Source organism: Bacillus sp. AFS040349, from assembly GCF_002577655.1.
Taxonomy (GTDB): Bacteria; Bacillota; Bacilli; order Bacillales; family Bacillaceae; genus Metabacillus.
In genome coordinates, this window is record NZ_NUMC01000001.1 from 1 (window position 1) to 47111 (window position 47111).

Consider the following 47111-nt stretch of genomic DNA (forward strand, 5'->3'; position numbering starts at 1 on the left):
TTAATATTGACAAAAACAATCCCCATTTTGCCATAGCTCGTTCATTAATTCTTCCCGAGAAATAATGTTTCCTTTATTAAGCATTAGTAGGCGGAGTATTCCTAGCTCATTTTTCGTTAGCTCCACTTCCCTGTCACTACAGATAGCTTTGCTCTTTAAAGCATCCAATGTTAAATCTTTGTATGTAAGTAAAACGCTTTGAGAAGATTCATTTGTTCTTTTTAAGACAGACTGAATATGTGCTAAAAGTATTTGCAAATCATAGGGTTTTGCAATAAAGTCATCTGCCCCAATATTTAGGCTTAATAGTTCGTCAACAGGGGTGTTTCTACTTGTCACCATAATGATAGGAATAGATGACGACATGCGGATTTCTCTACAAATTTGAAAACCGTCCTGGTAAGGAAGGTTTAGGTCTAAAAGGACCATATCTGGTGCCGAGTTTAATGTATGTTCTACAATATTTTTGAAATCAACACTGCTATTACACTCATAGCCATACTTTGAAAGAAACTCAGTGAGTTCATTTCGTATGGTAGGATCATCTTCTATAATGAAAATTTTCAAAATCAAACTTCCTCCTAGACCAATCTCGAAACCATTTCATGTACGAGAAAATTTGGGATTCCAATTAAGGAAATATATAGAACATTATAAATGGTATTGGTTAAAAATGTAATCATCTTAATCTTACAAAATGGTAATTTTCAGGTAAGGAAAATCGATAGTTACAACAAAAATTTGATGATAATCTAAGGATAAGTAAGGAGGAAAAAGAAATGAATCCAATATTAAAGGTTGAAAATATTGAAAAAGTATATGGAAATCGAGGTAATGTGACCCATGCCCTGAACGGCATATCTTTTGAGGTGAATAAAGGCGATTTCCTTGGGATCATGGGAGCAAGTGGAAGTGGTAAAAGCACTTTGCTTAATTGTATTTCAACCATCGATACGGTGACAGCAGGTCATGTTTATGTTGATGGTGAAAACATAACCGAATTAAAAGGGAATAAGTTATCCAAGTTTCGAAGAGAAAAGTTAGGATTTATTTTTCAGGATTATAACCTGCTTGACACTTTAACGGCTTATGAAAATATCTCATTGGCTTTATCTATTATAAATTCTCCAGTGAAGAAAATTGAATCTGAGATTGAACGAGTGGCCAATTCTTTAAATATCCAGGAAATACTGTATAAGTATCCTTACCAAATGTCTGGAGGACAGCAGCAAAGAATCGCAGCTGCTAGAGCCATTGTGACAAGACCCTCATTATTATTGGCGGACGAACCAACAGGTGCTCTTGATAGTAAATCAGCAAAAATGTTATTGAAAAGTCTGGAAACCTTGAACATAGAAGAAGAAGCGACCATTTTAATGGTCACTCATGATGCTTACAATGCTAGCTTTTGCAAAAGAATTATCTTCATTAAGGATGGAAAGATTTTCAATGAGTTAGTAAGAGGAAGCGATGATCGTAAAACTTTCTTTAATCGAATCATGGAGGTTGTCACGGTGCTCGGAGGAGATGTAAATGATGAGTTTTAAGCTGATCGTTAAGAATGTAGGAAGAAGTATAAAAGATTATTCTATCTATTTCCTTACACTTGCATTAGGAGTTAGCTTATTTTATGCCTTTAATTCGATCTCTTCTCAACCAGATTTGGATGAATTGAATTATGCGATGGAACTCTTTGAAGATGCCCTGGTCACATATTTAGGAATATTATCGAAATTTATCGCAGTTATTCTCGCCTTTCTCGTTATTTATGCCAATCAATTCATTATGAAGAGGAGAAAAAAAGAGCTCGGCGTCTATATGTCATTAGGAATGAATAAATGGAAAATATCATCCATTTTTGTAGGAGAGACTTTTCTTGTCGGGTTATTTGCTTTGTTTGTTGGACTTGGATTAGGTTTTCTGTTGTCACAGGGAATATCCATGCTTGCATTAAAGTTGTTTGTTGGTAACGCTAGTGGATTTCAACTGATGTTCTCAACTGGGGCAATGAAAGAAACGATCCTAAGTTTTGCGATTATCTTTGTCATCGTTATGCTTTTTAATACTCGCACGATCATGAATATTAAGCTTATTGATCTATTAACCGCCAATCGCAAAAATCAAGAATTAAAAACACATAATAAATGGGTTGCCACTCTTTTATTCCTGTTATCGATCGCTTCTCTTATTATAGGAATTACCTGCCTATTAAAATATGGGTTAAATAAGGATTACTTAGCGTGGATAGTAGGGCTTCTCGCAGTTGGTATCATTCTATTTTATTATTCTGTATCTAGCGTCATGATCGTACTAGCAAACAGAAATAAAAGAATTTACTTGAAGAATTTAAATGTATTTTCATTTCGTCAACTTACAAGTAAAATGCAAACGAATTTTCTCGTAATGGTTGTTCTGTGTGGATTGCTTTTTGCTTCACTTGTTATCTTGGGAACAGGATTTAGCACAACAAGCTCCATGAATAAGCAGGCAACACAGTCTACACCATTTGACTTAACGATTATTGCACCTTTTGAAGGTAACGCGAGTCCTTTAGAAAAAGCAAAGAATGATGGCATACCACTTGAGGAAAATCTTGAAGATTATGCTGAAACTATTTTATACGAAACAGAACTAACCTACGGAGACTTATTTCAAGGACAGAAGCTAGATTTATCTGAAACAGAAAAAGAGATGGTAAAGTCCCATATAACCTTCATTTCTGAAACAGATTACAATAAACAGATGGAACTATCAGGGCAGAAACAAGTTCAATTAGACGATAATGAGTACATGATTAATGCAAATCATGAACGTACGGAAAAGAATATGAAGTATTACTTAGAACATGATGGAAAACTTACGCTTGGAAATAGGGATCTAAATCCATCCCAAAAGGCTGAGTTGAAAAATATCATCCTTTTAACCACATCGACTATGACAAATGATATGGGGACGATTGTTGTTCCAGACGATATCGTCCAAGAACTAACACCAAATAGCTATTTACTTAATGGGAAATTTACATCAAAAGAAGTCGAAGGCATGGTCTATGAAAAGATAAATAATAAATGGATTGAGCAGTCTTTAGACGGTAGTATTTTTTATATTACACATAGTGTCATCCACGACTCATATTTTGGAACATTTGGTGTAATTGCTTTTATCTGTAGTTATCTTGGTATTGTATTGATGATTGTTACCTTATCTGTACTTGCCCTTCAGCAATTAACCGAAACCCAAGATAATAAGGAACGTTATAAAACTCTAGCTAAAATTGGTGCTAATAAAAAAATGATTCATACATCACTTTTCAGACAAATTGGATTTTACTTTCTTGCACCTTTGGTTTTAGCTATTCTGTTATCAATCTTCGCAACTAGGGTTGTGCTAGATAAACTTGAACCATTTTTCGAAATATCCATTAGTCAAAACATGATGATCAGCTTTGGCATTATTCTTCTACTCTACGTGATCTATTTTTTTGCAACCTATCAAAGTGCAAAACAGATTATTGTTGAAGATAAAATTAAATAAATGAGGAGGAACATAACATGAAGGATTTTTTAATGGAACAGGGATTGTCAGAAGGTGTAGTTGAAACAATTAAATGGTGGATACCCTATTTAGGATTTTTTGTAGGGGCTATAGCTGTCGTTATTATTATTAGCTTTATTCGAAAAAAGGCGAAATGAAAAAAAGGGGACAGGTTCCATGTCCCAAGTTCCTTGTTGAACAGATGAATGCTATTTTAGAGGAGGAAAACCACAAGCGGGTGGTTTATAATTACCACTTTTGGTATAGATGTTTTAAGGAGAAGTGTTATTTTGCACTTCTCCTTTTTAATTGTGTTTTAGAAAAACACATTAAAAAATGTATCAACAGCTAAGTTCGCTTATAATAATACTTAAGAAAAGAGAGGGGTCATCATATGGCAACATCAATCATGAACAAAACCAACACTAATGAGTATTCTAATGAACTAGATTCTTATATAAAAATTATATCTATCATCTCCAAAATGCTGCCCAATATTGCAATGGGAATAAGTAATACCGAAGAATGGCTCGCGTATTATCCAAGTCCCAAAATTGATCTAGGAGCGAGGAAAGGAACCAAAATTAATCCTCGTGAACCGCTCGCAGAATGTATTAGAACTAATAAATCTATTAAAGAAGAGGTACCAGCTGAGTTCTTTGGTTTTTCTTTTACAGGACTAGCTCACCCTATTGTTCATCGAGGGAAAGTCATAGGGGCTATTGCCATTCAACTGCAAGAGCATAATGAAAGAGAATTAAGGAAGATTTCGGATCAAATCGTATCATCCGTTGTTTCAACTAACGAGAGAATTGAAACAGTAGAAAAGGGAGCAGAAGGGTTATCAAATATTAGCCATCAACTGTTAAACCAATCTAAACTAGCATCTGAAGAAATGAAAAAAACAGACGATGTCATCACGTTTATTAAGAAAATAGCAGATCAATGTAATCTATTAGGCTTAAACGCCTCAATTGAAGCAGCTCGTGCTGGAGAGATGGGAAAAGGATTTGACGTAGTCGCTAAAGAAATTAGAAAGCTATCAAATGAAACTAGTTCATCTGCTGAGAAGATCCGAGAGACGATAAAAGATATTCAGAAATCTATGCACGATATGGCCTCATCTATAGAAAAGGTAGTAGCGGTCGGGAAAGAACAGGAAATCTCAACAGAAGAAATCTCAAAATATATCGATGATATCGAAAAAATGAGTAAAGAATTAAATATCTATGCCTCGAAACTTTAAAACGGGACAGCGGGTCGGGTTCCTTGTCACAATTAGTGAAGTGGTTATTGGATAACAATTTACTTGATAAATCAACATATATCTATATCATTCATAGATACTTCTGAATACATTACTAAGGAACAACATCTTCAATGTTCATCGTAGTAAGTCTCCTCGGAAAAGAGACTTGTTACAAACTTTTTCCCCTTTAAGGCTATTACCTGATCGCTGGGTAATAGCTTTTTAATGTATCTCTAGATATGCAAAGTAGACAACTATGATAATTCATCTTAGTTTTCACTAAAATTCATTTAAGACTCTTTCTTTTTCTAGCTGGGGAGGGAAAGGGGAGAATATTAGAGTGTGACTCCTCTATTAAAGAGTGTAGGAAGGGAAGAAGGAAGAAAGTAATTTTTTTGTGAATAAAGGAGAATGATAAATAGAAACAATAATGTTGGAAAGAAAGATCAGCAACCCCATTTGGACATTGAAGTTGCTGATCTTTTGCCTATTACCAATGCAAAAAAAAGACAGATAGATAATGTTAACTATTTATTAATTTTCTGTATCGCTTTTCAACACTTAATGGCGATCTATTTAGTTTTGAAGCTATCTCTCTATATTTTAAACCCTGCTGCTTCAAGTCAATAAGGGTTTTTAATTCGTTAAACGTCCAATGTCTATATGTTCTTTGATTTTCCACTATCATCACCTCAATAGTATTCTGAAATGGTAAATTATCATTTTAATAATTTACCTAACCTGTTGACTTGGTCTTATTTGAGGAGTTTAGCCCTGCATTATACCAAAATCACTCTGTAAATCTATATTCTATCAAACTTTCATTAGTAAATAGCCTTTTATTTTTATAACATGGATGAAGAAACAAATGTGATAGTTTACAATTTATTTACTTAATTTTTACAAAGTAAGAGACAGAGGGACAGGTTCCATGTCCCAAGTTCCTTGCTGATTTAAAGTAGCTCATTTGTAGAAAGACAAAGGGACAAGGTGCCTGTCCCTTGGGATTATTATCCACAAGTTGCGTGGATCGTTTGGTGCTATACTTAGCCTATGAATACTTAGGAGGTAGGAATTTGAGGAGATTTTTTGGGGTTTTAGTCTTATTTTTACTTATCCCTTTTATACAAACAAATGAAATAGCAGCGGCGGAAAATGCGCACGGACCTATTTATCTTGGATTTGAACCAGCAGATTCAGTGCTTGACCCCAATAGGCCCATTATTTATTTGATTAGAGAAGGTGGGGAAAAGGTTTATTCTATCAACTACAAAACAGGAGAAATGAAGACGGTCAACTTACCTTACCCAACTACAAAGTTAGAAATCTATCAAAATAAATTAGTATTAATTCAGCATAAAATGAGTCATGATCGGTTTAACTTTGGTTCTTATGTGGGTGCAATTGCAATAGTAGATACAGATACTTTCAAGCTTGATCGTGTATTTGATATTGAAGCAGATCCATTTGATATTGCAGTTGATAAAGATGGATATCTTTACGTTACACAAGGATCTGGGCAATGGGAGACAATTAAAGCATACTCACTTAAAGATGGCCAAGAAGTACCTAATGCTGAAGGGCTTGCTACGATTTATTACCAATCAACCATCTATTATAATGAAATGTATAATAAAATCTATACAATTACAGAGGAAGTAAGTCCTCGAGATACAACGGCACATGAAGTAAATAAAGGTACATTAATCTCTGGATATGACTCATCCTATCATGGTGATTACTTTTTAACAAATCAGTTAAAGATTACTCCAGATGGACTAAGAATGTATAACAATAGCGGAATTGTTTTTTTGTTAGCTTCTCTACGATATGGAGACATGGAATTTCACTATGACTTAGGAAAAAAGTACAATGATTATGCATTTAACATAAAAGATTCTCGTATATATGCTGCAAATGTTGATGGTGGTATTGATGTTTATTCGTATAAAAATCATGATTTTTTATATTCCATCAAATCAAGTGCTATAACAAAAAAGCTACACTATAGAGATGGCCTTATCTCAATCTATTTAGAGAATAATAGATATTACCTTGATTATTCCCCTATTTTTGGAGACCAAAAAGCTTCTATCGTTTTTGAAGGGGATTATTTAAATTCTATTAATCATAAACATCCAATGGCTAGACTCAATATTAAACAAGAAGTTCCACTTTTAAGAAAAGAAGCGAACGGTTCTTATACTGTTTTTAAACAACTGAAAAAGGGAGAAAACTATCGTACATTTGCTGTAGAAGGAAACTACTACCATCTCGGCGGTGGTTATTATGTGAAACATGAAAATAACAAAATGGGTCTAATGATTGGGCGTTTAGTTATACGTAAAGAAACAACCCTCTATTCTCCTAATGGAAAGCCTTATCGTTCAGTAAAAACAAACGAATTAATTCGAGTGTATAGCTATGATAAAAATAAATTTGACGTCGGCGGTGGCTACTATATCAAAAATGACCGCAACGTAGAATTCTATGTAGGTTTCGTAACGATGCTACAAGACACAAAACTATACTCACCATCAGGAGAAATCCATAAAACCCTAAAAAAGGGTGAATCCTTCAGAGTCTACTCCATCGACGAAAATAAATTCAAAGTCGGTGGCGGCTACTACATTACCGACAACAAAAACCAGGTTTCGTATATGAAGAACTAGGGACAGGTTCCCTGTCCAAATAAAACATGATTGTAGAAAGCTCATGTGAGAGAAAATCTTGCATGAGCTTTTTTGTTTTTAAAATGGGACGAGGGACCGGACCCTCAGTCCCGGATGCTTAACGTTTCCTATTTTTATACTTAATTCTGTCAACTAACTCAACGTAAGAATGTAATAAAACCAAAGGCCAAAAAAAGATCGTTAAAATCGCCTTGCATTTAGTAATTCCTCTATATCTATAAAGCGAAAGCACTAATCCAATCATCATATAAACAATGAACTCCATCAACATGATGATACTCCTCCTTTTTAAGCAGTATATTCAATGTATGGTTAGTTTGTTATGAAATAATTTGGGTGAGAAGAGGGGAAGGGTTGTGAGAAAATGTCTTGATGCTGCCATAATCTAGACAAGCTTTAAGGCTGTATCTTTGTTCTGAGGATTCTCAACCAAATAAAACGGGTATAGAAAGAAAAAACAATGTGAGGGAATCCAATGAACAAAAAAAGAAAGATGATCATAATTGGTATGATCGTCATGATCCTAACATCCATCATGATTTATCACAGAATTAAACCCCTTCCACCCGGCATTTCCTATCAAGGTACAATACACACAATTCCCCAACAAGATGTGGAGTTTTTATATGACCTCACCTATCAACAAGAAGGAAAAGAAGTACATGATCACTCCATTTTCAACAGAGTTTTTAAAACAATTGAAGAAGCCGAGCATTTTCTAATACTTGATCTTTTCCTTGTGAATGGCTATACGGACAACAAACGACCATACCCAAAGCTTAGTGAAAAATTAATGGAATCTATCAAAAAACAAAAAGAGAAGCACCCTGACCTAAAAGTCATTTTTATTACCGATGAAATTAATACAACATATGGCTCACATAAAGCGCAGCAAATTGATCCACTAAGGAACAATGGGGTTGAGGTAGTATATACAGACTTAGATCAATTACGTGATCCTAATCTGATTTATTCTAGTATTTGGAGAGCGACACTTAAATGGTTTGGACAAGCTGGATCTGGCTGGCTTCCCAATCCAATGGAAAGCTCCGCACCAAATGTAACTGCTCGTTCTTATTTGAAATTATTGAACGTCAAAGCAAACCATAGGAAAGTGGTCATCTCAGAAGATGCCGGGTTCATTCTATCTGCCAATCCTCATGATGCTAGTGGATTTCATTCCAACATTGCCTTTAAAGTAAAAGGTGAAATCCTGAAGGAAATGGTAAAAGCAGAAAAAGCTATTGCTAAATTTTCGGGCGGTAATTTAAAGGCATTTCCTACAGAGGCAGAATTAGATAAGAATATACAGCCAACAACTTTAGATGAAGAATTAACAGTAAAGGCTCAGATTCTTACAGAAGGCAAGGTCCAGGATCATGTCGTTCAAGCCATTAAAAAGGCAAAAAAAGAAGATGAAATTTGGATCGGCATGTTTTACTTGGCAGATCGAGATATCATCACTAGCATAGAGGAGGCAGCTAGCCGTGGTGTAAAAGTAAACATCGTTCTAGATCCTAACCAAAATGCCTTTGGACAAGAAAAAATTGGATTGCCGAATCTACCTATTGCTGCAGAGTTACAGAATGTTAACTATGAAAATATTAAAGTCCGTTGGTACGCTACGAATAAAGAGCAATACCACACAAAGCTCATCTACATAAAGAGTCAACAAGAATCAATTGTGATAGGAGGCTCGACTAATTATACCTCTCGCAATCTTGATGACTATAACTTAGAAGAAAGTATAAAAATCAAGGCATCAACAAAAAGTGAATTAATAAAGGAAATTGATGATTATTTCAATCGGATTTGGAGCAATGAAGATGGCACTTACACGGTGGAGTATGAAAAATATCAGAACAGTTTATCGGTATTTAAATACATGATGTATATTGTGCAAAAGGTTTTTCAAATGACTACTTATTAGGGGAAGAAAGGTTGGTGGGGTGTACTACATGTCTTTTTTATATGAAAGAACAGGGATCTTCCTAAAGAAAGATCCCTGATTAAAGTATATTTAAGTTATATATGTGATAAGGTACCCATTCCTAGTATTTATAACTCTTAATAAGCCCCTGCAAATCCTCTGCCATAACGGAAAGTGATCGCGCAGAACTTGATATTTCCTCCATTGAAGCAAGTTGTTCCTCTGTTGTTGCTGCAACTTCTTCAGCTGTTGCGGCATTGCTTTTTGCAGAATCAGCAATTATGTTTGTTGATGCCTCAACTTCTTGGAGACTAGCGGACATTTGCTGTGCTGTTGAAGAAATAGATTCTATCTGTGGCGAGATATCTCTCATACTAGATAGAATATCCTTGAATTTTTGAATAGCTTCTTCTGATACAGAAAGTCCTTCTTGTACATCATCAGTAACTTTTACCATAATATTTACCGTGTTATCCGTGTCGTGCTGAATATCATTAATTAGGGTAGTAATTTGCTTTGCAGATTCTTGAGATTGCTCGGCTAGCTTTTTAACTTCTTCAGCAACGACGGCGAAGCCTTTTCCTGCATCTCCAGCTCTTGCTGCTTCTATCGACGCATTTAAAGCTAACAGATTTGTTTGCTCTGAAATCCCTTTTATGACTTCAAGAATCACACCAATTTCTTTTGAACGTTTTGATAGAGAGTGAATCCTTTCGTTTGATTCGTTTACAGATTGTGAAATAGATTTCATCTGACTAACAGTATTTGAAACAGACACTTCACCTTCCTCAGCTTTAGAGGTCGTGGCTTTTGTTAACTCTGTTACTGCAATTGTATTTGATGCAATCAATGAGGAACCCTTTGAAATTTCACTTAACGCCTCAACATTACGATCAATAGTAGTTGTTTGGCTTTCAGCACTGCTTGCTACCTCTATAATGGCAGAAGAAACTTGGTCTACGCCTTGACTAGTTTGCTCAGCACTAGCGGTTAATTGTTCAGAAGAAGAAGCTAACTGAGTAGAATTTTCTCCTAATTTAATTAAAAGATTGCGTAAACTAGTCTGCATATTACTAAAGGAAGCTGCTAATTGACCAATCTCATCTTTTGATGTTATCTCAATTGATTCCGTAAGGTCACCTTCGTCAATTTTCTTGGCCTTTTTCTGTAAATCGTTTAATCTCCTAGTGATAGAGGAAACAATAATAACGACTGCAATTCCACCTAAGATCACGGCAATACCCAAGACAATACTTGTGGTGATCAGAATTGGCTGTGCAGAATCACTGATTTCCTTCGTAAAGAATGTACCTGCTACTTTCCAGCCTGTTAATTTGTTCGTTTCGAAATGTAATTCTTTATCATCACCATTTAATACGTAGCTAAAACTACCTGATTCTTTTTTGTAAAGATTGCTATAATGTTCCTCTTTTGCTGGTTGGCCAGTTTCATTATTAGGATGAACAATGAAATTCTGCTTATCATCTAATAGAACAGCATAACCATTTACACCTATAACTAACTCTTGAACGGTTTCTTCCAGTTTGCTGATACTTAAATCAATTCCGACTACACCTGAACCATCACTAAGAAACTTTGTAATTGTTACAACCATTTCACCAGAGCTTGCATCTTTATAAGGGCTAGTAATCGCAACTTCCTGCTTGTTTTCTACTGCTTCTTGATACCAAGGACGGTCTCGTGGATCATAATCACTTGGTAAGTCTAGTTTAGGAGATGTGATCATTTTTCCATCAACTGTTCCAATATAGACAGCCTGTACCTCAGGATGAAGACCAATATATTGATTAAGCTTTTGAGCAACAACTGAATTTTCACTACCATCTCCATACATCTCTGATTTCAATTGTTCAGAGAAAAAGCTAGCATCGTGAATCTTAGGAGCGATCGTATTATTGATATTAGAATTTAAAAGGATAATATTTTCTTTTGCTGTTGCTAAAAGTTCCTCTCTAATTTCTTTTTTCGCACTGTTGTATGATAACAGACCTACAGTAAGCGAAGGAATAAGAAGAATAAGGGCAAAAGCTATAAGCAATTTGTGTTTGATTTTCATAAGCTGCTCCTTTTGTGTGAATTATATTAGTTTATATATCGGATACAATAAGGATATATAAAGGTGGAAAGTACTTTTTAAATTTAAAAAAGTCGATTATGACATAATATTCTAGTTTTTCTAGTTTTAAAGCGGGGGCCGTGGGTGGGACGAGGGGACAGGCACCACGGCCCACTCACGTTTTTAGATCCTATAATAGGAAGATGAAGAAGGGACATTTAAGAGAAGTCTTGCATGGGCTTTTTTTGCATACTAGAAAACTTGAATGATGTGTGGGGTTTGTCGGAAATTGTCTAATCGAAGATAAAAGCTAAATAACCGAAGATAAATTCTCAGAATCGAAGATAAAAGCTAAATAATCGAAGATAAATGTCTGTTTATCGTTGATAAAATGCCAAAAATCGAAGATAAACCTGTCTGCTTTATGCGGAGAACCCTTTTGATCGTCGTTTTCTTGCTAATTTTGCTGCTTTTTCGTTTTAAGAGTCACAAATTCAGGCTCTTAGTTCTAAATTAGCTTTGCAGCAGGAATAAATTCGGACCATAAGAGACGTGTGACTAGGGTTCCTCGTCCCACTCACATCTTTAGATCTATAAAAATGAAGAAAAAGCTTATATGAGAGAAATCTCGTGTGGGCTTTTTTGTTTTTATAGGTTCTTTAATCACCACCGTTCCGAGATGAGGGACAGAAAACCTGTCCCTCTGTCCCAATTTCAAGGACTGGGACAAGGTACCTGTCCCCTTGACAACGAGTGCACTTGCCGTGTAATCTATTAACAATGCACATATGGTTACCTTTGTGGTGGTAACCTAAAATATTTTAGGAAGCGGATACAATAAATAAACCAAAGAAGGAGGATTTCAATAGAATGAAAACAGCTTATATTAATGCCACATTCTTTTCTTTAGATCATGATAACCAAGTCTATGAAAATGGCATGATGATTACCGAAAATCAGCAAATTACCTATATAGGTAAACAGGAATTAGCTGATGTTGACCAAGTCGTTGACCTAAAAGGAAAATGGGTTCTGCCAGGCCTTGTTAATGCTCATTCACATATTTTAATGACGCTTTTGCGCGGTAGTGGCGATGATATGCTGCTAAAGCCGTGGTTGGAGACGAGAATATGGCCGCTTGAACAGCGGTATACGACTGAGATTGCTTCTGTCAGTGCTCAGCTTGGGATCCTAGAAATGCTAAAATCAGGAACGACAACATTCTCGGATATGTTTAACCCGAATGGAATTGATTCTGATGTGGTAATGGAATCCATAGTGAATACAGGGATTCGAGGAGCTTTTTCTCATACAATCTTTAGCATGGGCACCCACGAAGATCAAAAAAGCAATTTAGTAGAAGCCGAGCGTTTTGCAAAGGCTTATAAAACTGTCGCAGATGGACGGTTTACGACAATGGTTTCACCGCACAGTCCTTATTCGTGTACAACAGATGCTCTATCAGAAAGCCTTAGGATTGCCACAGAAAACGAGTTAATGATCCACATTCATGTATCTGAAACAGACTACGAAATTTTGGATATTGAAAAACGATACGGAGCCCGTCCAGTTGAGCATCTACGTGGATTGGGGATACTTAATCAGCCAACTGTAATGGCACATGGAGTGGTTCTTAATGATGAAGAAAGAGACATTTTAAAGAATTACGATGTAAGAGTTGCCCATAATCCAATAAGTAATTTGAAGCTAGGGTCAGGGGTTGCTGATATTGTTAGTCTTCTAGATAAAGATATCAAAGTGGGGATTGCGACTGATAGTGCGGCTTCCAACAACAACTTAGATATGTTTGAGGAAATGAGAGTTGCTGCTTTGCTGCAAAAAGGAATGTATAAAGACGCAACGAAGCTACCTGCTGAGAAAACATTAGCTTTAGCTACAAGAATCGGAGCAGAAGCGATTGGAATGAAGCATACAGGTTCCTTAGAAGTTGGAAAAAAAGCTGACTTTATCACGATCTATCCTTATGACAAAGCTCATTTACAACCAGTTAGTGAGGCATATTCGCATTTAGTATATGCGGCGAAGGGAAGCGATGTTTGTGATGTTTATATTGATGGCAAACAAGTCGTGAAAGAGGGAAGCTGCTTAACGATTGATGAGGAAAAAATAATAGCAGAAGCAAATCGTTTGAAAAGAGAAATTACTAGCTAACTTGGAGGGAGAAAGCAATGAAAAATAACGAAAGAATTCAAGAAACAAAGAAATATATCGAATCAAAAATTAAGTTTGCCCCAACAGTAGGACTAGTTTTAGGATCAGGACTTGGAGTACTGGCAGAGGAAATTGATAACGCAACTTATCTTAATTATGATGAAATCCCACATTTTCCTGTTTCAACAGTGTCAGGTCATCAAGGTCGTTTAGTTATCGGAGAATTGAAAGGGAAAAAAGTAATCGCCATGCAAGGACGTTTTCATTTTTATGAAGGCCATTCTCTTGATGCTGTTACATATCCAATTAAGATCATGAAAGCACTTGGTGTTACACAGCTTCTTGTGACAAATGCAGCTGGAGGAATTAACCCTAATTTTAAACCTGGTGATTTAATGATTATTAACGATCACATAAATATGACGTCTCAAAATCCGTTAATTGGTCCAAATGAAGATGGCGTAAGATTCCCGGATATGTCTGAGGCCTATTCAAAAGGATTAAGACAATTAGCAAAAGCTGTTGCGGAAAGAACAAATATAAAGCTGGTAGAAGGTGTTTACGCTGGTATGCTTGGACCTAGTTATGAAACACCAGCTGAGATCAAACTTTTAAGTGTTTTAGGTGCAGATGCGGTAGGAATGTCAACTGTTCCAGAGGTAATCGTGGCTAGACACGCGGAGCTAGAGGTACTTGGTATTTCATGTATAAGTAATATGGCTGCTGGAATTTCTGAGGTTTCTTTAACACATGAAGAGGTCATGGAAACGACCGAGAACATTAAAGCTCAATTTTTATTGTTAGTAAAAGAAATTGTCAGCGAGCTGTAGACGGAGGAATGAATGATGCTACAACGATTAAATCAACACTTTCAGCTTGCAGAAAATAAGACCACCTTTAAAACGGAGGTTATGGCAGGTTTTACTTCATTTTTCACATGTGCCTACATCATATTGGCGAATCCTTTAATACTAAAAGATGCCGGAATTCCTTTAGGTGCTTCGGTCATTGCAACGATTGTTGCCTCCGTTATAGGATGTCTACTAATGGCTTTATGGGTGAATGCACCGATTATTATGATTCCTGGTATGGGAGTTAATGCCTTTTTTAGCTATACAATGGTTCAATCTTTAGGGCTTTCCGTTCAACAAGGGATGTTAGTGATTGTCCTGTCAGGATTATTTTTCTTTCTTGTTAGCATGTCTTCGTATGGACATAAAATACTAGAATCGGTTCCGACTTCTTTAAAGCATGGAATTACTGTTGGAATAGGACTATTTCTTACTTTTATAGGATTACAAAAAGGCGGAATCATTCAATCTAGTGAAACAACTATGTTGGCACTTGGGCAGTTGAATAGTCCAGTGACAGTCTCGACAATTGTTGGGATTATCATCACTTTAATTCTATTTGTTCGGAATGTAAAAGGTAGTTTATTAATTGGAATTGTTGTGACGAGTGTGATGACAATTGCTTTTAGTGAAGGACATCACAGCAGTATAGTAGATTTCCAAAATAATAACAATTGGTTTCAATTAGGCGAATTAAATATCTGGCAAATCCCATTATGGATTGCTGTTTTTTCCATGACGATGATTGTTTTATTTGAAAATATAGGGCTGCTTAGCGGAATGCTGCCTGATATGAAAAAATTCCCTCGAGCTTACAAAGCGGTTGCGATTTCAACGATTGCTTCAGGAGTAGTTGGGACAAGTCCAACAATCGCTTCTGCTGAGAGTGCGGCAGGAATTTCGGAAGGTGGAAGAACGGGGATACCTGCTTTTGTGGCGGCAGTTTTATTTGGCTTATCGATCTTTGCTATGCCTTTGATTCAGCTAATTCCTGGAAATGCCGTTGCACCTGTGTTGATTTTAATAGGGGCGCTTATGATGTCATCAGTGAAAGACATTCCGTTTCATGATCTTTCAGAGGGATTTCCTGCGTTTTTAATTATCATTTGTATCCCTATGACATCAAGTATTGCCGATGGATTGGCGTTCGGCTTTATTGTGTATCCGATTGTGAAAATAGCTATTGGTAAATGGAAGCAGGTTTCACCTCTGATTTATGTGATTTCAACTCTGTTTCTGTTGAATGTTGTTGCTTCGGCTTTACTTTTGCATTAGGAATTAGAAAAAACCACTCTATAGTGGTTTTTTCTAATTAATATCTTAATTTCATTAGGGTACTTTTTATATCAGGATCACTCATTAACAAATCATAATGCTTTTCATTAATTTTTGCTAAGGCAAGATCATGGTAGAAGAACTCTGTAAAAATCTTAATAAATGGCTTGGACATTGTTTTTAAGGCTTGCCAGGCATTCTCTTCCATACCAGCAAAAATAACTTCTTTTTCATCTACAATAATTAAGCGAAAATGTTCAAGTGACTGGTGTTCTGATGCTGGAATAAGGGCATGAATATTTGATAGAGGCGTGTCAATGCTGCCGACTACTAATACCTCAACATCCAGTCCTTGTTTTTCCTTTTCAATTAAAAGTGGTAAATACTCTTCAAGATCTTCATTCCAAGTTGAAATTCGAATAGAGTTCTTAGCATCTTGAACAAGTTGTTTACTTTGTGCCCGAATGGAAGTATCAACCTTCAAACTCCAAACATGTTCATCATAATATGACTTTTTTTGAAAATTGATATTTTCTAGTTGTTTTAAATCTTTTTGAAATTCTGTATTTAATTTTTCGATTGCAAGTGATAATGGCAACGCGGTATAATACTTTTTGTTTTCTGAAACAGAATCTAGTATCATTCCTTTTTCAATCATACGTGAGATCACTTCATAGACCTTTGATTTTGGAACACCTGAATATTTGACAATGTTAGTAGCATCCATTGGCTCCTCACTAGATACTAGAACTTCATAAACACTACTTTCATATTGTGAAAAACCAAACTTCTGTAACATAAATCCTCCTATAACTAACCACATTTTCGTACATACTATCTACTAAATATAATAATTTATATGGAGGTATTATGCCACTGGGTATCTGGTAATCGACAAAATTCGACTTCTCCCACCAAAACTAGTTTGACAAACAATACTTTAATAATGTATGCTGTGTATGCGGTTACTAATCTAGTGGTAACTTAACATAATTTATAGAGGTAGGACATCTGACGTATTGTGAAATGAAAGGGATTACAGTTTTATTTAATTTAAAATATGGGGGGATCCATAATGAATTTTCTTTGGGGAATTATGGGCATTGTTTTTATTTTAGGAATAGCATTTTTATTCTCAAACAATAAGAAAGCGATTAATTATCGTACAGTCTTAGGTGGACTTGCCATTCAAATATTATTTGCTTTTATTGTTTTAAAATGGGAGCTTGGACAAAAAGCGCTTAACTGGTTATCTACGAAGATACAAGATATTACGAGCTACACAAATGAAGGTGTAACATTCTTATTTGGTGGTTTAATAGGAAATGAAGGGATCGGATTTATTTTTGCCTTTCAAGTTTTGACAGTTATCATTTTCTTTTCTTCGCTAATTTCAGTTCTTTACTATGTTGGCATTATGCAGTGGGTTGTTAAGATCATTGGTGGTGGACTTTCAAAGCTATTAGGAACTAGTAAATCAGAATCAATGTCAGCGGCAGCGAATATTTTTGTTGGACAAACAGAAGCACCATTAGTTATTCGTCCGTATATTGCAAAAATGACACAATCTGAGCTTTTTGCCGTTATGACAGGTGGTCTTGCATCTGTTGCAGGTTCTGTTTTAATTGGATATTCACTAATGGGTGTACCACTTGAATATCTGTTAGCAGCAAGTTTTATGGCAGCACCTGCAGGCTTAATCATGGCAAAAATCATGATTCCTGAAACAAAAAATGCAGTAGAAGCACAAACTGCGGCAACAGCTGAATCAGCTCTATCTGAAGAAATTGATGATAAAGAGGACGAACCAGCAAATGTTATTGATGCTGCAGCTCGCGGAGCATCTGACGGATTAGGACTAGCTCTAAATGTTGGTGCGATGTTACTTGCATTTATTGCGTTAATTGCATTAGTTAACGGAATGTTAGGTGGAGTAGGTGGCTGGTTCGGATTTGAATCACTTTCTCTAGAAATGATATTAGGCTGGGTTTTTGCTCCAATTGCATTTATGATTGGTGTACCTTGGGCAGAGGCACTTCAAGCTGGTAGCTTTATTGGACAAAAAATTGTCTTAAATGAATTTGTAGCATATGCTGCATTCACACCTGAAATGGCTAATTTATCAGATAAAACAAACATTGTTATTAGCTTTGCTTTATGTGGATTTGCAAACTTCGGATCACTTGCAATTCTTCTAGGTGGCTTAGGTGGTCTTGCCCCAAGCAGACGTCCAGACATTGCTAAACTAGGCGTGCGCTGTGTTATCGCCGGAGCATTGGCATCACTTTTAAGTGCTGCGATCGCTGGGATGTTGTTTTAATTGAATCAAATAAATGAAAAATCCCACAGTACTCAATAGAGATTGTGGGATTTTGTTGTAAACTCTTTAATTTGTAGGAAGAAGTAACTAACCTTGCACAAATATTTATTAGAATATTTCGAATTAACTGTACAGCATGTTCTATAATCTAGTATGATTATCTTATAAAGTATGTATGTAACCTGATTAAAAAGTACCGTCTATTTCTGAGTTTGTCTATTTTTGTAGATTTTAAATGAAAGCGCTTTAAATCTGGTAAAGGGGGAGTAGAAATGAAATTTAAAAACCCGAGAATTAATTCAATCCGCACAAAACTATTACTTTTCAGCTTGCTATTATTAATTATTCCTAGCGCGGTTATTGGGTTCACTAGTTATAACAAAACAGTTGATGAATTAGATGCAGCGGGACAAGCTCAATTAAAAAATAACGTTCAACTGGTCTTGGAAATGATTGACCTATTAAATAGCGAAGTTGAACAGGGAACCATGACTCTTGAAGAAGCACAGGATAAAGTAAAGACTGTTATTCTCGGAGAAAAAGGGGCTGATGGAACTAGACCTATCAATAAGGATATTGATGTGGGTGAACATGGATATGTTTTTGTGATTTCAGATGATGGGTCATTAATTGCTCATCCTAGTAAAGAAGGGGAGAATATCTGGGATTCAGAGGACCCTAATGGAACAAAGGTTGGGAAACTAATCGTAGAACAAGCGTTAACTGGTAATGGTTTTTCAACATACGATTGGGCTTTACCTGATAATCCAGACAAAGTTGAACCGAAAATCACCTATGCAGAGCAAGATCCTCATTGGGGCTGGGTTGTTTCTGCTGGTACGTATACGATGGATTTTAACCAAGGGGCAAACCATGTATTGATGAATTTATTAATTACATTAGGGGCATCAATCATAATAGGAGTTATAGTTGTTTCGGTGTTTTCTGGAGTCATGGCAAGACCCGTTATCGCCATCACAGAAAGGTCGAAAAGTGTGGCAAATGGTGATTTAACAGTAGAGCCACTGCTTTTTAAATCAAATGATGAAATTGGTGAATTAGCAGAGAATTTTAATAGAATGGTTGATAGTTTAAAAGGGTTAATTAAGCAAGTTGGAGATTCTGCGGAAAAGGTAGCAGCATCCTCTGAAGAGCTAACGGCTAGTTCTGAGCTAACACAGAAGGCTACCGAGCAGATTTCAACATCAATTCAAGAAGTTGCAATCGGATCAGAAAAACAGGTTTTGAGTACAAATCATGCTAACCATACAGTCACAGAAATTTCAAAAGGTATGAATCAGGTTGCATGTGCGATACAAGAGGTAGCCAAACTTACTGTACAAACAAATGAATCTGCTAATAATGGAAGCCAAGTTGTGACTCAAACGATTGAGCAAATGACGCTTGTAAAAGATAAGGTAAAAACAACCTCTAATGTTGTGAATAGTCTTGGTGAAAAAACAAAGGAAATTAATGAAATCGTTTATTTCATAACAGAGCTTGCTAGTCAAACAAACCTATTAGCTCTTAACGCAGCAATTGAGGCAGCTAGAGCCGGAGAACAAGGGAAGGGATTTGCCATCGTGGCCGATGAGGTTCGCAAATTGGCTGAACAGTCAGGTCAAGCTGCTGGGAAAATACAAACTTCTATCGGACTTATTCAAAGTGAGGCAACTCAAGCTGTACATTCTATGAATGAAGGAACTGCTGTTGTAGAGGAAGGAATTAAAATGGTCCATCAAACAGGTGAGACCTTCAATGGCATCGCGGAATTAATTGAACAAGTTACCTCTCAAACGCAGGAAGTATCTACGATTGTAGAAGAAGTAAATTCAAGGTCGCAAAATGTGGTAGGAATCGTGGAAGAAGTAGCCCACATATCAGAGCAGTCATCCTCCAATACTCAACAAGTAGCAGCTGCTGCAGAAGAACAAAGTGCTTCAATGGATGAAATTGCTGGGTCAGCAGAATCCTTGAGTAAGATGGCGCAGGAGTTGCAGGGGGTTATTCAGAAGTTTAGGTTATAAGGGAATGAGAGATTAACAACTTTATCTTTATCTCAACAAAATAATGATGATGAAAGCTCGTATGAGAGAAATCTTGTATGGGCTTTTTTGTAGTGTAAAACGAGGTTGACTCATCCAATTGGAATAAGATAACAGTCCCAATGTACCTTTTTTTCTTCAAGTTACGGACAGAAACTATTAAGCTTTCACCGAAGAATTTATTTTACAAATTATCTAGGGGGAGAAACTTACATGGAGTACAAGAAGATTAAGAAGTTTTTAGTTTGCGGCCCGATCGCGTCAGCACTTATTTTTTCATTAATCACACCAGCCGCATTAGCAACTGAAGGTCTGGAAGATCAGCAAGATCCAGCAGTTATAGAAGAAACAATCACAGAAGTTGACGAAACGGCTACTAGTGAAGCTACTACCACAACAGAAGAAAATGAAGAAATAGAAGAAGATACTGCTACTGAACCAACAACAACTGAGGATGAAATAGAAGAAGATACTGCTAGCGAAACCGAAACAACTGAAGAAGTAGTAGAAGAGGATACTGCCAGCGAAACCGTAACAAACGAAGAAGAAATTCAAGAAGAAGAGCCTTCATTAGTTCCGGGAGATTTCTTTTATTTTGTAAAGACAATGATGGAAAAAATAAGACTTGCTATAACATTTGACGACTATGAAGAAGCTCGTCTATTAGCAGATTTTGCAGCAGAACGTATTGCAGAAGCTAATAAATTAATAGCTGAAGGTAAAAGTGAAGAAGCAGAAGAACTACTTAATGCTGCCATTGCTACTCAAGAGGAAGCAGCTAATTACTTAGCTGAATCAGAAGAGGTAGCGGGCGACACTACAGAAACTGAAGAAGCAGCTGTTGATACAACAGAATCTGCAGAGGATATTGTTGAAGCAACAGATTCACAAGAAGTAGTGGCAGAAGATGCCGCTGAAGGTCTAGAAGAAATTGAAGATGAGGTTGAAGTTAAGCTTGCAAATAACATTGACTCATTAGCAAAAGCGCTATCTCAAGTGAAAAATCCTACAGCACAAAAGGCATTAATGAAAAATATCCAAAAATCATTTGCTAAACTAGATAAAAAACTAGCAAAGCTTGAGGAAAAAGCGGCTAAATTTGGTCTTGAAGATAGTGAAAAGAGTGAAGAAGCAGAAGAAGTAGTTGCAGAAGAGCAAACAGAAGAGAACCTTGCGGATGCTGAACAACCAGTAGAAATGAATGAAGAATCGGTACATGAAGAAGAGAATTCAACTGAAGAAGAAACAACTGCCGTACAGCCTGTGAGTACAACCCTAGTTGTTGAAAAGCAACCGAAAGAAGAAAAACCTGCTCAAGCTAAAGAAGTAGTTAACGAGAATAAGCAAGAAACACAAGTGAAAAAAGCAGAAAATCAGCAAAAAGCTAACGAACAAAAGCAAGAAGCTTCCGTGAAAAAAGCAGAAAACCAGCAAAAAGCTAATGAGAAAAAACAAGAAGCTCAACAGAAAGCGAACGAAAATCAGCAAAAAGCTGATAATAAAAATGCAAACGGTGATAAAGGTAAAGATAAAGAAGAATAGGGTATAGTGATGTTCCTAAAGAGAGTTACTGTGTTAACAGTACTCTCTTTTATTTTTAGGGTAAATTCTAGTGCTACTATATTTAAAGAAAATTAAGGGACAATGTACCTGTCCCTCCGTCTTGATCTGCCGATTATAAAAACCGAAGTAAGAAAAAGGCAATGAACTATTGTGAATGGTAATTAATGAGGTTATGATAAGATCAAAAACCCGTCCTTATCATCTGTGACGGTGTCCTTAGATTATAAAAGAAATAACCCGTTTTAAGAGGAGAGGATTCCATTGACGATTTACCAACAAATAATAGAGGTACTTAAAGAAAAGAAAGGCGAAACGTTAACATCAGCAGAGATAAAAGATCTTTTAATAACAAAATTTAATACGAATCCAGGTAGCATTATTCTGTCCGACTATTGCTATAACCGTTATAACAACGGGATAGCTTTTACTAAACATCTATTTATTTATATTAATAGAAGTACATATCGATATGTCGGTGAAAATTATCCTTATACTGGGCTTATTTTTCACAAGGCTAAAGGGGCAGAGTTTGAATCTGTAGTCGGTGAGTGGGATAAAGGGAAGCTTCAGCTCTACAAGGATCAATCTACAATCGGAATCTCACAAATAAAAAAATTATATGAAGAATATTTAGAAATGCTACGATTTGAAATGAATGTTCTTGGATGCAAGGCAACTGAACTAAGACATCTCATCGGTCGTCTAGGTGAATTCTTTTGCGTTCTTTATACAAATGGTGAGCTTGCCAAAGTTACCAACCAGCATGGATTTGATGTGATGAAAGACGGCAGAAGAATAAGCGTGAAAACAACTGCGCAGGATAATAGCTTTATCACAATCAACAAAAATACCTTTGACCAATTTGATGACTTTTTTGTTGTTCAATACAAAGATGATGACTTTAAGGTATTATTCTATGGGCCGAAGGAAGAAATTCCGTCGCCTAGGACATATGGGAACAAGTATGAGGTTACTATTAGTTCTTTGAAAAAATTATCTAATACATTTTAAACAAGATGATTGACTATCCAAAAACGTCTGTGAATGAAGATGGTCTTGCGAAATACAAAAAAAAACCTAAGTAGAAGACTTCTTTTACTTAGGTTTTTCTTATGCACCAATGATTTACAACTTAAATCAACCAATTTTGTCATGAGTTTTGGATCTAATAAATAGTGGAATTCAACAACTCAATAATCTCATCATTCCCAATATCATAAGCATGATCAACAGCGGATATCCCCTCAGAATTAGTAAGAGTAGGATCTGCACCTGCATCTAATAATCTTTTAATAGAAGCAATATCCTCGTTATAAACAGCAGTCATTAATGCTGTCCATCCCCAGCTATCTTGCCAGTTAGGATCTGCTCCATATTCTACGAGTAAGGGAATAAGGTCTCCACGATTATTATCAACAGCAATCATTAGGACACTTTCTTCGTACTCATTTATTTCATTAGGGTCTTCACCACTTACTAAAAGGTCCTCCACTTCTGCTTGATCAGCATCAATTACAGCCTGCATTAAAGGAGTATACTCATAGCTATACCCGTAGTCACTTTCCATGAAAAATTCTTCTAACTTGCTGCCAAATTGTGATAGAACAACTGCTGTTCCTACACCAATACCAATGAAAATTGTAGGAATAACAACAAAGATAACAAACATTAACAGAACAATTCTCTTTGTTCTGCTTTTAAGCTGTACGGAAGGTTCTCCGTATGTGAAACGTTCAATCTCATGAATGCGCTTTGGAATAGGAGGGTGTGTTGATAGTAGCTCAGTTAAAATAGCAAAAATCCCCCGTTTTTCGTTGTATTGCGTTAAATATTCTTGAATATTAACTTTGTTATAAAGCCTTCTACCAGCAGCTAGAACTAAAAGACCGTTTATAGCATTTTCCGGTTTTTCTGTATAATAAGCTGCCATGCGGTCACATGTATATTCTGCCATTCTTGAATAACTTGTGCCTAAGAATGGTACCCACATAGATAATGAGAGTAGGATACTTTTAGCGATATGATTTCTTTTAATGTGAGCTAACTCGTGAGCGATGATGTAATCAATATCGAAGTCCTCTGAATCGTCTGCAATATCAATGAAATCAGAATATAGCACAACCATGTTTTTCCCGAATAATGCTAGAACTTTTGTAGCAAATGCATTTAAAAGTCCACCAGATTCAATTACATACACTTCAGGTACTTTATCTAAATTCATTTTTTGACAAAGAGTAATAACCTTGCTGTGAAGCTCAGGAAACTGATTTTCTCTTAATCTCACCCCGTTTAATTGGATGTGTGCCATAGATAGGGCATGTGAGAATAATGATAATAGCCCAATCGCTAATACGATAAAAACGCCAATGATCGAAAGAAGTAAGTATAATGCCATAAAAACACTGACGATAATACAAATAATAAATAGCGTTTCTTCATGCTTATGGACAAGATTTTTATTATTTTCCAATTTGTTCAACTCCTAACAGTTTCTAACAGACAAATTTTATTATATGATGTTTAAAGGTAAAAATGAATGGAAAAACAACCTTTTCTTTTAAGGGAATGGGTGGGAAATGCTTTTCAGAAGTGTGGTATGATTTAAGTGGTTGGAAAACTGTTTAAAATTGGAAGTATTTTTTATGGAAAATATAAATATGAGGTGAAGATCAAGAATGAAAGCTAGTACAAAAAAGGAAATTCTTTCTTGGGTGAAAACATTAGCGCTTGCGATTATCATTGTTTTTATTTGTCGACAATTTATCTTTACTCCAACGTCTGTATTTGGGGAATCAATGTCTCCTACCTTTCATGATGCGGATCGGGTGATAGTGAGTAAAACATCAAAGATCCAACGCTTTGATGTGGTCGTGTTTGATGCTCCAGACCTTGAAGGTGAACACTATATAAAGAGAGTAATAGGTCTCCCTGGAGATTCTATTAAAATGGAAGATGATGTGCTTTTTATCAATGGTGAAGAATTCCCAGAAGAGTATTTAAAAGAAAATAAAGAAAATAATACATTAGAAGAATTAACCTTTGATTTCACCCTCGAAGAAATCACTGGAAAAACAAAAGTACCAAAAGACATGCTCTTTGTTATGGGAGATAACCGCTTAAACAGCAAAGACAGCAGAATCTTTGGATTCGTTCCCTATGACTCCGTGATTGGAGAAGTAAAGTTTCGGTTTTATCCTGTGAATGCGGTGGGGGTTCCGGAGTAGGTGTCACGCTCGGGATAGGTGCTGGTCCGGAGTTTGTGGTGCCTGTCACTTCCCGAATTTTGTCGATTAGACAACAGCATTTCTACAACATGTGGGTGTGCTTAAAGGAGGATGATAAAGGATGAAGAAGCTGCTGCAAATGTTTTTCTTCACTAGCATTCCTTTTGGAGTCATCATGGGACTTATGTTTCAAGAATTGGAAATAGGAGTTATGGCAGGTCTCTTTTTTGGACTAGGAATGACGATTATAGTAGGGGGCATTAATAAATTTTCAATGAAATCAATTGGAGAATCAGGTACTAGCAGTGTGAAGCAGGAAAAAGAAATGGAATTAACCCTACCATACAACTCTGCCTTCGAGCTATGTAAAAAAGCTGTTCTATCCATCAACGGAACGAAAATCACCTATGAGAATGAACAGGAAGGTATGATCCGTGCAAAAACAGCAGTAAACGCCTTAACCTGGGGAGACAAGATATCCGTTTTTGTAGAGAAGGTGGATGAAGAAAGATCTAAGGTACATATACAAAGTAAGCCTGCCGTTGCCACAACTGTTGTGGATTATGGGAAGAATTTGAAGAATGTGAAAGTGATTGCGAATTATTTGGTGCCTCCCCGAAGTTTGTCAAAAGAGCATGAATGATAAAAAAACGTTTCTACAACATATAATAATTCTGTTTTGAAGTGCTAAATTAGAAATAACCATACTATTTGAACGGTAATTCACACTTGAATTTACAGATAATTGATTAGCAAAAATGCTTGGAACATTGTGTCTCCAAGCATTTTTTTGCACTATATAGTAGTGTTTCCTGAAAAATAAACGGAAAAATTCCGTTTAAATTAGGAAAAACCAACATTTCTCACAAAATAAGAGGATTTTTTCCGCTTATCTGAACCAAAACTTTAGATTTGGTTATATTTAGAGAAGTTAACCGGAATATATCCGCTTATTTCGACTTTTTAAGCACCTACTATATACTTTAACCGGAATTTCTCCGCCTACCAATTCCTATCCATGAATAACATCAGAGAGTCTAATATCTAACTTGAATATCCAAAACCTACCACTTTGATCCCCAAATAAATTAGCAAACAAACTCGCACACTGATTCTAACTTTTGTCATCCTGTTAAAAGGAATGCACATTAGGGTGCTAAAATAACGTTACATTTATGAAAACCTTCGATAAGCAACAAAAAATTTTATGTTTTTGTACTCCAAAACCCAACTACTTATACAACACGTAAAACGCTTTTTTATTTACGTAGTAAACTTTCAGACTAGTTTTCTTAAAAAAGTAAGTACTTATATCTAGGAGCATAGATGCACAACTGTTATTTTTAGATAATTTTTACCATATAATTTCCAAGCGCTTCATTTATAATACATATGTATGTAAAAAATTAACATGAAAGTGAGTGAATGGGTTGAATGAAAAAATGGAGTTAAAAACACTCGCTATGGAAAAAGTGGCTCAAGTCATTGACTCTTTATCAAATGAAGCAAAAATTAGATATCGTGTGGCAATCAATGAGTTTGCAGATTTGTATCTTGATGATGAACTTGTCTTTCAAGAACTTTACTATGCTTACAAGCAAGAGCGATCTTCCTATAATATACAATGTGAAAATGGAGAAGAGATTACTTATAGAAGAGAAAATGATGAACACGTGATTCAGTTTGCACAAACATATTTTTGTTTACCTGAAAAGCCTTTTGTCCTCTTTATTACTTCATGTATTGAAATCATGAGAGAGGTACTACCACTAGGCACAGTTGTTGAACTTAATCCACTTCATTTTATTCCGGAACATCAAACGTCTTCACCTACCAAAGTTGTGATTACAAAGCGTTTCATAGCACCAACAGGGTATCAAACGTATTTCCCGTACGGTGGTGCTATTTATCCTGTAGGAGAGATGAAGAAAGATACAACGATTTATTTTACAGAGCCCTTGATTACAAATGTGATTCATACAGGCTATAAGGATGATATGGAAGAAGCCTTTCTTCTGCTTATAAAAGAAGATTTTATTGTTCAAAAAAATATGAAGTCAATCGAATTCTCAGCACATGACATGAAACGTCTTCAGCTTGAAATCCAATCTAAGGAAAGAGCGGGTAAAAGGTAATGGCACTTTATACGTCAAGCTTTTGTTATAACTTAGTTTCTGGTATTAGCTCGTCTTTGGAGGATGCCAAATATGAGATTAAGAAAAATTTTGAGCAAATGGACTTAGAAAATGCATCTGTTGAGGAAGAGATGAGAGAAATGATAGAAGAAATGATAGCAGAGATTGATCAATTACTTGCCACGATTCAATCTGTTCATTTTAGATAAAAAGTTGGTAGAGAGGAGTTTACGTATTGGGAACAACAAACATAAAGATGAGTGTTCACGATTTACAAACCACTTTACAAACGCTTCAATCAAGTATTGAAGAGTTTAGCAGTTATACCGACACCTTCCGTACTGGCACAAGAGATCAATTAAAGAACTTTAATTCTGATTTCATAGAAAAAGTAGATGCAATTCTAGATAATATGAATGATGATATCAATAAGGATTTACTAAAGGATATGTACGCTATTCATGCAGCTGGAAAAGAAATGCTAGAAGAAATGAAAAAGGCCGACGAAGAAGCGAGTGAAATGATTCGGAGTGGGCAGTCATGAAAAGAGACATACAAATTAACTATGGAATATTGGATCAAATTATTGAACAACTTCATACATACAAGAATGCCTTAAATCAAATGCACAGTTCCCTAACCTCGATAGCTGTTTATGTAGAAAGTAACGCGGGAAAGAGCTTGGATGTTTGGGATGACACCATTCAGCAATCAAAGAAAAATATTAATAGCTACCAAGCTCAAATAGACGATCTTTTATCATTATTTGAAAACTACGTGACCGATACAACTGCCTACATTACACCAATTTCTCGAAATAGTATGATGAGAGTCGATCGCAACGATATCTGGTGGAACCTCACACAGATTGAATCAGGTGTAAACAACAATATGTTTAATGCGATCCTAGAAACACATAAGTCCCCAAGCTTCTTATTTGGTTTGTTTGACGATCCAACTCCAGAAGAAATAGAAAGAAGCAGACATAATAAACAACAGCTCGATGCTATTCGGACGAATATTGAATCTTCCAAGGCGATGCTTGAAAAGAACATAGAAGGATTATGGGACCTTTATGAAACAAAAGTAAAGAAGTTTGAAAATGTTGATGATGAATACTCAAACAAAGCCTCTGCAGTCAAAGATACCTACACCAACTTCTTTGAAGGAGTAAGTGATGTTGTTTCTGTAACGGTTGAAGGGGTATGGAATTTCATAAAAGGATTAGGTGTTGCCATCTATGAAATCGCAGAAGGCCTGATTAGCCTTGTCATTGATGCGGGAATCATCGCGATATCTAGTAAAATACCAGACTCAATTGAACCCGAATTCTTAAAGAAGGCGGCAAACACAAGAGTAGAGACTTTTGCCGGAACGCTCGAGCAAATCATCGATGACCCGATCATCGTCCTAGAATCGGTCGCACAATCCATATCAGACACCTCAGAAAAAGAAGGGATTATGTATGTAACTGGAGGAGCAGCAACCTCCCTCGTCCCATACGTAGGCCAATCAAAATACCTCAAGCTATTAAAAGTAGAAAAAGACAAAGCACCCAACACCAAAGCAGTAAACCCAGCCATCTCTCAAAAAGTAAAAGAAATCGTCCAAAACAACAAAGTATTTGAAGGAATCAAGAAAGAAACGGTAGAATTATATAAAGATGTAAAAAACGGTGGAACCCAATTTGTTGATGACGTCACTAATTTCTTAGGCAGAACCTTATTTCCAAACCAAACTCTTCAATTGAGTACGGCGAATTCAGTGCCGGTGAATGTGTTTAGTAGGTCGGCAGTAGAAGATCGGATTGATTCGGTTGTTTCTAGGTCTAGTGTGAAGGTTGAGGAGAAGGGGAATGGTAATAAGCTGAAAGTAGAAGATTTCACTAAAGAGATCTTGGAGACTAAACCAATGAACTCTCCAATACCTGAAAAGTGGTATAAAAAAGGTGGAAGTATTTCCATCGAAGATAATGGCACTTGGACTTATACTAACAAGTCTGGAGTTTCTGTAAGGTATCCAGGTGGTTACCCAGATTTTACACCGTTTATTCATCCCAATGTTAAGCCGGTAAAAATCGAAGTTCATTCGCCTAAAAATAATCCAAAAGATTTTGAAAATGCAAACCAAGCAGCTGGACTTACAAAAGATACTGATCCACCAATAATAGATATTAGAAGGCCACCAGATGGCTATACGTGGCATCATCATGAAGATGGAAGAACTATGATGCTAGTAGATGAAGATATCCACAGAGAGTTTAGACACATTGGTGGTCAATCAAAGGTTAATGGGAAAAATAAGTAATGATTTAGGAGTGAGAGTATGACAAAAATGCTTAGTGTAAATCCAAAAGTTTCTTTACAGGATCTAAAACAATTCGAACAAGAGTATGAAGTTTCGTTACCTGAGCAATATGTTGATTTTCTACTAGAATACAATGGAGGATTTCCTCAAGAATCTAACTTTAAAATCTCTGATGATGAAGGAGAAAGTTTAGTCAATAAGTTTTATGGAATTGGGGATATGAAAAGCAATTTAGGTAAAGTTTTTGAGGTTTTAGAAGGAGAAATACCAGAAGATTTTATTTCGATTGGTAATGACCCTGGAGGAAATGAGATTTTATTAGGAGTTAGTGGAGAGTATCGGGGAAAAGTATATTTTTGGATTCATGATATAGAACCCGAAGACGAAATGGACAATATGTTTATCCTTGCAGATAGTTTTACTGGGTTCTTTAATAACTTATATGAATCTGAATAATGATAATTATAGAAAGCTACATTTAAAGGCTGAATTTTTCAAAAAAATGTAAATATGAATGATAATTAGGCGAGATGACATTTTAAGCTTATGAAGATATGGTTACAGATAAAAAAGCTATAAATTCACTAAATTAGATAAACTTGTAGGTTTCAAAGATATTATTTTTCTTGAAGAATTACTTTATAATACAGATAAAGATTATGTAGTAAGCCAGTTAATGAATATTGACAACCCTTTATTACTCTATTGCTTTTCTGCAAATTACAATTGGAATAATGGGTTAGATGTACCAACAGTCATCTTAGAAAATGAGGCTTGTGATTTAGGGACAGGTTTACTAATGTTCCATTATGCAGATGGCTATCGTTTGTTAGAGAGTTCAGATGAAATTTCAAGTTCTTCATTAGAGGAATGGAAAGTTTTTTTGAGAAAGATTTATAATAAACTATTAAGCTTAGACTTTAAATCACAAGACATTTCCTTTGACCCTGAATTAACAAAAATTCAAAAGTATAAGATAAAAAAGAATAATCCTGACCTTCCTGGCGTTCTAATTAGTAAGTCTCCAGGCAAAGAGATTGATATACCTAAGATATAATGTAATTTATTTGAAACCTTGATTGGCAAAATGCCTTTAAAGGTTTCTTTTTTGTGGGGATTACCTGGTACCCGAATAAACCACTTATTTTTTCAGAATGAGATAAGCCTCGTCATTGACGCGGGAATCATCGCGATATCTAGTGAAATACCAGACTCAATTCAACCCGAATGCTTAAAAAAGGAGGCAAACACAAGAGTGGAGTCCTTTACCGGAAGACTCGAACAAATCATCGACGACCCGATCATCGTCCTAGAATCGGTAGCACAATCCATATCAGACACCTTAGAAAAAGAAGGAAATAGATCTTGTAGAATCATTTAATATACCCAAATGATTTTGCAAGATTTACTTATGATCTTAAAAATACGAGTAAAAACAACAAAAATCGTTTTACTTACAACATTTATATTTTTTTTTTCAAAATATAATACTCTAAAATCGACTTTTTTTTAATAGTATCTTCATAATTCTTATTTACTAGGTAAAATGTCCTTAGTAGAATGAAGAAAGTGTATTGCATTTTTAAATGAACATAAAAGGAGATAAAATGATGTCACAGCAGAGTCAACATCATAAGAAGAAAAAAATAAGATTTACACTCCAAGCAAAGTTAACGTTATGTATTGTTTTACTCATTTTTTTAATTATTTCGTTAAGAACAACTGCTATAGCAATTGCAAACAGGTACTTAGAAAACACTCTGTTTACTAATTTATTATCTGCGGGTGTGGCTATCCTACTTGGAGCTATCGGAGCTTACATTATTATTGTTTTAATTATCAAAAAACCTCTTAGGGAGTTTGCTAACTTTTCTTATCATCTATCCGAAAGTGATTTCTCACATAAAATTGTACTAAAATCAGGTGATGAATTTGAAGAATTGGCAAACTCTTTTAATGAAATGACAAGTAAAGTTAGTAATTTGGTACAAGAAATCCAAAATACTGCAAAAGAGGTTAATAATCAGAATGAAATAGTAAAAACAGCTTCGTATGAGATACAATTATCGACCGAACAAATAGCATCAACTATGCAAGATTTAGCATCAGGAGCAGAGCAGCAATCATATTCTGCCGGAGAATTATCAGAAACAATGAATGTATATGTTGATAAAGTTTCAAGTGCTACATCTTATAGTAACGATATTACGAAACAAACGAACGAAGTTTTACAAATGACTTCTAAAGGAAAAGAGTTAATTGGGAGATCTGTTAGCCATATGTCAGTAATTGAAGAATTAGTGAAAGACTCCGTTAATAAAGTTGAAAATCTAGATCGACAAACTCAAGAAATATCTATGTTAGTAGGAGTTATACAGAATATAGCCGAACAGACTAATCTGTTAGCTTTAAACGCAGCTATTGAAGCAGCAAGAGCTGGGGAACATGGAAAAGGTTTTTCAGTTGTTGCTTCTGAAGTGAGGAAATTAGCAGAACAAGTATCAAGCTCGATTGAAAATATAACTAGTATTGTTACTAATGTTCAAAAAGACTCCTCGGAAGTAGTTGTTTCATTAAAAGAAGGCTACGACCGAGTTGAACGTGGAACTAACCACATTAGAGTTACAGAAGAAACCTTTAATACTATTAATAGGTTAGTATTAGAAAACGTTAGTAAGATAGAGAGTATATCAAACACCTTGTTTAATATAGAGAATGACGGGAAAGAAATAAACAACCATGTTTTAAATATTGTATCCATAACACAAGAAGCTGCAGCAGGAATCGAACAAACTTCTGCAACCACACAAGAGACCTCAAGTTCTCTGAATGAGGTGACTAATAAAACTGAAGGATTAAAGAATTCAATCGAAAATTTAAATGGACTTGTTAATGAATTTAAAGTGTAAGTTAAAATTTATCCTCAAAAAATTCCAAAAAACAAAGCCACCATATCGTTATAGCCATTACCACCATGTTAACGAATTATGAAACATGGTGTTTTTTTGTATATATTTAGTGTGGATAAACTCAATCATAGATTTACTCTGTTTTAGAATAGATTGATTTTTCTAGTGTTGTGCGGCTTACTAATAAAAACGAATTAATTATTTTGCGAAGTACATTACAGCCATTTATTAGAGTTTAATATGCTTCACTTACCCTCTATAAGACTTACTTGCTTTTCTTGCATCTTTTCCCGATCTAATAACAACAAAAAATTCACAAAAAAATTTTCAGATATTGTCGGATATTGTCTATAAGCGTTCTTTTTAAGTCTGAAAGGATTAGTAATTGATCTATATGGAGAATCATATCACCTTAAACCAATTGGACAATATAGGGAATGGTAAATAAAATTGTAAGGAAATAGTCCAAAAGTAATGATGCTTACGGGGGTGTCGAGTATGGGGAAAAGACTCTAACCGATACTAAGATTATGGATATTGTTATATCTATGAAGCAGATGGTTGAACAAAAGGATGTTATTGTACAGAATGCCACCCAAATAACATCAATCAGTCAAGAAACAGCGGCAGGTACAGAAGAAGTTTCTGCATCAATTGAAGAAACAACTGCCTCGATGGAACAATTAAATAAGTTAGCAGAAAAACTAGACATATATTCACAAGAAATGAGAGAAGAATTGAAAAAGTTTATTCTTGAGTAAAGAGTGGAGGGCTGTTTTCACATTAGTGAAACAGCCTATTTTAAGGAGGGCAGTAGTGTTATGAATTTAAACTTTAACGTATCTAACATAGTAAAGTCGAGATTATTTAAAAGAACCTTTTTGTTTTTATTTATATCGATTATATTCTTTTCTGGTTTTATCTATGTAGCCTCAAGCATCATTCTCCCCAAAATAGCTCAAGATCAATATAGAGAAATGACTGATCTAGCCGTACATCGCTTATCTAATCATGCGAAAATGATTGTCGAGAATGCAAACGCTATATCTGAAACGAATAAACAAAATGAGGATTTATTACAAGATGATTCGTTAGTCTTAAATAGTGAATTGACGAAACTTCTTGATTCTTCTCCTTTTTTTGACGGGGGAACAATGACCGATGTTGAAGGTGAGATTTTAGTTTCAAGAAACTTAAACCTTAATGAATTTATTACGAAGAGCGGAATTAAGTATGAACCACAGATTGGTACGGAAGAGACGTTACATTTTAGTGATGTTTTAGTAAACAAATCTGATAAAAAGGAGTCTATTATTCTACTATCCTTTCCTGTTAATAACGAGAAGGAAGAGGTGAAAAGAATTGTCCATATGGCCATCCACCTTGATCAAAAAGGGTTATTTCAGTCGATGTTTAAAGAGCTGAATATAGGAAAGGATAGCTATGCTTATATTGTCGATTCAAAAGGAACCTTAATATCTCACCCTCAAAGGGAAATGCTAGGTGAAGATGTTTCTGATAATCCAGCTGTACAAGCAATTTTAAAAAAGAAGACAGGTTATATGGGATTAATCAATCAATTTGATGTGGAAATGTATTCCTCCTATCAATATATTCCAGGCTTAGAATGGGGTATAGTTGCACAAGTACCATCAGAAACTACTTATTTAGGGGTAAAGAAATTTCATGAATCTCTCTGGTTAAGTAGTATCATCCTGATTATTCTATTAACATTTCTAGCTGCTATTCATACTGTTAAGACAATGAATCCAATAAGAAAACTTCATTATGCAGTAGATCAGGTAGCTAAAGGGAACTTTCGTTCAGAAATTGAAAATGATGAATCAAAAGGAGAAATAGGAGCCCTAATAAAAAGGTTCAATGAGATGATCACATCGCTCAATCATGCGAAGAAGCAGCTGAAATCTCAAAAAAATTTCTTGAGTAAGATTATCAGTAAAAGTCCTAACGCGATATATGTTGTAGATTATAACGGAAGATTCACGTTAGCAAATGAAGCTTTCACAAAGTTATTAGGAACAACTCCTGCGGAAATTGTAGGGAAAAAAGAATCAGAGTTTAACCCAGATGAGGAAGAGGTTGAACGCTATTTTCAAATCAACCGAGAAGTGATTAACAGTAAAAAGGACCGTTTTATACCCGAAGCCTCTCTCACTGATAGTGAGGGGAATCAACATTGGATGCAAGTTATGAAAATACCGATTATTGAAGAGGACGGTTCATCACATTCTCTTTTATGCTTTGCTACTAATATAACTGAGCGAATTATGAATGAAGAAAAAATAAAGTTCCATGCTTCACATGATAGTTTGACTCAGTTGCCAAATAGATATAAGTTTAAAAAAGCATTGGAGCAGGAACTAGAACTAGCATACGATGAACAAATGAACGTTGCCGTATTGTTTATGGACCTTGATCGCTTTAAATATGTAAATGATCATTTTGGCCATATGATGGGTGATAAATTACTACAAGCCGTTACGTCCAGATTAAAAGAGAATTTGCATGAAAGAGATACGATTTCAAGGTTTGGTGGAGATGAGTTTACTGTTATACTTTCTAATATAGATGATAAAGATCAAGTGAGCAGTATTGCAAATAAATTAATTCATGCACTTGGGCAACCTTATCAGATCGACGGGCATTCACTAGTAACAACTACTAGTATTGGGATCAGTATGTATCCTAATGATGGTGAAGACGTTGATATTTTAATTAAGAATGCTGATACGGCTATGTATCAAGCAAAGAATCAGGGGAAAAATACTTATCGTTATTTCCATAGTGAGATGAACTCATTATTATCAAATAAATACAAGCTAGAAAATTACATGAGAGACGCTTTAGAAAAAGAGGAATTTCATCTTTTTTATCAACCAAAGATGGACACACATACAGGTAAGATCTCAGGAATTGAGGCACTACTTCGTTGGGAACAGAAAGAGCTTGGTATGGTTTCGCCCTCAGAATTTATCCCTATTGCAGAGGAAAGTGGATTGATTTTACAGGTAGGCGAGTGGGTGTTGGAGCAAGCCTGTTTGCAAAATAAGAGATGGCAGGATGAAGGATATCCGCCAATTAAAGTGTCTGTCAATCTTTCTGTATGGCAAATTAAACATTCGGATATTGTCAAAACAGTGCAGCAGATATTAGAGAAAACAGGCTTGAATCCGATATGGCTTGAATTAGAAATCACAGAAACGGCCATCATGGAGAATAAAAGGTCTATACTACGTACTTTGAAACAGCTAAAGAAGATGGGAGTATCTATTGCTATTGACGACTTCGGTACAGGATATTCTTCATTGAACTACTTAAAAAGATTTCCTGTTGACACATTGAAAATTGATCGTTCATTTATTCAAGGTATCCTAACGGAACAAGATGATACAGTAATCGCAACAGCTGTTATTTCAATGGCTACTAAGTTAGGATTAATCGTTGTTGCTGAGGGTGTAGAAACGGATGAACAACTGCATTATTTACATGATTTACACTGCAATGAAGTTCAGGGATTTCTTATAAGCCCACCAGTTCCCAAAAACCAAATGACAAAAATGTTAGAAAAAGAGCTTCTTTATTATATGTCTAAGACAGTGAGTTAATAGAAAGGGCCTGTATTCGATGAATACAGGCTTTATCTTATATTTGGGTTTTACATAAAAGGAAGACTATAAGGAGATATAAAAATGGAGATTTTGGATTATAAACATCTATTTTACTTAGGTGTTGTTGTAATTATTAATTTTATTGGCTTCTTTTTAGGACAAATGTACATTAGGAGATTAATTTCTTCAGATGGGAAATTTAGAATACTTACGCTGATCCTTATGGCAATCGGATCAGGATGTGCACAATGGTCGATTGTTCTAATCGGACTTATTGGTTATCAAGATCCTCATACTCCAACATTTGATTTTGTCTTGCTTGGTATCTCTCTATTATTTGGTTCTATGGGGTTATTATTTACTTTTTATAATCTTACTTTAGGGAATAAAACAAAAACCAATCGCTTAATTGCAGGCCTAATCTTTTCATTAACCATTATCTCTATGCATCTGACAGGTATTTACTCGATTGGACATTTGGGGCAGATACATTTTGATTGGTTCCGACTGTTAGTAGCACTTTGCTTTTCTATCATATTAACGTTGGTTGCCCCTTACTATATCCAATATGCTAAGTGTATGTCTTTAAGGAGAATTCGCTATTTAGCACTGGCTACGGTATGTTCCATTGTCATGTCTATTCTCGTAATCGGAGTGCAATATTCCTTATTGTCTGCTACAACCTTTATATCTGATCAGTCAAATGTATCTTTTTATGACGGTGACCACAAGCATATTGCTTTATTTATAGGAATTGCTGCTTTGTTCATTTTTATCAACTTCCTTTTTCTAGTTTACATGGATAGAGAAAATATGAAAACAAGTAAAAATTTGGTAGATGAAAAATTCAAATCACTTTTTCATTCAACTCCTATAATGGTTATCGAGGTAGATGAAAAAGGAGTTATTAGGGAAGTGAATGAAACATTATTATACTTACTCGGCTATACGGAGGAAGAAGTAAAAAGGCAGTACGTTCACTTCCTGTTTATGAAGGAACAAGAAAGAGATATTGAGAAGGCCCTAAACGATGCAAAATCTGATATGAATAGTTTTATTGAGATTCAAATTGTTAAAAAAAATGGGGAGCTCATTGATTTTAATTTTATTTTTATCCCTATTAAAAATGGTGAGAAGATAATCGGGTTATATCTAATGGGTAGAGATGTTTCAAAAAGAAATGAAGCTTTTCGTAAACAACAAGAAATTGAAAATGATATGCGTGATCTTGTTCGTAATTAATTATGTATTATTAATAAGTTTAAAAAAGAGGGAAGCCGCTTTGTCCATACATTAGTTGATGGTCAATTTTTATATAAGGTAGGTTTAGTGCCAAGTGATATATTAGGAAAAGCTTTAGAGGAATTACCGATATCGTCCGAGATGTACCACTTTCATTTAAAGCAATATGAAAAAGCCTGGAATGGTGCTGAGGTAATTTATGAAAACAGTATTAACGGTTTAAATTTACTTAGTTCGTTAAAACCTATAGTTAAAGATGGAAAGACAGTCGAAGTGGTAAGTACGATTGTAGATATTACTAAGCAGAAAATGGTTGAGAAAGAGTTGTTAGTAGCAAAGGAAGAGGCAGATAAAGCAAATAGGGCGAAATCTGAATTTTTATCTAAGATGAGTCATGAATTGCGAACACCACTTAACGGTGTATTAGGGTTTGCACAGGTATTAGATATGGAGCCAGACTTGACGAAAACACAGCATTCACACGTTTATGAAATCTTATCTGCTGGACGCCATTTGTTAAAACTAATTGATTCCATATTAGATCTTTCTAGAATTGAAGCTGGGAATCTAAGATTTGAAATGGAAGAAGTATCAGTTAATTCCGTTTTACAACAGAGTGTAAAGATGGTAGAACCACTTGCTGAGAAGATGGATCTTAAACTTTACTTTAACGAACAAGCGAATGACCCTATCGTCTGGGCCGACAGCACAAAATTGAGACAATTATTTATAAACCTTTTAGACAATTCGATAAAGTACAACAAAAGAAACGGTAAAATTTTCCTTCATACTTACGAAGAAAACAATCATATTTGTATATCGATTAAAGATACTGGGATAGGCATACCGAGAGAGGATATTAAGAAGGTGTTTGATCCATTTTATAGGAGCGGCTCTCATAAGAGTCAAATCCCTGGTGCTGGTATAGGACTTGCACTTGTGCAACAAATTCTACATCGCTTTAATGGCACAATAAAATTATCTAGCAACTTTGGTGAAGGAACACAGGTTTTAGTGAAAATACCTTTAATCTACTCCAATAATAAAAATGAATTTTCATTACACAAGGAAGCTGAAAAGGCTAATTTGACGATTTCACATTCTACTATTTTATATATAGAGGATAATGAAATGAATCGGGAGCTTATGAGAAATGTGTTGAATGAGAAAAATCAGAAATTAAACCTCCTTATAGCCACTACAGGTAAAAAAGGGCTTGAAATGTTTAGGAGTAGGCATATTGATCTTATTTTGTTAGATTTAGGTCTCCCGGATATTAATGGGTTGGAGTTCATTGATATAATAAGAAATGAAGATAAAAGTAATGTTCCTATCGTTGTATTAAGTGCCAATGCTATCAAAGAAGATATTGAAAATGCATTGAAAGTTGGCTGCAATCGTTATTTAACGAAACCAATAGATATTGGAGAGTTATTTGAGGTACTAAATTATTATTTAAGAAGGTGAAAGAGAAATGAAGGTAGTTATTGCTGAAGATGATCTCCCTTCTAGAAAAATCTTATCGTTGTTTCTTTCAAAAATGCCATCCTATCAAATTGTTGGTGAGGCGAATAATGGAGAAGAACTTATTCGGTACATTGTGACCGAAAAACCGGATATTGCCCTTGTCGATATTGAATTGCCTTTAATAAATGGTATGGATGCAATAAAGTCTTGTAAAAAATTGCTACCTAATTTGCAAATTATATTTATCACTGGAAATGATGAGTATGCCTTAGAAGCCTTTGGTGTAAATGCTGTAGATTACATTATTAAGCCTATAGAGTTCGACCGCTTTAAACATGCGCTACAAAGAGCTTCCCATATGGTAATAAAGGAAGAAGAATTAGTAGAAGATCCTTCTAGTAAAAAACAGGAAAATAAATTGGTTTTAAAATATTATAACAATATTACTGTGATTCCAACGAATGATATATATTATATTGAGAAGCAAGAGCGAAAAACATTTATTCATACAAGTAACAAAGTTTATCAATCATCTTTATCCTTGGAAGAATTATTAGAGAAATTACCGGATAATTTTGTCCAATCCCACCGATCAAACATTGTGAATGTTAGTCAGATCGAATATATTGAATCACATGGTCAAACCTACTTTGCTAAATTCTCCGGGTACAAAGAACCAGCTAGGATATCCAAGCTTCAATTAAAATCAATCCAACATATAATAGCCAGACAGTAGAAATAGCGAAATTTGCTATTTCTTTTTTTTCTTAAAATTTTATAATTTTGTCTAATTGTTTCATTATATTGTCTAAAAGGATTTAAAGAGAGTGTAAACATTTAGTTAGGATACATGAACTCACTTGGACATATTTGTAATTGAGAAATATACTTGACGAAAGTAGGTATTTAGTATGGTTTCAATTAGAAAGAGGAGGATTTTCATGTCATTTAGTAATGAATCCGAAATGTATGGTATACATCATAGCTTTCAACCTATCTGGAATATTGCTAAATCAACTATATATGGATATGAGAGTTTTACTAGGAATAATCCGGGATTAAATGGAGAAAAAGTATATAGTATAGTGCGTGAACATAATCATTTATACCAACATGATATTTATTCAATTGAGAAGGCGATAGAAGCTTTTCCTTTTTTAAAATCGCACTTCTTGTTTACTAGTATCTTTCCATCTACTTTGTTTCATGAAACCTTTCCAAGATTTCTTAATGAGTTAATTAAGAAGTTCCCAGAACTAATCGGTCGATTAGTTCTTCAATTAGATGAAACAAATGAGGGAGAGCATAGACGAGACCTATCAGATATAAAGAATACAATTAATACACTACAAGAGCTTGGTATATTTGTTGCGATTACGAACGTTGGAAAAGGGATTAATTCGCTAAAAAAGATGACTGAAATCAAGCCTTCTATTGTGAAGTTAAGCAGTTATTTATCTTTAAATTTAAATACGTCAGAGCAAAAGCAAAAGGTCGTTTCTCTCCTTGTTGACTACTGTACGGAAGAGGGAATTGTACTCATAATGGAGGGAATAAAATCTTCAATAGATTTATCTTATTTAAAGAAATTAAAAGTAACTCTTGGACAAGGAGATCTCTTGGGGAGGCCTTCTTGGTCTCTTTCATAATAATTACAAATGGTAGGGGATGAATAATGAGAACATACAAACATTGGACAACAAGTGAAGACTTTAAATTACTAAAGTTAAGAAAAAGTGGCAAGAGATTCAAGGAGATAGCTGATATTTTAGATAGAACGGCCATTAGTGTTGAAAAAAGATATAGAAAAATTAAGTATGAGAAAATATATGCATAACCGTAGGAAAGAAAGTTGTTATCGATGTGTTTTTGTAGAGGGAGATAAAGAAAAGTTAGTTCAAAAAATAGAAGCAGCTCGTCAGAACTTATTTTATACAGCCCAGGCTTTTGGATTTTTGGATGAAAAGACAATTATGAAAAGTCATGAGTTAGACCAATTAATCGTAGTCTATCAAAAATGTACCTGTTTAAAAGTTAGCTGAATGGATGTTGTGAAGGCTTTCTTTTTTAATTATGCGAAGAAAACTCTAGTGGATGTGGAAGAAGTTGAAATTATTCCAAACCTTTATTCATAAAAGTGATTACTTAAATTCAAAAATTAAAGTATTAATAACATATAGATATTTGTTCTTCTTGATCTTTGCGGTTTTTATTTGGATAGATTTTCATGTGTATACTGGCAGAAGTTTAGTCGGACTTTATAGTATCATTATGGTTTTTTCAGGACTTGTTTTTAAACCAGTTTGGCAAGGTATTCTTCAGAGTATATTAGTTACTATTATTAGGTATGTTGTAGCACCAGATGGATTCCCTTCAGAGGTTGAAGTTATTTTCTTTCAATGGATCAGTTATTTTGCCATTTGGTATGCGATATCAGCATTGGTACGAAACAGTATTGAACAAAAAGAAAATCTCGTTAGGATGACAACAGCTCTGGCAAATAGTATAGATAAAAGAGATAAGTATACCGCCTTTCACTCCTCAAATGTTGCTAGATATGCTGAATTAATTGCTAAGGAAATGGGGTTTGATCAGAAGTTTTGTAGTGAGATAAAACTCGCTGCCCAGCTACATGATCTTGGAAAAATAGGTATTCCTGAGAGTATATTAAATAAATCAGGTAGATTAACTCAGGAAGAATATGAAATTATAAAAACCCATCCAATGATAGGATATGATATTGTCAAGCACATAAAAACATTTAGTAACAATGGAATTTTAGATGCAATTTTATATCATCATGAAAGAGAAGATGGAAGCGGTTATCCTTCGGGCCTTGAGGGGCAGAAAATCCCGATTAAAGCAAAAATTATTGCTGTTGCAGATTCCTTCGATGCGATGACCTCTAATCGAAGATATAGGGAAAACAATAGCTTCTCATTTGCAGTCAAGGAAATTTTAAGATGTAGAGGAACACATTATGATCCGGCTGTGGTAGATAGCTTTATACAGGTTATTGATCGTAAGGGGACGGATATCTTAAATGTGAAGGTTATTAGTGACCAAGGTTAAAGTTGAAATCATGAGACTAATTAAAGAGGACATGCCTTATATAGAGCATGTCCTTTTAACATTTCTGCAATACTTCGTGTGTAAGGGTGGGGACGAGGGACCTGACCCCGTGTCCCTTTTATTTCGCGTTTAAAGGTTGGGACGAGGGACCTGTCCCCATGTCCCTCGTGTGTAAAGATGGGACGACCGTGTGTATCTTAATTAACCCCTACACGATCCCAAGCTGACTTTACAGCGTTATAAGCACTACTTCCACTACCATATAAATCAGCAGCAGATTGTAATAAGGCAGCACGTGCGTAACTGAAGTTGCTAGTTGGTGTGAGGTAAACAGTTAGTGCACGATAGTAGATTTTTTCTGCTTGTGTTTTGCCAATGCTACTGATTGTATAATAAGCAGCTTTATTTGGAATTCCACTATTCGTATGAACTCCACCGTTGTCAGATGTGGTGTTCACATATTGATTCATGTGCTCAGGCTGGCCGAATTGAGCTGGGTTTGAGAGACTTCGCAGAGCATCACCAGGTTGTCCTGGTGTATAAACATCTTCTCCCATTAAATAATCCTGTGGATCTAGGAAATAGCCGAAAACATCTGAGAATGATTCGTTTAGTGCTCCTGATTGGTTGCGGTATTCAAGAGATGCTGATCGATCTGTCACAGCATGCGTGAGTTCATGTGCAACAACATCGAGTGCACCTGATAATGGAGCGAAAACACTACCGTCGCCATCTCCGTACACCATTTGTGAACCATTCCAAAAGGCGTTGTTATAGTTACTGCCATAATGAACAGTTGAACGAATGGTAGCACCTTTATTGTCAAAGCTATTTCTGCCGTGTGTGTTTAAGAAGTAATCATATACCTTTCCTGCATAAAAGTGAGCATCAACATCAGCTCGTTGCGTAGAGCTTGTCCAAGCATTATTGCTATCAACAGAACGTGCGCCAGGATATGTTGAACGATTTTGTGCTGTGAATGTTTCAATCACACCATTCATCGGCTTGGTTACATCATATAAATAATACGTGCCACCTGAGGAATAGGTGTTGAGTGTTTTAGAATCGCCTAGTACTCCATATCCCGTTCCAGTTGTAGCGGCATCGTTAACAGCGTTGTAAGCATCAACAACTGAGCCGTCTTTGGCATTAACAAAGATTTGCCAATTTGCTCCGTATGGCTCTATAAATTGAAGTTGAATTTTATAGGTTAATGTGTAGGTGCCCCCGTGATGATAAATCACTAAATCCTTCTTAACTTGAGTATTCTCTAAGCTAGAAAGCTCGTCTTGATGTTCTTGTCCAATATTCGTTTCTTTTTCTGTTAAGTTAATTTTCTTCCAAGCTAGATCTACAGCTTTTTCGGGTGTAATAGAAGCCTTTGTTTGTGCTTTTGCTAGCTTATCAGCAGCATCAGAATATAGTTGTCCAGCTGTAGCGATGACTTCATCGTTTTCGTTCGTATGAACAACAAAGACAGCTCCGTCAATTGGCACACCATGAATGGTTTGGGCAAACTTGTAGTGAGTCATGCCAAGCTCGTCCGTCTCTTTTTCTAGTAATGTTAGTTCTTTATGAGAATCAATTTTAAATAACTCTTTGTTTGCTTTTAAAAATTCCTTCACATCTTTGTCATTTTTCATTTTATCTTTTGAGAGTTTTCCAGAGAGGAATAATGGAGCATCCTTGTCCTTTTCGATCAGCTTTTGCTCTAAATTCATTTGTTCCATGAGCTTTTCAGATGAAGTTTGGGCAAATGATGTGGATGCGGGTAAGATGGTGCTGAATGCTAATGAGGTACCAAGAACAATAGTAGCTAGTTTTTTTGACATCTTTTCTATCCCCTTTACAAAAATATTACGATTAGCGAATGCTTCATCGTTTTTTTAGTTTAGAAGGTTAGAAGCATCTGGTCAAAGTGGTGTAGAACGAATAACAAACCTTACAGAAGGCAAGGTGTTTTCAAAAAGCCATTGTCCTTGTTATTTTAAAATATTTTATAATTATACGAATATTCTCTTTTATGATAAATATGGAAGAGAGTAACATAGATGTATAGTTCACTTTCATGGTATGTTCTTTTTAGTAGATTATGATTAAGATACTGAGCAGGGGGCGTGGAGTATGTATGAAACTGTTGATATTGGTCGTGTCATTAAGGACTTAAGAAAATCGCTGAATTTAAGTCAACAGCAGTTAGCTGAGGGAATTTGTACTCAAGCTCAAATTAGTAAGATTGAAAATTCAAATGAAATCCCATCTTCCCTTATTTTATATAAAATATCACGTAAGCTTGGAGTCGATATGAATTATTTTTTTGAAATAGCAGAAACACCACGACTGGACTATGTAAGGGATGTGTATCAAATGATCAGATATTACATCCGTGAACGTGATTATCAGTCTGTTTATCATATTGTTCAAAAAGAAAAAGGAAACGCTTTGTTTCAAACCATTGAGCATCAACAGTTTTTTACTTGGCATGAAGGAATTTGTCAACATTACCTGTTTAAAGATCTTCAGAGTGGAATAGATAAGCTGAAGCTGGCCCTTTCTATGACTTATAAAGATGGAAATACACTAATGAAGGAAAGAGAAATCGAAATAGCCAACAGCCTTGCGATTTTCTATAAAGAGAAAGGGAAATATGAACAATCACTAGAGCTATATACAAAGCTGCTTCAAAGTATGAAGTTTTTAGAAGAGATAAAGGATGAAACAATCTATTTGAGAATCTACTATGGTATCGGAAAAGCATATACTGATTTGGGGGATTATCAAAAGTCTCTTGTATTTTGTCAAAAGGGAATAAAAAAAGCATTAAGAATGGAAACCTTGTATTTGTTAGGAGAGCTTTATTTCCAATGTGGCTCGAATTATTATCGTATGGGTGACGTTGATCACGGTTCTAGCTATATCAAAAAGTCCATCACGATCTTCAGGTTGCAAGGAAAAGAAGAAATGATTCATGCAGCTCAAAGGATTGAAGCTAGCTTCTTGGAAAAAGGTGCCTCTTAATCTAATAAAAATATTCCTATTATTATAATTTCGGATGTTTATGGTTCTAAAACAGAGTACAACATGGTGAAATAAAAGCTAGATGCCCATCATGCCCAAATCATGAAAGGTAAATTCCTATTATAATAGAAGAAACTAGTTAGGAGGTCATGTTTATGAAACGGTACTTTTTACATGTAGTTGTTGCAGTAGCACTTACGATTTCTAGTATTTCTTTATTTTCTGAGCCTCAGCAAGTATCAGCAGCTAAAATCGATACTTCAGCTTCGGTGAGTGGACCGAGTTACGCTGATTTACCTGACCAGCATTAAAGAGAATGAATAGTGAAATTGAGACTCCCGAACTTGAAGGCGGGAGTTTTTTGCTCTTAAATGTAAAGGTAACTACTAAGAGGGTGTAAATATCAATGAGTAGAAATGCATATTGATTACTCTATCTTTCAACAATAATTTACCGAAAAATACCATTATCAACAACATATCTCCTAAATTTACAAAAAATTTATTTTCAAAACCCTTACAAATTTAGTAAAATAGAAGTGTTGAAGGAGGGTATGATGATTCGATCAAACTATGAACTATCCGATATAGTAGCATACCTAATTGATCCTAAGAACAAAGAGGAACTACAACAAATACTTTTAAATCGCTCATGCCTACTTTATGTAGATGAGATAGAACAAAAAGCAATAAAAGATGTACTTTTAGAAACCATATAAAAAGGAGAGATTTTGAATGAATCCAACAGTTGAGCAAACAGTTAATTACCTAAGAAACAATGAGGTAGAAAAGCAAGCGGTTTTAGCAGGTACAGCTTCTTTAGTAAAAGTAACGAAGGAAGAGACTCTTCAGGTTATTAAAATGATTAAAGATCATAGTAAAGTATCGCTATCAAAATTCTGGTATTAATAATATGCTGTAAAAGGCTTACTATAAAGGAGTTTTAGTGAGCAAGTGAACATAAAACAATCAAGAGTGTTCTTCACCATTGCTGTAACAGTCTTCTTATTTATTATTGCATATAATACGGTCTTTATTACGTTGAACCCATACATTGGAGCAAGGGTAACTAATGATCCAAATGAACCTGTTAAAGTGATTGAAATCGAGCCAGGGTCAATTGCAGATTCAGCTGGTATAGATCCGGGAGACATTATACTTACAGTGGATGGTGAAGATCCACATAATTATGATTTAGTAAATAGATATGAAAGAATTGAGCAAGTTCAGAGTATAACTGTACAAAAGTCCAATGGTAAAATAGAAGAATTCAATTTTGAGTTTACCTTTGATCTGCAAACTGTTTTTGAGATTATTGTACCTTCTATTGTAGCCACCTTAGTGCTTTATGCATGCTTCCACATTTATAAAACAAATGAAAAGGGATTAAAACGCCCTTCCATTTACCTAATTATTTTTCTATTAGATCTGTCCGTTGCTTATTTTAGTGGTGGAGGAGCTACAAGGGGAAATTTGTTTCTTAGGTATTTTAATATTGTTACCTTTTTATCGGTCCCAATATTGTTTTTACAATTTATCTACCACTATTTTTTAGATATAGGAAAAGTATGGTTTAGCAAATGGTTCTATAAATTAGTTTATCTAATTGTGATACTAAACGTGTTTATGGAGCAAATACAATTTATTAATATTACTGTTTTAAAATCTATTAATTTATTTTCGTTCCTTGTTCTATATCTTTATGTCATATTTTTAATGATCTTAGGATTAAAAAGAATACAATATAGAGCTCAAAAGTATTTGATAAAAGTATTATTACTTTCAAATGGCATTGCTATTACACCATTTATTATTCTCTATGTCATTCCTTATGCCTTGTTTCAAGTTCATATTTTTCCTCCAATTATTTTAGCTGGATTTTTAATTATTATCCCAACAACACTCGTATATCAATTTTTAGCAGACAAAATTCATGATATTGATTTTGTTATTGGTAGACTGCGGTATTATTTCCTGATAGGTTTAATTCCTGCATTAATAAGTATTTCTATTGTGGCTTTAACAAAAGGTGAAAATCCTAGCTTGTATTCTATTAGATTGTTTGTTTTTTTATTAATTATTTATATTATTACGTTTTATTATAAAGAAATACTAGACTCAAGATTAAATCGTTTTTCCGAAAAGAAAAACTACCAGCAAAGTATTTTTCTTTATACAGAAAACCTAAGAAAAGCTAACAATATTGGTCAGGTTATGGATGAGCTTAAGAAGACAATAATAGATATAACACTGGTTAGTGATATTTACCATGTTGAAATTGGTAAGGATTCAGATATACTTAGTGAGCTTGATCTAGATATAGTAGAATACGAAGAAGAAATTAAAAAATGTAATAAAGCTATAGGGCAGATTATAGAAGTGGGTAGTGTCAAAAGATTT

Annotated in this window: 43 protein-coding genes and 1 pseudogene; 38 read left to right on the forward strand and 6 right to left on the reverse strand. The window is 35.1% G+C overall.

The window, feature by feature from the left end; all coding sequences use genetic code 11:
• On the reverse strand, positions 1-567 hold the full coding sequence (locus COD11_RS00005; RefSeq protein WP_098794720.1) for a response regulator transcription factor: 567 nt from the start codon (positions 565-567) through the stop codon (positions 1-3).
• 212 nt (positions 568-779) lie between these two features.
• Between COD11_RS00005 and COD11_RS00010 the strand changes: the two genes are divergently transcribed.
• The 6 genes from COD11_RS00010 (at position 780) to COD11_RS00030 (ending at position 7455) form a co-directional block, all read left to right on the forward strand.
• Entirely contained in the window at positions 780-1547 is a 768-nt protein-coding gene (locus COD11_RS00010; RefSeq protein ID WP_098794721.1) for an ABC transporter ATP-binding protein, read from the forward strand.
• The gene (locus tag COD11_RS00015) at positions 1534-3534 is read left to right on the forward strand and encodes an FtsX-like permease family protein (protein WP_098794722.1); all 2001 of its coding nucleotides are present in this window, start codon (positions 1534-1536) and stop codon (positions 3532-3534) included. The genes COD11_RS00010 and COD11_RS00015 overlap by 14 nt, the downstream gene beginning before the upstream one ends.
• 17 nt (positions 3535-3551) lie before the next feature.
• Positions 3552-3692: a hypothetical protein gene (locus COD11_RS26590; protein WP_176550922.1), complete on the forward strand. Its 141-nt coding sequence runs from the start codon at positions 3552-3554 to the stop codon at positions 3690-3692.
• Positions 3693-3928: 236 nt separating this feature from the next.
• Entirely contained in the window at positions 3929-4780 is an 852-nt protein-coding gene (locus COD11_RS00020) for a methyl-accepting chemotaxis protein (RefSeq protein WP_098794723.1), read from the forward strand.
• Positions 4781-5194: 414 nt separating this feature from the next.
• Positions 5195-5413, forward strand: coding sequence for a hypothetical protein (locus COD11_RS27305; RefSeq protein WP_098794724.1), 219 nt, complete (start codon positions 5195-5197; stop codon positions 5411-5413).
• A gap of 446 nt (positions 5414-5859) precedes the next feature.
• Positions 5860-7455: a YncE family protein gene (locus tag COD11_RS00030; protein ID WP_098794725.1), complete on the forward strand. Its 1596-nt coding sequence runs from the start codon at positions 5860-5862 to the stop codon at positions 7453-7455.
• Positions 7456-7573: 118 nt separating this feature from the next.
• Here COD11_RS00030 and COD11_RS26595 read toward each other — a convergent pair whose 3' ends face one another.
• The gene (locus COD11_RS26595; protein WP_176550924.1) at positions 7574-7747 is read right to left on the reverse strand and encodes a hypothetical protein; all 174 of its coding nucleotides are present in this window, start codon (positions 7745-7747) and stop codon (positions 7574-7576) included.
• Between the two features lie 204 nt (positions 7748-7951).
• Here COD11_RS26595 and COD11_RS00035 point away from each other — a divergent pair, with 204 nt between their 5' ends.
• Positions 7952-9406, forward strand: a complete 1455-nt coding sequence (locus tag COD11_RS00035; protein WP_098794726.1) for a phospholipase D family protein — start codon at positions 7952-7954, stop codon at positions 9404-9406.
• Between the two features lie 121 nt (positions 9407-9527).
• Here the strand turns inward: COD11_RS00035 and COD11_RS00040 are convergent, their stop codons facing one another.
• Positions 9528-11483, reverse strand: a complete 1956-nt coding sequence (locus COD11_RS00040) for a methyl-accepting chemotaxis protein (protein WP_098794727.1) — start codon at positions 11481-11483, stop codon at positions 9528-9530.
• A gap of 870 nt (positions 11484-12353) precedes the next feature.
• On the opposite strand from COD11_RS00040, the gene COD11_RS00045 reads away from it, so the two are divergent.
• The 3 genes from COD11_RS00045 to COD11_RS00055 are packed head-to-tail and all read left to right on the forward strand — an operon-like array spanning position 12354 to position 15781.
• Complete coding sequence (locus COD11_RS00045; protein ID WP_098794728.1) at positions 12354-13655, forward strand: amidohydrolase family protein; 1302 nt, start codon at positions 12354-12356, stop codon at positions 13653-13655.
• A 17-nt stretch (positions 13656-13672) separates the two neighbouring features.
• A complete protein-coding gene (locus tag COD11_RS00050) occupies positions 13673-14485 on the forward strand; it encodes a purine-nucleoside phosphorylase (RefSeq protein WP_098794729.1) in 813 nt (270 codons plus the stop codon).
• A 15-nt stretch (positions 14486-14500) separates the two neighbouring features.
• A complete protein-coding gene (locus COD11_RS00055; RefSeq protein ID WP_098794730.1) occupies positions 14501-15781 on the forward strand; it encodes an NCS2 family permease in 1281 nt (426 codons plus the stop codon).
• 37 nt (positions 15782-15818) lie between these two features.
• Here the strand turns inward: COD11_RS00055 and COD11_RS00060 are convergent, their stop codons facing one another.
• Positions 15819-16580 (reverse strand): TrmB family transcriptional regulator, encoded by a 762-nt coding sequence (locus tag COD11_RS00060; protein ID WP_098794731.1) that lies wholly within the window; start codon positions 16578-16580, stop codon positions 15819-15821.
• Between the two features lie 276 nt (positions 16581-16856).
• On the opposite strand from COD11_RS00060, the gene COD11_RS00065 reads away from it, so the two are divergent.
• From COD11_RS00065 to COD11_RS00080, 4 genes are all read left to right on the forward strand, one after another.
• Positions 16857-18101 (forward strand): NupC/NupG family nucleoside CNT transporter, encoded by a 1245-nt coding sequence (locus tag COD11_RS00065; protein WP_098794732.1) that lies wholly within the window; start codon positions 16857-16859, stop codon positions 18099-18101.
• A gap of 272 nt (positions 18102-18373) precedes the next feature.
• Entirely contained in the window at positions 18374-20128 is a 1755-nt protein-coding gene (locus tag COD11_RS00070) for a methyl-accepting chemotaxis protein (RefSeq protein WP_098794733.1), read from the forward strand.
• A 231-nt stretch (positions 20129-20359) separates the two neighbouring features.
• On the forward strand, positions 20360-21688 hold the full coding sequence (locus COD11_RS00075; RefSeq protein WP_098794734.1) for a DUF5667 domain-containing protein: 1329 nt from the start codon (positions 20360-20362) through the stop codon (positions 21686-21688).
• 282 nt (positions 21689-21970) lie between these two features.
• Complete coding sequence (locus COD11_RS00080) at positions 21971-22720, forward strand: DUF7225 domain-containing protein (protein ID WP_098794735.1); 750 nt, start codon at positions 21971-21973, stop codon at positions 22718-22720.
• Between the two features lie 154 nt (positions 22721-22874).
• Here COD11_RS00080 and COD11_RS00085 read toward each other — a convergent pair whose 3' ends face one another.
• Positions 22875-24179, reverse strand: coding sequence for a M48 family metallopeptidase (locus COD11_RS00085; RefSeq protein ID WP_098794736.1), 1305 nt, complete (start codon positions 24177-24179; stop codon positions 22875-22877).
• 205 nt (positions 24180-24384) lie between these two features.
• Here COD11_RS00085 and lepB point away from each other — a divergent pair, with 205 nt between their 5' ends.
• From lepB to COD11_RS00170, 19 genes and pseudogenes are all read left to right on the forward strand, one after another.
• Positions 24385-24933 (forward strand): signal peptidase I, encoded by a 549-nt coding sequence (lepB, locus tag COD11_RS00090; RefSeq protein WP_098794737.1) that lies wholly within the window; start codon positions 24385-24387, stop codon positions 24931-24933.
• 121 nt (positions 24934-25054) lie between these two features.
• On the forward strand, positions 25055-25576 hold the full coding sequence (locus tag COD11_RS00095) for a hypothetical protein (protein WP_098794738.1): 522 nt from the start codon (positions 25055-25057) through the stop codon (positions 25574-25576).
• 787 nt (positions 25577-26363) lie between these two features.
• Complete coding sequence (locus COD11_RS00100) at positions 26364-27068, forward strand: DUF4176 domain-containing protein (RefSeq protein ID WP_141549630.1); 705 nt, start codon at positions 26364-26366, stop codon at positions 27066-27068.
• The gene (locus COD11_RS00105) at positions 27068-27277 is read left to right on the forward strand and encodes a hypothetical protein (protein WP_098794740.1); all 210 of its coding nucleotides are present in this window, start codon (positions 27068-27070) and stop codon (positions 27275-27277) included. Before COD11_RS00100 ends, COD11_RS00105 begins: the two co-directional genes overlap by 1 nt.
• A 26-nt stretch (positions 27278-27303) precedes the next feature.
• Positions 27304-27612 (forward strand): hypothetical protein, encoded by a 309-nt coding sequence (locus tag COD11_RS00110; protein ID WP_098794741.1) that lies wholly within the window; start codon positions 27304-27306, stop codon positions 27610-27612.
• On the forward strand, positions 27609-29375 hold the full coding sequence (locus tag COD11_RS27310) for an HNH endonuclease (protein ID WP_255301504.1): 1767 nt from the start codon (positions 27609-27611) through the stop codon (positions 29373-29375). Before COD11_RS00110 ends, COD11_RS27310 begins: the two co-directional genes overlap by 4 nt.
• An 18-nt stretch (positions 29376-29393) precedes the next feature.
• Positions 29394-29831, forward strand: a complete 438-nt coding sequence (locus COD11_RS00120; RefSeq protein ID WP_098794742.1) for an SMI1/KNR4 family protein — start codon at positions 29394-29396, stop codon at positions 29829-29831.
• A gap of 220 nt (positions 29832-30051) precedes the next feature.
• On the forward strand, positions 30052-30432 hold the full coding sequence (locus COD11_RS00125) for a DUF4274 domain-containing protein (protein WP_255301505.1): 381 nt from the start codon (positions 30052-30054) through the stop codon (positions 30430-30432).
• A gap of 553 nt (positions 30433-30985) precedes the next feature.
• Positions 30986-31333: pseudogene (locus COD11_RS28100) on the forward strand (hypothetical protein); the annotation flags it as partial.
• 132 nt (positions 31334-31465) lie between these two features.
• Positions 31466-32284 (forward strand): methyl-accepting chemotaxis protein, encoded by an 819-nt coding sequence (locus tag COD11_RS28105; protein ID WP_483296270.1) that lies wholly within the window; start codon positions 31466-31468, stop codon positions 32282-32284.
• A 548-nt stretch (positions 32285-32832) separates the two neighbouring features.
• Entirely contained in the window at positions 32833-33045 is a 213-nt protein-coding gene (locus COD11_RS00135) for a hypothetical protein (RefSeq protein WP_141549631.1), read from the forward strand.
• A 60-nt stretch (positions 33046-33105) separates the two neighbouring features.
• Complete coding sequence (locus COD11_RS00140) at positions 33106-35910, forward strand: bifunctional diguanylate cyclase/phosphodiesterase (protein ID WP_098794746.1); 2805 nt, start codon at positions 33106-33108, stop codon at positions 35908-35910.
• A gap of 84 nt (positions 35911-35994) precedes the next feature.
• On the forward strand, positions 35995-37155 hold the full coding sequence (locus COD11_RS00145; RefSeq protein WP_098794747.1) for a PAS domain S-box protein: 1161 nt from the start codon (positions 35995-35997) through the stop codon (positions 37153-37155).
• 87 nt (positions 37156-37242) lie between these two features.
• On the forward strand, positions 37243-38622 hold the full coding sequence (locus COD11_RS00150) for an ATP-binding protein (protein WP_098794748.1): 1380 nt from the start codon (positions 37243-37245) through the stop codon (positions 38620-38622).
• A 7-nt stretch (positions 38623-38629) separates the two neighbouring features.
• The gene (locus tag COD11_RS00155) at positions 38630-39358 is read left to right on the forward strand and encodes a LytR/AlgR family response regulator transcription factor (RefSeq protein WP_098794749.1); all 729 of its coding nucleotides are present in this window, start codon (positions 38630-38632) and stop codon (positions 39356-39358) included.
• Between the two features lie 205 nt (positions 39359-39563).
• Positions 39564-40271, forward strand: a complete 708-nt coding sequence (locus COD11_RS00160) for an EAL domain-containing protein (protein ID WP_176550926.1) — start codon at positions 39564-39566, stop codon at positions 40269-40271.
• 26 nt (positions 40272-40297) lie between these two features.
• Positions 40298-40459: a Myb-like DNA-binding domain-containing protein gene (locus COD11_RS27920; RefSeq protein ID WP_162987492.1), complete on the forward strand. Its 162-nt coding sequence runs from the start codon at positions 40298-40300 to the stop codon at positions 40457-40459.
• Positions 40410-40664 carry an aspartyl-phosphate phosphatase Spo0E family protein gene (locus COD11_RS00165; protein ID WP_255301506.1) on the forward strand — a complete coding sequence of 85 codons (255 nt, stop codon included), beginning with the start codon at positions 40410-40412 and terminating at the stop codon, positions 40662-40664. Before COD11_RS27920 ends, COD11_RS00165 begins: the two co-directional genes overlap by 50 nt.
• 64 nt (positions 40665-40728) lie before the next feature.
• Positions 40729-41694: an HD-GYP domain-containing protein gene (locus tag COD11_RS00170; RefSeq protein WP_176550927.1), complete on the forward strand. Its 966-nt coding sequence runs from the start codon at positions 40729-40731 to the stop codon at positions 41692-41694.
• 197 nt (positions 41695-41891) lie between these two features.
• Here the strand turns inward: COD11_RS00170 and COD11_RS00175 are convergent, their stop codons facing one another.
• Complete coding sequence (locus COD11_RS00175; RefSeq protein WP_098794753.1) at positions 41892-43526, reverse strand: M4 family metallopeptidase; 1635 nt, start codon at positions 43524-43526, stop codon at positions 41892-41894.
• A gap of 292 nt (positions 43527-43818) precedes the next feature.
• On the opposite strand from COD11_RS00175, the gene COD11_RS00180 reads away from it, so the two are divergent.
• The 5 genes from COD11_RS00180 to COD11_RS00185 all read left to right on the forward strand — a co-directional run.
• The gene (locus tag COD11_RS00180; RefSeq protein WP_098794754.1) at positions 43819-44712 is read left to right on the forward strand and encodes a helix-turn-helix domain-containing protein; all 894 of its coding nucleotides are present in this window, start codon (positions 43819-43821) and stop codon (positions 44710-44712) included.
• A gap of 155 nt (positions 44713-44867) precedes the next feature.
• A complete protein-coding gene (locus tag COD11_RS26605) occupies positions 44868-45023 on the forward strand; it encodes a hypothetical protein (protein WP_162987491.1) in 156 nt (51 codons plus the stop codon).
• Between the two features lie 245 nt (positions 45024-45268).
• The gene (locus tag COD11_RS26610; RefSeq protein WP_162987490.1) at positions 45269-45430 is read left to right on the forward strand and encodes a hypothetical protein; all 162 of its coding nucleotides are present in this window, start codon (positions 45269-45271) and stop codon (positions 45428-45430) included.
• Positions 45431-45446: 16 nt separating this feature from the next.
• Positions 45447-45620, forward strand: a complete 174-nt coding sequence (locus COD11_RS26615) for a hypothetical protein (protein ID WP_176550928.1) — start codon at positions 45447-45449, stop codon at positions 45618-45620.
• A gap of 45 nt (positions 45621-45665) precedes the next feature.
• The coding region (locus tag COD11_RS00185; protein WP_141549632.1) for a PDZ domain-containing protein at positions 45666-47111 on the forward strand (1446 nt) is incomplete at its 3' end.

Excerpts from the sequence above, each read along its gene's own strand:
- COD11_RS00010 (WP_098794721.1), top strand. The coding sequence starts at position 780 with ATGAATCCAATATTAAAGGTTGAAAATATTGAAAAAGTATATGGAAAT.
- COD11_RS00015 (WP_098794722.1), top strand. The coding sequence starts at position 1,534 with ATGATGAGTTTTAAGCTGATCGTTAAGAATGTAGGAAGAAGTATAAAA.
- COD11_RS26590 (WP_176550922.1), top strand. The coding sequence starts at position 3,552 with ATGAAGGATTTTTTAATGGAACAGGGATTGTCAGAAGGTGTAGTTGAA.
- COD11_RS00020 (WP_098794723.1), top strand. The coding sequence starts at position 3,929 with ATGGCAACATCAATCATGAACAAAACCAACACTAATGAGTATTCTAAT.
- COD11_RS27305 (WP_098794724.1), top strand. The coding sequence starts at position 5,195 with ATGATAAATAGAAACAATAATGTTGGAAAGAAAGATCAGCAACCCCAT.
- COD11_RS26595 (WP_176550924.1), bottom strand. The coding sequence starts at position 7,747 with ATGTTGATGGAGTTCATTGTTTATATGATGATTGGATTAGTGCTTTCG.
- COD11_RS00035 (WP_098794726.1), top strand. The coding sequence starts at position 7,952 with ATGAACAAAAAAAGAAAGATGATCATAATTGGTATGATCGTCATGATC.
- COD11_RS00040 (WP_098794727.1), bottom strand. The coding sequence starts at position 11,483 with ATGAAAATCAAACACAAATTGCTTATAGCTTTTGCCCTTATTCTTCTT.
- COD11_RS00045 (WP_098794728.1), top strand. The coding sequence starts at position 12,354 with ATGAAAACAGCTTATATTAATGCCACATTCTTTTCTTTAGATCATGAT.
- COD11_RS00050 (WP_098794729.1), top strand. The coding sequence starts at position 13,673 with ATGAAAAATAACGAAAGAATTCAAGAAACAAAGAAATATATCGAATCA.
- COD11_RS00055 (WP_098794730.1), top strand. The coding sequence starts at position 14,501 with ATGCTACAACGATTAAATCAACACTTTCAGCTTGCAGAAAATAAGACC.
- COD11_RS00060 (WP_098794731.1), bottom strand. The coding sequence starts at position 16,580 with ATGTTACAGAAGTTTGGTTTTTCACAATATGAAAGTAGTGTTTATGAA.
- COD11_RS00065 (WP_098794732.1), top strand. The coding sequence starts at position 16,857 with ATGAATTTTCTTTGGGGAATTATGGGCATTGTTTTTATTTTAGGAATA.
- COD11_RS00070 (WP_098794733.1), top strand. The coding sequence starts at position 18,374 with ATGAAATTTAAAAACCCGAGAATTAATTCAATCCGCACAAAACTATTA.
- COD11_RS00075 (WP_098794734.1), top strand. The coding sequence starts at position 20,360 with ATGGAGTACAAGAAGATTAAGAAGTTTTTAGTTTGCGGCCCGATCGCG.
- lepB (WP_098794737.1), top strand. The coding sequence starts at position 24,385 with ATGAAAGCTAGTACAAAAAAGGAAATTCTTTCTTGGGTGAAAACATTA.
- COD11_RS00095 (WP_098794738.1), top strand. The coding sequence starts at position 25,055 with ATGAAGAAGCTGCTGCAAATGTTTTTCTTCACTAGCATTCCTTTTGGA.
- COD11_RS00105 (WP_098794740.1), top strand. The coding sequence starts at position 27,068 with ATGGCACTTTATACGTCAAGCTTTTGTTATAACTTAGTTTCTGGTATT.
- COD11_RS27310 (WP_255301504.1), top strand. The coding sequence starts at position 27,609 with ATGAAAAGAGACATACAAATTAACTATGGAATATTGGATCAAATTATT.
- COD11_RS00120 (WP_098794742.1), top strand. The coding sequence starts at position 29,394 with ATGACAAAAATGCTTAGTGTAAATCCAAAAGTTTCTTTACAGGATCTA.
- COD11_RS00125 (WP_255301505.1), top strand. The coding sequence starts at position 30,052 with ATGAATATTGACAACCCTTTATTACTCTATTGCTTTTCTGCAAATTAC.
- COD11_RS28105 (WP_483296270.1), top strand. The coding sequence starts at position 31,466 with ATGCAAGATTTAGCATCAGGAGCAGAGCAGCAATCATATTCTGCCGGA.
- COD11_RS00135 (WP_141549631.1), top strand. The coding sequence starts at position 32,833 with ATGAAGCAGATGGTTGAACAAAAGGATGTTATTGTACAGAATGCCACC.
- COD11_RS00140 (WP_098794746.1), top strand. The coding sequence starts at position 33,106 with ATGAATTTAAACTTTAACGTATCTAACATAGTAAAGTCGAGATTATTT.
- COD11_RS00145 (WP_098794747.1), top strand. The coding sequence starts at position 35,995 with ATGGAGATTTTGGATTATAAACATCTATTTTACTTAGGTGTTGTTGTA.
- COD11_RS00155 (WP_098794749.1), top strand. The coding sequence starts at position 38,630 with ATGAAGGTAGTTATTGCTGAAGATGATCTCCCTTCTAGAAAAATCTTA.
- COD11_RS00160 (WP_176550926.1), top strand. The coding sequence starts at position 39,564 with ATGTCATTTAGTAATGAATCCGAAATGTATGGTATACATCATAGCTTT.
- COD11_RS27920 (WP_162987492.1), top strand. The coding sequence starts at position 40,298 with ATGAGAACATACAAACATTGGACAACAAGTGAAGACTTTAAATTACTA.
- COD11_RS00175 (WP_098794753.1), bottom strand. The coding sequence starts at position 43,526 with ATGTCAAAAAAACTAGCTACTATTGTTCTTGGTACCTCATTAGCATTC.
- COD11_RS00180 (WP_098794754.1), top strand. The coding sequence starts at position 43,819 with ATGTATGAAACTGTTGATATTGGTCGTGTCATTAAGGACTTAAGAAAA.
- COD11_RS26605 (WP_162987491.1), top strand. The coding sequence starts at position 44,868 with ATGAAACGGTACTTTTTACATGTAGTTGTTGCAGTAGCACTTACGATT.
- COD11_RS26610 (WP_162987490.1), top strand. The coding sequence starts at position 45,269 with ATGATTCGATCAAACTATGAACTATCCGATATAGTAGCATACCTAATT.
- COD11_RS26615 (WP_176550928.1), top strand. The coding sequence starts at position 45,447 with ATGAATCCAACAGTTGAGCAAACAGTTAATTACCTAAGAAACAATGAG.